We start from the raw sequence: 57,671 nt of genomic DNA, 5'->3' as shown, positions 1-57,671 counted from the left end.
GCACTCGGCAGCCTTGATGGTGGGTGAGGCGATCGCTTAGGGAAACCTGGGCAGCGCGTAGGTCACTCAGACCTGCCGCAAAATGCAGTCCAGCAACCCTGGAAAACGCTCGCCGAGCATTTCGCTGCGCAGTGAGTTCATGTGCGTGGTGCCCACGTTGCGGGTGTGTACCAGCCCTGCGTCCCTCAACACACGAAAATGGTGGGACATGCTCGACTTGGGGCGCCCTCCGTCCAGCTCGCCGCAGCTGGCCTCGGTCACCCCGGCAAGATGGCGGACGATGCCCAGGCGCACTGGGTCGCTCAAGGCGTACAGCACGCGTTCGAGAATTAGATCATCAGGATTGGGATGTTTGTAGGCTCGCATGGTCTGCATGATACCGGGGCTTTTCATTATTGCCATAGTTCGATTATGATCGAACTACAGTACTCAATGATCCTGGAGTGTTCCATGGCAGCCCTGTTCGAACCCTATACCCTCAAAGACGTCACCCTGCGCAACCGCATCGCCATCCCGCCGATGTGCCAATACCGCGCTGAAGACGGCATGATCAACGACTGGCACCACGTGCACCTGGCTGGCATGGCCCGGGGCGGTGCCGGTCTATTGGTAGTCGAGGCCACGGCAGTATCGCCCGAAGGCCGCATTACCCCAGGCTGCGCCGGTATCTGGAGCGATGCCCACGCCCAGGCGTTCGTGCCCGTGGTGCAGGCGATCAAGGCGGCGGGCTCCGTGCCAGGCATCCAGATCGCCCACGCCGGTCGCAAGGCCAGCGCCAACCGCCCATGGGAAGGCGATGATCACATCGCGGTCGATGATCCACGCGGCTGGGAAACCATCGCCCCGTCGGCCATCGCCTTCGGTGCCAACCTGCCCAAGGTGCCGCGCGCCATGACCCTGGACGACATCGCTCGGGTCAAGCAGGACTTCGTCGATGCAGCCCGCCGCGCGCGCGACGCCGGCTTTGAGTGGATCGAGCTGCACTTTGCCCACGGTTACCTGGGCCAGAGCTTCTTCTCCGAGCACTCCAACCAGCGCACCGATGCCTACGGTGGCAGCTTCGAGAACCGCAGCCGGTTCCTGCTCGAAACCCTGGCAGCGGTACGCGAAGTGTGGCCTGAGCACCTGCCGTTGACCGCTCGCTTCGGGGTGCTGGAATACGATGGTCGTGACGAGCAAACCCTGGAAGAGTCGATCGAGCTGGCGCGCCGCTTCAAGGCGGGCGGCCTGGACCTGCTCAGCGTAAGCGTGGGCTTCACCATCCCCGACACCAACATTCCATGGGGCCCAGCCTTCATGGGCCCGATTGCCGAACGCGTGCGCCGCGAAGCGGGTATCCCCGTCACCTCGGCATGGGGCTTTGGCAAACCGGAATTGGCAGAAGCGGCCGTACGTGCCGAACAACTGGACCTGGTCTCGGTCGGGCGTGCGCATCTGGCTGACCCGCACTGGGCTTATTTCGCGGCCAAGGAGCTGGGGGTGGAGAAAGCTGCATGGACCTTGCCAGCGCCCTATGCACACTGGCTTGAACGGTATCGCTAAGGGTCGCGGTCAGGGCGTTTGAAGTGCCACCTGCGCCTCGGCGAAGCACTGCTCGGCAATCGCCGAGCGGGGCTCGCTGCGGCGCAATAACAGGCCCACCGGGCTGTGGATGGCAGCATCGGTGACCGGCACGATGCGCAGGTGCTCGCTAAGGCCTTCCAGGCCGCACCCCAGCGGCATGATGGCGCAGCACAGGCCAGTGGTGATGGCCTGGATCAGCTGGAAGCTGGAGTCGCTTTCCAGTACAGCGTTCGGTTCCAGGCCGCGGCTACGGAAGCTCAAGTCAAGCGACTGCCGGTAATGCATGCCCTTGCTCAACAGGCCCAGCGGCGTATAGCCCAGTTGGTCCCAGTGCAGGCTTTGGGCCTCGAACTGAAAATGCCGGGTATCGTGCAGCAGGCCCATGGTAGTGGTACCCAGCTCGATGACGTCGAAAAACTGCGTGTTGACCTGGTCCAGGTAGCAGATGCCCAAGTCCAGTTGATTACGGCTCAGACCGTCGATCACCTGCTCGGAGCTTAGGGAACTGAGTTCGAAGTGCAGGCCCGGGTACTTGGCCCGCAACGGCAACAGCAGTTGCATCGGGTTGAAACTGGCCAGCGGCACCGTGCCCAGGCGCAGGCTCCCGACCACCTGACCGCGGCAATGGGCAGCTTCGGCGTGCAAACCGTCATGGGCGGCCAGCAGGGTCCGCGCCCAGGCCAGAATGCGTTCGCCCGCCTCGGTGAACCCTTCGAACCGCTGACCGCGCTTGACCAGCACCAGGTCCAGTTCGTCTTCCAGGTTACGCAGGCGCATGGACAGCGTGGGCTGGGTGATGTGGCACAACGCAGCCGCCTGGCCAAAATGGCGAGTCTGGTCCAGGGCGATGAGAAACTTCAGTTGCTTGATATCCATGCCTGCGCCTGCTAAAGGGTTACGCCGACAGTAACGTACCGTGGCGATAGATGCCATCGATCGAGCCGTTTGCGCTATCGATTGGACGCTGGCAGCGCCTGTTACTAGCGTGGCCGTAACCCCACTGCAAGGAGCTGTGCTGTGCGTGTTCAACCCAATGCGGTTTTCGTGCCGCTCAACATCGCTGTCTTGACCGTCAGCGATACCCGCACTGTCGAGAACGACACATCAGGTGCACTGCTGGCGGATCGCTTGGTGCAGGTGGGGCACCGCCTGATTGCACGGGTTCTGCTCAAGGATGACGTCTACAAGATACGCGCCCAGGTGGCGACCTGGATTGCCGACGAGCAGGTGCAGGCAGTGTTGATCACCGGTGGAACAGGCTTTAGTGGCAGGGACAGCACCCCGGAGGCGGTCGAATGCCTGCTCGAACGGCGCGTGGACGGGTTCGGCGAGTTGTTCCGTGCGCTGTCCATTCTGGATGTCGGCGCCTCGACCGTGCACAGCCGCGCCTTGGCAGGGCTGAGCAATCGCACGCTGGTCTGTTGTCTGTCAGGTTATACCGGGGCCTGTCGTACTGCCTGGGAAGGCATTCTTGCCGAACAGCTCGACGCCCGGCATCGGCCTTGCAATTTCGTCAAGCATTTGCGGGTTTAGCAGAGCGTCGTGCCTATCAAGGCTCTCCGGCTCAGCAGCATCCACCGGCCGCTAAGCGGCTTTGCCGGGGCGCCGAACTGGCTGCGCGCTAGCCCCGATTGCTCGCAGCCGTCAAGGCACGTCGGCGACTGGTCAGTTGAAAGGAATCACCCCACGTGCCTGAGCGTAGGTCAGGTTGCCACGGTGAATACGTAACTCCTCGCCCATGGCAGCGCTTCTGACCTGTTCCCTGTAACCCAGCTTGCGCTGCTGCCACAGTTTCAGATGACCTTTGCCGAACGCCGTCGGCGCGGCACCCGCATCATTGAAGTGAAAGTGCGCGGCCCACAGCGGCTTGCCGCGCTCGCTGCCCGGCGCTTCGAGCACATCGATGCGGTATTCATCAAGATAATCTTCGGCCAGTGGCTGCCGCGGCCCCTGATAGGTCACACGTAACAGCCCTTGCTTGTGCAAGTAGTGCAAGCCTTCTGCGCTGGGAAAGCGTGTGGTGCTGTGCAGTTTGACCAGCATCTCGCGTTTACCCTCGCGCAAGCTCACCAGGGCATCGTCCAGGCGCTGCAGCAGTTCAGATTCAGCTTCGCTGTCGGCGAGCTGATCCCGCAGTGTCTGCACTTCCCCGATCTGGGCATCGAGCATTGACGTCAATGAATGGCTATCGACATCTTCTTCAACCAGCTTGCGCGCGTTGGCAAGTACGTTCTGATTCTGAGCAAGCATGCCTTCAGCCAGCGCTTGTTCCTGACGCTCGCTCTCCGGTGTAGGCGCTCTGGGTGGCGATGAGGTGCCAGCAGCTGGCAATCTTTCGACCCACGTACCACTTTCCCGGGTAAAGGTATGCAGTACAGTCTTGCTGAAGGTCCCGCGAACTTGCAGCACAGGCCGCCCCTCTACGATCGACTCCGAACCGATCACCGTCTGGCCGTTCGCTGTTGTAGCCACTTGTAACGCCTGGCGGGGATAGACCGGCCGGGTGGTGGAGTGCTGCTGGCCGACGGCCTGCTCCCGCAATGCGGTAACCAGCGCGTCGCCCGCCATGGTCTTGAGCTCGACCATTTGCTGCCGATACGCCTCCAGGCGCCCGATATCCACAAGTTCGCTGCCCAGCTGGGCAATGCGCTGACTGTTGAGGATGGCCGCCGAATATTCATCCCAGGCACTCTGCAGAATGTCGATACGCTGAGCAGTCTGCAGATCGGCGAACATGGACAGGTGGTGAGAATTAGCGGCCACCCGCAGGCGCTCCCCAGCGAGTGCAGCCCTGAACACCGCATAGTGCGAATAGTCTTGCAAGGCTTCAAAACGCAGCGCCAGCTCAACCAAACCCATGGCTTGGAAGAACCGTATGTTTACCGTGGTAGTGGTGCGCGTTTCGATGATCTGGGCAACGGTCCTGTCCGTTTTTCGAATGCTCGGTGCCGTCATGTCCAGATCGGTAACGGCAAGCAGCCGATCAAGCGCCGCTGTATATTCAATGATCAAAGGCTGGTCGATAACCATGCTTTCAAGTACTTCACGGTACTGCTCATACGCAGCTTGCCGCTCCTGCGGCAAGGCGTCATTGAGCGCCGTGGTCAGTCGATCGTACTCGGCGAACCTGCCGGTATACAGCTGCTCTTCGATGATGAACTGCGCATAACCAATCAAATTGCGCCTTACATCTGCCAACGCTCGCCGCTGTTCTGGTGCATTGCGGGTGCTTGCCATATAGCTACGGTCATCAAGCAGCGCAACCATGTTGCGCTCGGCCTCAAGGTAGTTCTGGAAAATGCCTACAGCGGCTTCGATACGCTGGTGACGCAAGTCCTTTATCTGGTCCAGCAACTCCGTATGCCGTTTGGCGAACAGACTGGTTGCCCGCTCGAACTGAGCACGCTGTTCAGGATCTTGCGGCGGCGGTTGCTTGAGCCGCTCCTCCACTTTCAGCCATTGCGCACGAGCAGCCTCGATACGTTGGCGCAAGCTTTCATATTCAGCAGCGCCTCTATCGGCGTTGGCGAGGCTTTGCTCGACCGCCTGCAGCGCCGTCTGGATCCGGGTTACCAAGCGTTCGCGCAATCGCTGCCGGGTGCTTGAGCCGGGTCGGTCCCCGCCGCCTCGCAGTCGCGTGTCGATACGCCAACCTTGTGAGTCACGCCTGATCGGTGGCCCCTGCCTGCCATCCGGGCCGATGATGCGGGTAAGCCCATCGGCAGACTCGACCGCATAAACTTGTCCTTGCAGCCGCACATAGAGCCCATGCTCAAGTTCATACAGCCCGTCGAGAGGCCCTTGCTCGATCGCCGATTGGCCCTCCAGGCTTACCGAGGCCGCCATGGCGTGCAGTTGCGTGCGTTGAGCGCCGGACAGCGCGTCGAAACCCTGAGCGCCCCGCCACGAAAAATCGAGTTGAGTGGTCGCTTGGGCCTGCAGCGCCTCGACAGGAGCCACACTGCCCGGCTCAGGCAGCGGCAACGGATCGGCATCGCCGCCCAAGCGGATCGAAGCTGCATCGACCGTCAGTGCAGTTGCCCCGGCATGCGGCGGCTCGGTTTTGGGCAGCTGTGCATGGATCAACACCATCAGTGTGTTGTTGAGCAGATCCACCACAGCTTGGGTTCGATCCGTAGCGCTGCCTTCAAGCAGCAATTTCAGGTCTTCGGCTATGGCATTTATACCGATGTACAGCAAAGCAATCGAAGAGATCGGCCCCGGGAGCACGGGCGCGACCACGTTAAGCAATTGCCAGGCGAACGTCTTGATCGACCGCCAGCGTACCTCACTGTTGCTCATGGCACTGCGATCGGCCAGTTCGAGCAGCATCGCGCGCCTGGCTTCGAACAGGTTCGCATCAATGTCATCGGTCCAGAACGTCAGGGCGGGTTCGACCGGGGCCGGTTTGTCCAGGTGCTCATACGGGTCGAACACCCAGTGCGGCAGGTGAGGCTCTTTGAAGCCACCGTTGTCGTACACGTCGCGGTGCGTTTGGTCCAGCCAAGCCAGCACGCCTTCCTGCACGCGGCCGGGCCGGGCAATCTCCTGCATGAGGGCTTGCGGGTTCTTGAACTGTTTGAGCGCACCTTTGTACATCGGGCAATACAGCAACAGCGCGCCGCTATCGGCCACCTGAATGACAAAGAAACCGTGCGCCTTGTCGATCAGCTGCGAGTCGGGCGAGCGCTTGAAGGCCAGGGGCGCGATGGCCAATGCTTGCTCATCGCTTGCGGGTACACGGCAGAAACTGGCCACCGCCTCATAGCTGTGTGGGTCGATATGCCGGGCACAGAGTGCGTAGGCGGCATCGAGCATCAGCCCCCTTCGCCAGTGCGCGGTAAAGGCGGCGAGGTGCGTGGCTTTGTACTGTTCATCCCCAAGCAAGCCATCGAGGTAGCGCGGGTAGTTGCCGCCTATGTCAACAGTGGCAACCAATTGGCGCAAGTACTCGGGGTCAAGCCAGGCAGGGAGCTCTTCATGAGTGCGATGGGCTACAGCTGCCACAGGGCTCGCGCCGGTTGCCTCAAGGCGACCGATGGCGTACTCGGTCAAGGTCAGCGTTTTGCTTTCTATCAGTTGTGGGAACCCCAGCCCATGGCCGTCATTGGCGTAGGTATTGACGGTCAGTATCAACTCGTCCGCGTCGAAGGCGCCGTCAGCAGGATGATCGGCCAGCATCTGTTCACGCAACGTGTGCCGTGCGTAGGTATGCAGGTCGTCCGGCTCTGTGGGGCACTGGGCATTGCCCTGGGAAGCTTGTAACACACAGACGTCCAGCAGCGCCTGCAGATAGCGGCTCTGCCCGTTGAAGTCGGCGTTCAACAGCTTCTCAGGCAACTCTATGGCCAGCTTTTGAATGGGCAGATCGGCCAATTGGGCGAAGAACGGCGAGGGGTCGACCACGGCCTGGTAGGCCGAGGCCAACTCATCTACCGTGTTCAGATCGCTCAACCGTACGCGGTTCAATCGCGACAACAGGATTTCGAGCAGCACGCTGGACAACAAGGCAAACGCGTTGCCGTCGGCTTCGTAAAGCGCCCACGAAAAACCGTCGTCGGTCTCCGTCAGCCTGTGTTGCGTCTGCAGGTAGGCACCAAAAGCGTCTAGTGAACTGAAGCCTTTCACACCGCCTGCGCTCGTGCACCAGAGTGTCACGTTGGCCACTTCGCTACTGGCGCTCACCAGCAGCCCAGGCAGCAGTTCACGGGTGCTGCCTTGGTCGAGGCGCCGATGTATGCGTACGGCGTGCACAGCGAAACCTTCAGTTCTTTCGAGAAGCAGATCGTTCAAGCACCGGCGCTCATCGGCGGTCAATGTCTGATCGGTCAGCCCACTCAGAAGCCCAGCGCGAAGCACCTGTTGAACCCAAGTGTCGTGATCATTGCCGTTGCCTGCATTCCAGTAATCGATCTGAGCCTGTTCAAAGCACGTATGAAGGGTCGGTAGAAACGCGTTGAATGCGTCGTTCAGCGTGCCGGGGTCGACGAGGTCATCATCGGCTGTTTCGCACGCGTCGGGGATGGCAAAAAAACGAAGCGGTGGTTTAAGGCTGAAGCGGTCCTGGCTGGAAAAGTCCACCGGCGCATTATCAAGAAAGCGTTGCAGTACAACGTCGACCAGCGGGGTGACTGTCCAGTAGCCGTCAATGTGCCAGCGAAGAAATTTCAGTGGCTCAGCACACTTCATGTCGGGGCGGTGAACAGCCACCTTGGGGTAATGCGCGATGATAAGGTTCATCAGTTGCTCACCTACCACCTGGCGCAAGGTGGGGCGGCTTGCAAAGCGCAGGGCGACGGCACGATTGAGGTCATGTGCAGGTGGAGAGGGGAGGGCAGAGGGCATGCGTGGAGCTCCTTGTGGGTTCTTTCCACAATGTTCCAAGCGTGCCACGGCACTCGGTGCTATCTATATGCTGCACATCGGTCCCAGGCCTTTGGCTGCGCCCAGGCACGACGCGTTGCTGTCCACTCTTGCCCGGCAGGCTGGACCAACATTCTTCGAATAAGTCAAGAACCGACCTGTTCAAATCCCTCGCACCGTGCTACAAACTGGTTAAGCAATGATCTAGCTGCTTGATAACGAAGGGAAAATCATGACGAAGTCGGAGCTGATCGAACGTATTGTCACCCATCAAGGGCTACTCTCGTCCAAGGACGTAGAGCTGGCCATCAAGACCATGCTTGAACAGATGTCACAATGCCTTGCTACCGGTGATCGCATCGAGATCCGCGGTTTTGGCAGCTTCTCGCTGCATTATCGGGCACCACGGGTAGGTCGCAACCCCAAGACCGGCCAGTCGGTCAGCCTCGAAGGCAAGTTCGTTCCGCACTTCAAACCCGGCAAGGAATTGCGTGATCGGGTCAATGAAGAAGACGAGGCCAATACCTGATTCCCTAGGAGCAACCCGATGCGTAACCTCAAGCGTGCACTGGCAGCTGTCTTCGTCCTGCTGCTGGCGGCTGTAGTGCTGTTCTTCGTGCTGGAAAACCAGCAGACCGTAGCCTTGACCCTGTTTGGCTGGGTTGCGCCACAGGTGCCGGTGGCAGTGGTGGTGCTGGCCGCGTTGATCATTGGCCTGGCCGTTGGGCCTTTGCTGGGCGCCTATGGTGTGCAGCGCAGCAAGCGCAAAATCCGGGCTTCGGCCCGCGAAGCGGCGCTGAGCGGCAGGTGAGGATTTTTCTTATAGTGCTTTAGGAAATGTCTGCCTATTAAAGCCACGGTCACCATGGACTAATTGCCCACTTCGTTTTAGCCCCGGCGAGAGTGCGCAGCATGGATTACCCCGGCCTAACCCACCACGGCGCTGTACGCGGCGTGACGGGTTCCTGCCATCAGCTTCATCTTGGCCCTGGCGTCAGCCTGCTGGTCGACTGCGGTGCCGAGCAGGGCGCCGATGTAACGCCGGGCGCGCAGGGCAGCGCGCTTGGGTTCGACATCACCGGCGTCCAGGCCCTGATCGTCACGCACGTGCACCTGGACCACGTAGGCCGCATTCCGGCATTGCTGGCCAAGGGGTACCGCGGCCTTATCTATTGCAGCGAGCCCTCTGCCAAGTTACTGCCCCTGGTGCTCGAAGACGCCTTCAAACTCGGCATCGACAGCGCACCTGCCCAGGTAGCCCGCTACATCGCCCTGGTGCATAGTCTGATCGTGCCCTTGCCCTTCGGGCACTGGCACGCCGTGGTTCAGCACCCGCAGGTGGCCTGCGCCATCCGCTTGCAGCGTGCCGGTCACCTTTTGGGTTCTGCCTACGTCGAATGCGACATCCAGCACGGGCCAAACAACACGCGCTATGTATTTTCAGGTGACCTGGGCCCCGGCAACGATCCCTTGCTGCGCCCCTTGCAGCCCCCGGAGCGTGCCGATGTGCTGGTGCTGGAAAGCACCTATGGCGACCGCCTTCACCCACCCACGGGTGATCGCATCCAGCGATTGGAAGCGGCCATCGACCGCGCGCTGGCCGATCACGGCACCTTGCTGATCCCGGCCTTCAGCCTGGGGCGCACCCAGGCACTGCTCCATGATCTTGAAGATGTCCTGCACCGCAAGGCCCTGCTGGGCAAGACGGGCCCCTCGCCACAAGGCGAACCCGTGGATTGGTCGCAGCTGCCGATCATTCTCGATTCGCCCCTGGCCCAGCGCATCACCCAGGCCTACCGCGACCTGCACCCTTATTGGAACGAACAGGCCAGGGCGCGCTTGGCAGGTGGCCGCGACCCGCTCGCATTCGGCCAGCTGATCAGCGTAGACACCCACGCCCGCCACCAGCAGGTGGTCAACTACCTCAAAAGCACCGGCCGGCCCGCCATCGTCATTGCAGGCAATGGCATGTGCTCGGGCGGGCGCATCGTCAATTACCTCAAGGGCATGCTGGGCGACCCCAGGCATGAAGTGATGTTCGTAGGCCACCAGGCCAAGGGGACGCCTGGGGCGGTGATTCAGGCCAGCTGTAGGGCGCCGGGTGTGGTGCAGGTGGAACTGGAGGGGCGGGGTTACGCTATCGCAGCCAAAGTCCTGAACGCGTCGGGGTACTCGGGGCATGCCGACCAGGCGGGGTTAGTGGCGTTTGCAACGGGGATGATGCAAGCACCCCATGCGGTGGTGCTGGTGCACGGCGAGCGCACAGCAAAGGTTGCCTTGTCCAAGGCACTGGCACGCTGCTATCGGCGCCTGCAATGGCCCACGAAGATCAGCATTCCGGAAGATTAGGCAGACAGGGGTGAATTATTTTCTGGGTTTGAACTCTGATGGCACGGTTTGCAGTCACGTCGCAGGTGAGTATTTGCGAGGGTTGCGCGCAGTCCACCTTAGCCGGTGCATCGTGCGGGGCTCATCCATAGGCCGTTGCCGTCCAAAAAACCAGCCCCCGTGCTATTTTAAGCACCGCTTGGGACCAGCCCGGCCGTATGAGAACAAGACGCCAATTTCTCTCCTCACAGACGATTCAGCAGTTTAGGACACAACATGATCCAGAAAGTGCCGGGGCAAAGCGCTCATGGTTCCTACTACCCCTATATAGACGGCTTACGTGCATTTGCCGTTTTGTCGGTAGTGATCTATCACCTGCATGCCGCATGGCTTCCCGGCGGTTTCGTCGGCGTTGACGTCTTTTTCGTCATTTCGGGCTTCATTGTAAGCGCTTCCATCGCCAATTACCGAAGTGGCTCGATTTTACAGTTTTTTGCGTTTTTCTATGCCCGTCGCATCAAGCGGATCTTCCCTGCACTGATTGTGTGTCTCTTGCTCACAGCGTATGTGTCCGCGTTGTTCATTCCATCTTCTTGGCTGAGCAATGTCAACCAACAAACTGGACTCTATGCTTTTCTAGGCATAAGTAATTTCATCTTAGCCGGCACCGGTCGCGACTATTTCGCACCTACCGCCGAATTCAACCCCTACACCCATACCTGGTCATTGGCTGTGGAGGAACAGTTTTACTTAGTGTTTCCAGTTTTGTACTTGGCATGGATGGGCGGGGCTCACACGCGTTGGCGTTCTGTCGTGCTGTTCGGTATCGGGCTGGCGGCGTCCATAGGCTTTTCCGCCTGGCAAACTCAAGTCAGCCCGACGCAGGCATTTTTCTTGAGCCCTGGCCGTTTTTGGGAGCTGGCAAGCGGTGTGCTGCTGTACCAGTACATCAGCCGGAACCCTTGTGATCACACAACCTACACGCCCGCTCAATGGTGGCGAACAGGATTAGCTGGGCTGTCTCTGTCCGCGCTACTGGTCGCGTTTTGGGTCTCTCGGCCTGAGCACTTCCCCATGCCGGGTGCGCTATTAGCGGTGCTAGGGACGCTTGGCTTGATCTATTCCCTGCATAATCACCCAGAGATTCATGCAATACACCGCCTCATTGGTAGTGCACCATTGGTAATGATAGGGCGCATCTCCTATTCCCTTTACCTCTGGCATTGGCCAGTATTCGTGTTGTTCCGCTGGACCTATGGCCTTGATGCACCAGCCCAGTGGGTGAGCGCTGTTGTAGTAGCTGTGGCATTAGCATGGCTGTCATACCGCTTTGTGGAAACCCCTTTTCGCCGCTCCAAAGTACTGCGTAAATTGCCTCCAACGGGCGTCGTTGTGGGTGGGCTGGCTGTCGTGGGGCTGTCCTGTTGGCTGGCCAGCGGCATCAACAATGCCGTCCCGCAGCTTTCGTTGAGTCAAGTGACAAAGCATCCGGACATCTGGTACCCAGACGGCTATTCGCGCGATCCTAACTACCCAGGTTGCGTTGCAGAACCGGATTGGCACCTTGTGGGCGGCGGCTGGATGTTCAGCTATAACCCTGTAGGGTGCAGGGACGACCGTCCGCGCAATGACGCAAGCCTTTATGTAATCGGCGACTCACATGCGCTTGCCTACGCGAGTATGTTCAAGCAATACGCCATTCGGCATGCAACGCAGATCAATGCTTACAACAACGGGGGTTGTCCTTTCATTAGCCTCCAGCCTGAACGCGATATGGACAACAGCGTCTGCAGACGTAACACCGACGCCGCGCTGGCTGATCTTCGGATGCGTATAAAAGGTGGCGATATCTTATTTCTGCCCTCCCTTAGAATGTGGCGCTTCGTGGATCAGTGGGCGTATATAGGTGATGCGACGGTAAGAAATAAAACGTTTGGCACGCAAGCGGATGCAGATCGCAAACGAACTGAAGACTATGCTGTGTCTGTGCTTAAGGAGTTCACAGACCGGGGAGTACGGGTTGTATTCGAGGCGCCAAAACCTTTGTACAAGGCGCCCCTATTCAGGTGTGCCGACTGGTTCGACCAGGACAATCCAATCTGCGCGCCCGGCTTCGAAATGCCGCGTAGCATGCTCGAGGCATTGAGGGCGCCCGTATTAACGAGCTACGCCAACATCGCTTCGCGTTTGTCCAATGTCGAGGTATGGGACCCGCTTCCCGTTCTGTGTTCAGATGAGGTCTGCAACGCCATGGACGGCAACAAGCCGCTGTTTTTTGACGGTGACCATTTGAGCGGGCATGGCAACATGGTGCTGCTGCCAAGCTTTACCGAGTTCCTCGAGCCGCGGCTAGGTAGATATCCAGCAACGCTGGAGCAGGGCATCGATTTGAACAAGGGTGGCATCCCGGACTTTCTAAAAAAGATTACCGGCTTCTCCCTCACTGAAAACTGGGGACGCTGGACCGACGCCCGCTTAGGACCTGCCAGTCTTGTCTTCGAGCACCCGTTGCCGCCGGCTTTTGTTCTCCAAATCAGCGCCTTGGCCTACGGTCCGAATGTAGGTGTGCCGGTCACGGTAGTAGCGGGTGGCGTCACGCGTCAAGCCGTGTTCAGCGACACTCAAAGCATCCGCAAGATCACCTTCGAGGGAGTCAAGGGGAACACCATTGAAATTATGCCATCGGCTCCGACCAGTCCTAGCGCGCTAGGGGCCAGCGCTGACGAGCGCCTTTTGGGCCTTGGTATTTCAAACGTCAGGTTGCAGCCGGCAGAGGAGCACTCAGCATCGCAGTCATCAAACGCAACTCTGCAGCGGGCGCCATCAAGTGAGCGACTCTGACAGCGCACTGTGGATGCCGATTGGCAGCCTGCTAGGCGGCACGCTGCGCGCAGGGCCGCAGCAGGCAAGACTGGTAGGGGGTTTCCTGATATTCTTTCGGCATATGGACTAGTGCTGGCTGATGCGCTCCGTTAATAGCAGAGCATGCAAAACATTAAGCGTGGTTATCGTCGTGATGAATCAAGCTTTTTCAGTAAATTGTCAGATGCCATGACCGTGGCAGTTAAGGATTAGATATATGGACCTGGTCCCAGTAATTCTTTCAGGTGGCGTCGGCAGCCGGCTATGGCCCGTGTCGCGAGAAGCGCACCCCAAGCCATTCATGACGCTGCCTGGTGGTCAGAACCTCATTCAAAAAACCTTCCTGCGCGCCTCGCGGCTGCCAGGAGTTTCCCAGGTGATGACGGTCACCAACCGTGAACTGTTGTTCAAGACTGAAGACGAATACCGCACGGTCAACCAGAGCGGCCATGCGCAAAGCTACATTCTGGAGCCTTTCGGCCGTAACACGGCAGCCGCTGTTGCCATGGCTGCGCTGCAGCTGCAGAAGGCCCAAGGTGACGACGCGCAGATGCTGGTGCTGGCCGCAGACCATCTGATCCAGGACGAGCAGGCATTTGCCCGCGCGGTTGCCACCGCACAACAGCTGGCCGCCGAGGGCTGGCTGGTGACGTTCGGTATTCAGCCTCAATACCCTGAAACAGGGTTTGGCTACATCGAGGCCTCCCACAGCTGTGGTGAGTCCGGCGGCCTCACCGTCGCCCGCTTCGTCGAAAAACCCGACCTGAAAACGGCCGAAGGCTATATCGCCGCCGGTAACTATTTCTGGAACTCGGGCATGTTCTGCTTCCGGGTTGGTACCGTACTGGCCGAGCTGCACCAGCACGCGCCAGAGGTGCTGGAAGTGGCTCAGCAAACACTGGCAGCCTCGCGCCTGGCCACCAGCGGTGCCGACAGTTGGCTCACGCTGGACACTGAGCAGTTTGCCAAGGCCCCGGACATCTCCATCGACTATGCGCTGATGGAGCGCTCCAGCAAGGTGGCGACAGTACCGTGCGACATCGGCTGGAACGACATCGGCTCCTGGAATGCGGTCAGCGAACTGACCTCGGTCGACCAGGACGGCAACCGTTTCGAAGGCGAAGTCCTCGCTCATGGCGCTAGCAATAACTACGTCAACAGCGAAGGTCGTCTGACGGCATTGGTTGGTGTAAAGGATCTGCTGGTCATCGATACACCCGATGCGGTGCTGGTCGCTCACAAGGATCACGCCCAGGACGTCAAGCACATCGTCGGGCAGCTCAAGGCACAATCCCATACGGCTCATCTCCTGCACCAGACGGTACACCGTCCGTGGGGCACCTACACCACGTTGGAAAACGGTGAGCGTTTCAAGATCAAGCGTATCGTCGTCAAGCCAGGGGCATCCCTGTCATTGCAAATGCATCACCACCGCAGTGAGCACTGGATCGTGGTCAGTGGCATGGCCGTCGTGGTCAACGACAACCAGGAGCTGATGCTCAACACCAATGAATCCACGTTCATCCGTGCTGGCCATAAGCACCGCCTGAAAAACCCTGGTGTCATCGATCTGGTGCTGATCGAAGTCCAGAGCGGTGACTACCTGGGCGAAGACGATATTGTCCGCTTCGAAGACAATTACGGCCGCTGCACTAACTAGCCGTCACTGAACCTGCGCCGATCTTTGTTGCCATACGGGCTCGCAACGGCGCGGGGACGGCTCGCGTTTCATTCTTCACCGGTGGCCACCCAAGGGTGGCCTCGGCACTTGAGTTGGAAGACAATGTTCGATCCCATCCAGACCCAATGCTTCAAGGCCTATGACATTCGAGGCCAGGTTCCTTCTCAACTGAACGACGATATTGCCTACCGCATCGGTCGAGCGCTAGTGCTGGAATTGAACGGCAAGGTCTTCGTCGTTGGTCGTGACATGCGCCTGGAAAGCCCCGGTTTGTCGCTGGCGCTGATCAAAGGCCTGACCGAAGGCGGCGCCGACGTGATCGACATCGGCCTGTGCGGTACTGAAGAAGTGTACTTTGCCACCAGCCACCACCAGGCCGACGGCGGCGTGATGATCACCGCCAGCCATAACCCCAAGGGTTACAACGGCATGAAGCTGGTGCGCGAGCAGTCGCGCCCGATCAGCGGCGACACGGGCCTGAACGACATCCGCCAGCGCGTCGAAGCCGGCAGCCTGGGTGAGCCTGCCGCTCAGCCGGGCCAGGTGCGCGAGGTGTTGGACAAGACCGCCTATATCGACCACCTGCTCACCTACGTCAACCTCGACACCCTCAAGCCGCTCAAGGTGCTGGCCGACCCCGGTAACGGCGCTGTAGGCCCGGTGATCGAGCTGCTCAAGGCACGCCTGCCCCTGGACATCACCCTGATCAACGGCGAGCCGGACGGCAACTTCCCCAACGGCATCCCCAACCCGCTGCTGCCAGAAAACCGCGACCTGACCCGTCAGGCCGTGCTCGACACCGGTGCCGACATGGGCATTGCCTTCGACGGCGACTTCGACCGCTGCTTCTTCTTCGACAACCAGGGCCGCTTCATCGAGGGCTACTACGTGGTCGGCCTGCTGGCCGAGATGCTGCTGGCCAAGCACCCTGGCAGCAAGATCATCCACGACCCGCGCCTGACCTGGAACACCATCGAACAGGTAGAAGCAGCCGGTGGCGTGGCCATCCAGAGCAAGACCGGCCATGCCTTCATCAAGGAGCGCATGCGCGCCGAAGACGCCGTATACGGCGGCGAAATGAGCGCCCACCACTACTTCCGCGACTTTGCCTACTGCGACAGCGGCAACATCCCGTGGCTGCTGGTGGCCGAGCTGATGAGCGTGACCGGCAAGACCCTGGCCCAGCTGGTGGACGAGCGTATCGCCAAGTTCCCGTGCAGCGGCGAGATCAACTACGAAGTGGCCGATGTGAAAGGCACCATCGACAAGATCCTGAACCACTACCTGCCGCAAAACCCCAGCGTCGACCGCACCGACGGCATCAGCGTGGCCTTCGCCGACTGGCGTTTCAGCCTGCGCGGCTCCAACACCGAGCCCCTGCTGCGCCTGAACGTGGAAAGCCGGGGTGACCATCCATTGATCGAGCATCGCGTCAATGAGATTGCGCGTTTGATCAGGGGCTGAATAGCCAGATGAAGCTGCTGCTCAATACAGAATCCCTAGTCCCGCCACTGACAGGAATCGGCAACTACACCTTTAATCTTCTGGAGCAGTTCCTGACGATGGAAGGGGTGGATGCCGAGTGCTTCCAAGGTGCAAATTTCTCCACCGCTGAGCATGCGTTGATGCGTTGTGCTGCTGACAGTGAGCGCTACGCAACGCCCTCGGTGGGCGCCCCCGGGCAAAGTGTCCCTAAACTACTCGAAGCCCAGGTGCGGAGCATTCTGAAGCGGTGGACGTTCACGTCTAGGGCCAGAGAGATGCTGCTTAATGCTCGCCGCTACGTGCGTGCGGGCGAGCGCCGGAACTACCTTTATCATGAGCCGAACTTCATCCTCAAGCCCCACGCAGGTCCTTGCGTAGCGACTATCCACGATCTTTCCTTCCTGCATTACCCGCAGTTCCATCCGCGTAAACGGGTGGAGTGGCTGACCTCTAAATTACCTGAGACGCTCAAGCGCGCCGATTACCTGATTACCGACTCAAATGTGATTCGAGACGAGCTGATGGGTGACTTCGGCATACAAGGTAACAAGATCCGAACGGTGTATCTGGGAGCATCCGAGGCTTACCGGCCGAGAACAGCAGATCTCACCCAGGCGACCTTGCAGCGTTATGGTCTGCACCACGGCCGCTATGTACTGTTTGTGGGAACACTCGAGCCACGCAAGGGTGTAGATACGCTGGTAGAGGCCTGGTGTGGGCTGCCCATTGCCATTCGTGCCGAGTACCCACTGGTACTTGCTGGTGCACCTGGGTGGCACAATCAGGCGCTTGGCAATCGTATCAAAGCGCTTGAGGCAAGCCATGGTGTGCGCCAGCTGTCGTTTGTACCTAGCTCAGATTTGCCAGCGCTCTATGCAGGTACGGCAGTCTTTGCCTATCCCTCAGTGTATGAAGGCTTTGGCTTGCCAGTCTTGGAAGCGATGCAAAGTGGGGTGCCGGTGATATGTACTACAGGCACCTCAATGGCAGAGTTCACCGCAGGAAGTGCTCTGCTGGTGCAGGCGGGTGCTATTGAGCAGATGAGTGAAAAGCTGAACCATCTCTTGAGCAACCCCATTGACCGCGCCACCTTGGCTGAGAGCGGCCTGCGCCGAGCTGCCGATTTTTCCTGGAGGCGCTGCGCCTCGGAGACGTTGGAGGTCTACCGTGCGGTTGGATCTTGACCGACAAGCAAAGACCACATTGTTTTTTTTCTATTGGGTAGGGCATTACCCACGGGCTTTTGGAGCCTTATTGACAGGAAACCTTATGACTACTGTGAGCCAAGTAATATGAAAACGCCGCTGTTTTTGGTGAGAGACGTTCTGCGCTACCGAGGGTTAATATTCGCGATCACGCTGCGTGAAATCAAGAGTCGTTACGCAGGCTCCACATTCGGCGCGTTATGGTTGGTCGTCCCGCCGATATTCATGGTCTTCATCTATACCGTGATTTTTTCGCGTTTGATGCAAGCCCGTATGCCTGGGATTGAACATCAATACGCCTACAGTATTTATCTCTGCGCCGGCCTGATTACGTGGAACTTGCTGCTGGAGCTGGTTCAGCGAGGCAAGGGCGTGTTCCTCGAACATGCAAACTTGATCAAGAAGTCCAGCTTCCCCAAGTTCATTCTCTTCATTCCCGTGATTGCCACGGCAGCCCTCAACAGCTTCATACTGTTGGTTCTGGTCGTCCTGTTCATGCTGTTTTCTGGCTTCCCGATCATGTCCACCGCCTGGGTGTTGCTTGCCGTGCTGGCGACTACCGTTTTGCTGGGGATTGCCGTAGGGGCTTTACTGGCGACCCTGAACGTATTCTTCCGGGATATCGGCCAACTGAGTGACGTCTTTTTTCAGGCGTTGTTCTGGGCAACGCCAATCGTGTATCCCTTGAGTATCCTGTCGGAACATACCCAGTCTGTGCTCTCGTGGAACCCGGTGTTTCCGACGGTGCTCACCGCTCAGAAAGCGTTGCTGGGCGAACCTGTAGGCTTGGCCCAGCTGGGCTACCCGTTCGTCTTTGCCGTCATCGTCCTTGTCCTTGCTGTTGTCTTGTATCAGCGCAGCTACAACGACCTCCTGGATCAGATCTGATATGACAATTCAAGTAAGCAATGTAGGCAAGGCCTACCCGAAACTCAAAGGCCGCTGGCACGCGCTTGGTACGTGGTTGGGCTTTTGTAAGCGTGACCAGAACTGGATCATCCGGAACGTCAGCTTCAATGTAGGTCAAGGCGAGTCCGTAGGCATTATCGGCGTTAACGGTGCTGGCAAAAGTACGCTGCTCAAGATGATCACCGGCACCGCCATGCCCACTGAGGGTTCGATCTCAACCACCGGACGCATCGCGGCGCTATTGGAGCTGGGCATGGGTTTTCACCCAGAGTTCACTGGCCGTCAGAACGTGGCACTAGCGGGGCGTATGCAGGGGCTCGAGCGCGCAGAAATTGTCGCACTGATGCCAGAGATCGAAGCGTTCGCTGAAATTGGGCACTACTTTGACATGCCCGTGCGCACCTATTCTTCAGGGATGTTCGTGCGTCTTGCGTTCAGCGTGGCAACGGCAGTTCGCCCAGAGGTGCTGATCGTTGACGAGGCACTGGCGGTTGGCGATGCGTACTTCCAGCACAAATCGTTCGCGCGTATTCGTGAGTTCAGAGAACAGGGAACAACGTTGCTTTTCGTGTCCCATGATCCGGGTGCTATCAAAAGCTTGTGCGATCGCGCCATCTTGTTGGGTGACCACAAGATGCTCATGGACGGACGCCCTGATGAAGTGCTCGACTATTACAATGCACTCATCGCGCGCAAGGAAGAAGGCTCCTTGCAGGCGCAGGCGGTCAATGCACCTTATGCGGGGCGCTCAGGTAACGGGAAGGCACGAATTGAGGAGCTAACGCTCAGCAGTGATGGCCGTGCTGCAACCATGCTGGATGTAGGCGCGCCTCTGACATTGACCCTCAAGATCCGGGCAAACGAGCCCATCTACGATCTGTCCTTGGGTTTCATGTTCAAAGACCGTACAGGCTATGACATCTTCGGTACCAATACCTGGCTACGGGGAGAGCTGCGAGACCTGGGTGTCGAGGCTGGCATAGAGCAGACCGTGACCGTCACAATTCCTGCCTTCAATGTAGGGCCGGGCAGCTATAGCTTGACCTTGGCGCTGCATGGCGGTGCCGACCACATTGAGGACAACTTTGACTGGTGGGACAAGGCGGTTGTGTTCAACGTCATTGGAAACAGCAGCTACAAGCACTTTGCGGGCGTCTGCGCCCTCCAAGCAGAATTCAAGCTCGACTAGGGTGCAGCATACCGTGCAGCGCGTTTTTAAATCAGCGACGGTTTTCAGCTGTTATTGGCCTATGGGGGCTTGCTCGACGCTGGCAAGACGACCTGCGTAGAATGACCACCCATGGTGTTCCCGTAGCGTACTCATCAAGTGCCATACGCTGGCCACTCAACCAGTTTTGAACCCAAATAATGACTATCGATCTCAAAAAACTGCAAAAGACCATTGAAGCTGAGGTGACCCTTAGGGAGTACGAGCGGGTAACCGCCAGCGCCGAGGCCGCACAGCGCCCCAGTGACGTGCCCAACGATCTGGTGCATACGTTCGAACTGCTTGACCTGGAAGGCTTCCTCCCGCCCAGGCATGAAGCACCCGCGCCAGCCGAAGCGGTGGCTGCTTCTGTACCCGACGATGCACCACCTGCTCAAACACCACCGCCTAGTCTATATCGCCGTCTGAGGCAGTTGCCGGTGGTCGGTCGCTTGCTCAGCCATCCGCGGATCATGAACTTCCTCACCCGCGCACGGCAGCGGCCAGGCGGCGCCACCCTCAAAAATGTGTCGCTCACCCTGGCACATGCTGTTGCCGTACGGATACCAGGTGTACTGCGCTTGCGGCAGCAGCTTGCTGTCTTGGGCGAGTTGCCCCAACGGCTGAGCGCATTGGAGTGGCATATTGCTGACGGTCAGGCACGCCTGCGCAACATTGGCGTACAGGTTCAGAACCAGACGAACCAGAGCCTGTATACCCATGGCCTGGCCATTCAGCAGAACGAGCAGTACCTGATTGAACGCATGCGCCGCTTGGAGCACGTGCTCCGTGAGCAGGCGCTGACCATTGCGGGGCTTCAGGCGGCGCGTCCCGCTGTTGAGCGAGCGGTAGGAACCGTCCAGGCACCTGTAGAGGACATCGGCATGCCGGCCGATCTCTACCTGGAGTTTGAAGCAAGTTTCCGCGGGTCGCCCGAGCTGGTGCGCGAACGCCTGAAGCGCAATCTCGATTACTTCCAATTCGACCCGGAACAACCTTCGCTGCCAGTACTGGACTTGGGTTGCGGTCGTGGCGAGTGGTTGCAACTTCTCAAGGAGGAGGGCATTCGAGCTATTGGCGTCGACTCCAACACTGCCATGATCGAGAGTTGCAAGCAGGCGGGGCTTGAAGTTCACATGGGTGATGCGCTGCAGTATCTAGCCGCTCTCCCTGCCAATAGCCTCGGGGGCTTGACTGCCTTCCATATCATTGAACACCTACCTTTGGGCGTGTTGGTACGGCTGATCGATGAAGCGCGTCGTGTGGTATGCCCAGGCGGCGTGGTGATTTTTGAGACACCCAACCCTGAAAACCTGATCACCGGCGCCTGCAACTTCTACGTCGACCCCACGCACCGCAATCCGTTGCCACCGGCATTGGTCGCCTTCCTGCTTAAAGCACGAGGTTTTGAGCGCGTCGAGATCGATCCAAGGCATCCGGGGGACCCGTCGCTTTTACTGCAAGGTACCGATGAGGCGATCAACGTCCCCTTGAACCGCTTGCTTTTCGGCCCGCAAGACTACGCTGCCATTGGTTATGCGCCCTGAACAGGTTGAGTTGATTCCATGCATTTGATTATCTGCAATGAGCGCCTGCTTTTTCGGTTTGGCGTTGATCGAGTATTGCTGTTGTTGGCACAAGGCCTCAAGGCAGCGGGATGGGACATAACATTCATCGCACACCGTGCTAATCACGATGTATTGCGCCGCATCACCGACCGTGTTCATACGCCGCCGGAGCACCTGGGCGCCTATACCGAACTCGATTTCATCACATCCCAATGGCTGCAAGACCACCGAAAGCTGTTTGTACCCGTAGGTACAGAGCCGTCGGGTACAGTAGCGCTGATCGGCGGCTGGCCGTTCTATTCGTCCATCGCGGTGTTCCGGCAATGGGGCGTTCCAACCGTAGCACTTGACTGCGGCGGTGTTCCCTACGAAGACATGCAAGGGCCAGCGCGACATGTTCAGGAGCGTTTGCGTGCCCAGCGTCGCGAATACCTTCCTGAAGCTCAGGTCGTCACGCCTATCAGCCATTTCATAGCCCGCAGCCAGAGTTTGCCCGATGCCGGGCCTGATGTAGAAATTGCCATGATTCACCTCGGTGCTGACCACCTGAATGGCGGCGTCGACCAAGGGCTTTGGCAGCATGGTCATCAGTTGCACGGTGATTCAACGGCAGAGCGTGTGGCCGACGGGCCCACGATCATTAACTTGGGCCGATGGGAAACGGGCAACTACAAAAACAGTGAAGGGCTCTATCCTATAGCCCGGCGGATTATCGTCGAGCACCCCAATGCGCGCATCTGCGTCCTGGCCACTGCCGACGAATTGAATTTGCCAGCGGATTTAGCGGGCCACATAGTCCCTCTAGGCCACCCAAGCGATAGCGAACTCAACGCGTTGATGGCCAGCGCGCAGTTGGGCCTGAGTGTATCCCGATGGGAAGGCTTCAATCTCCCGCTTGCGGAAATGCAGCAATTACGCAAGCCAGTACTCGTGCTGAATATCGGTGCCCATCCCGAAGTCGTGGCTGATCGAAATCAGCTTTGCACCGATGAGCAGGAAATGAGCGACAAGGCACTGCGTGTGCTTGCGGGTGAATTATTGGCAGATGCTCAGTGGCAGGCCAATCTCGATACCTTCCAGCAGACCTTTACCTGGAAGCGCACCATCAAGGCTTATGCCGACCTCCTTGCAACCTTGAAGCCAGTAAGAGAGCTTCCGGCGCCCAAGCTGATCATCGATACCAGCGCATGCCTGCGCGACACCGCCAATACTGGGGTCGCCCGAGTTGTGCGAAGCCTTACCCGCAAACTGCAGGATCTAGGCGAACCGCTATTCGTTACGTGGGATGAAACGCTGCGCGATTATGTACTGCCCACCGAAGGCGAGTACCAGAACCTGGCGTTGTACGGCGGGCCTCAACCTCACCCGGCGCATTACGTTTTGCCACGGTCCACGCAGAGCCGCCGGCAAACCCTTTCCAGTCTGGGCGCGCGAGCACTAAGCGGTGGCTGGTTGCTGCAAAGCGAGATTGTCTTTGAACGACAGGGGCCGGCGCGCCGTGCTGCTGCACGACAACTTGGGTTGAACGTTGCCGCGATTTTCTACGACGCGATCCCGGTTACACACCCTGAATGGGTTGCCGATACTGTCATCCGTGACAATCATGCAGCCTACATGCGTGGTCTGGCAGAGGTAGATCGAGTGCTACCGATCTCGCCGGATGCAGGCAAGCAACTGCAAGCTTTCTGGGCCCGCGAAGAAATCACGCCGCATGCTCGCGTCAAGACTTGCTGGATTCCCGGGGAGTTGACCGCATCGGCCCGCGCTACAACGCCGGCTGATGCTCCGCGCTCCGGTGAAGCTCTGCGTATTCTCTGCGTATCGACTCTCGAACCCCGCAAGAACCATAAAGTGCTTCTTGAGGCAGTCTCACGTCTGGCCCGCGACTACCCTCAACTGGACTGGCAACTGGACCTGATCGGTAATCGTTATGCTGGCGCCGACTACATCGTTGACAGTGTTCGGGCAGCCAGCGCAATGGACCCGCGTATCGTCTGGCATGGTGTAGTCGATGATGCCACGCTCAATGACTATTACGCCAAAGCTCATGTCAGTGTGTATGCCTCGCTCGTTGAAGGCTACGGTATGCCTATCGTCGAGTCGCTGTGGCATGCCCGTCCCTGCATCTGCCATAACGGCGGTGTAATGGCCGAACTGGCAGCCGAAGGTGGTTGCCGCACGGTGGACATGAAAGACCCCGATGCCCTGGCTGCGCAAATTTACGCACTTGCCAATGAACCGCAGGCCTACCTGCAGCTTGCCAGCGAAGCCGTCAGCAGGCCGATTCTTACCTGGCGCAGCTACGCACGGGCGCTGTTGCGCCAACTGGCCGGCCATTCGTCGCGTTCGCTCGCCAAGCCTTTGCCGCGTCAGTGGCAACATCTGCTGATCAATCCCGAACTGCAGCTGGTGGATGATCCAGGTCAACTGGCCCTGGCCTGTCTGTTGCGCCACCAGCAACCACAATGTGCGCTGCTGCTGGGTGAGCATGCCCCATGGGTAGCCGAGCTGATCGGGGATCAGGCTCTGCGTACGTGGCAAGTGGTGGATGATGCGTCCACAGGCGATATCGTTCGCAATGGCGCAGTAAGTCGAATCGATGCTCCTGTAAACGTCGTCCTTCCGTTGTTGAGCAGTGAACTGCAGGACAACGAGGTCGCTGTCGACCTGGTCGTCTTATCGGCAGAGCACGCGAATTGCGACGTATCTATTCAAAGCTTGGCCCCTTTGCTATCCGGACAAACCACAGGCCTTCTGTTGCTAGCAGGTGCAGTCACAAGCGAGCAGGTGCAAAAAATTGGCCTGCCTTCGGAACCTGCTCTTCATCTGCCGGGCTTTAACGCCTACCAGTACCCGCTGTCGGTACAAGGGCCTGAGCAATGAAGGTCCTCGTCATCTCCAATTTTTTCCCGCCGCATGTTATCGGAGGGGCTGAAATTATTGCCCACCATCAAGCCAGAGCGCTGTGCGGGCGTGGGCATGAGGTGAGGGTGCTGGCGGGGGACAACAGTCGCGGGTTGCCAGGCTATCCAATCGAAGAGGAAGTGTTCGATGGCATGCCGGTGACACGCGTGTCGTTGACCTACCTTGACTTCGCGCCGACCGGTAACAACGTCGCACACCCTGGAGTGGAGCGCATTTTCCGACAGCTCGTGGACAAATGGCAGCCTGATGTAATTCATGCGCACCACATGGCTGGCCTGTCGTTGGGTATCCTGCAGTTGGCCCGGGCACGCGGCATCCGCATTGCATTGACCCTGCACGATCACTGGGGCTTCTGCATGAACAGCACCCGGATCACCACACAGGACGTGCTTTGCCACGACAGCACCCAATGCCACAAATGCCATTCGCACATCTACAACGGTGCGTTGCGCCTGCCGCAGCGTATGCGTCAGGACTACCTGCGCTGGCAGTTGGATGCAGTCGATCATTTCATTTCGCCAAGCCGCTACCTTGCTGACACCTACATTGCCAATGGCCTGCCTGCTGAGCGCATGAACGTGATTGCCAATGGCATTGAACTCGAACGCTTCAGCACGACTTCACCACCCGCCCCAGGCAAGAAGCTTAACGTGCTTTTTACTGGGTACATGGGTGGCCACAAAGGCGTACCCACTCTGCTCGAAGCGCTGGCACTGCTGCCGGCAGAGCGCGTACACGTCGATATGGTTGGTGATGGGCACATGCTTGAGGCATACAAGGCACAGTTAAGTGCCAGGGCGCCCGGTGTATCAGCCAAATTCTGGGGGCGTCTGCCTAACAGTCGAATTGCCGAGCGGTTTGCCCAGGCACATGTATTCGTACTGCCTTCGGTGTGCCCTGAAAACCAGCCAGTGACCATTACCGAAGCCATGGCTTGCGGGTTGGCAGTGGTAGGCTCGCGTATCGGTGGCATACCCGAGCTGGTGGACGAGGGGGTATCCGGGCAACTGTTCGAGCATGGCGATGCACAGGCTTTGGCAGATTGCTTGCGCCGCTACATCGACCACCCCGAAATGCTGGTCGCGCATGGAGAAGCCGGGCGTAAACGCATTCAGGCCTTCGCCTTCGACTTGCAGATCGACCGTATCGAGGCGTTACTGCAGGGCCCTGGTGCCAAGCGTTCCGATACGCCACAACTGATCGCCTGCCACGGCGCCCCGTCCGCCAGCACGTTCGACACCGTGCTCCAGGCGCTGTGCCCAGTGCCTGCCAACCGGCCGCAACCCGTCAGCCAGCCATGCTGCATCCCAGCCAACTGGATTAGCCCTGAGCAAGCGGATGTACTCTGGATTGCAGGTCCCACCGAGCAAGACCCAGATGCTGCGATGAAACTGATCGAGGCTTATCGCGCTTTAGGTAAACAGGTGGTGGTCGATGAGCGGCATCTGTTGGTTGCGCGTAACACCGAGTCGGCTTTGTTGGTGCGCGGTGGGGCGCAGGTGGCCCTTGGGTTGGAATACCTGCTGGACTATGCAGCCAAACCAGCCGCTGACAACGTCATCATCCAGGCTTAGCCCTAAGCTGAACAGGCTTGCCAGCCTGTTCAGCTCAAGCCTTCAGCGACCCAGCAGTTGCGCCAACCCTACGTCAAGTGGGGTTACTTGGCAGACGTCAAAAAGCTCGATCAAGCGCTGATTGTCTGCTCGCGAATGGCGTATGTCGCCAGCTCGGGGCGGCTGGTAGGAGATGTCGGGCAAGCCATCCAGCACCCTGTTTAGCGAATCCAGGATATGGTTTAACGACGTAGCCTGGTTCAAGCCCACATTAATGGCCTCATCGACCACAGCCGACGTTTCCAAGCCCTGCACAAGCAGCTGCACCAAGTCGCTGACAAAGAAAAAGTCCCGGGTTTGCTCACCATCCCCGAACACTGTAATCGGCAGCCCTTTCTGGGCGCGCTCGGCAAAAATGCTGATGACACCTGAATAGGGTGACGATGGGTCTTGACGCGGGCCATAGATGTTGAAGAAGCGGAACACAATCGGCAACAAGCCGTGCTCGCGGCGATAGAAGTCAAAATAGTATTCACTGGCCAATTTATCTGACGCATACGGCGTCAGCGGTGCTTTGGCTGTGCATTCGCTGATTGCCGCGCCGGCGCCGTTGTTGCCATAGACAGCGGCGCTGGAAGCGAACACTACGCGTTTTACACCAGCCAAACGCATGGCCTCGCATACGTTAAGCGTGCCTACAAAGTTGCTTTGGTGTGTGCGCACAGGGTCTTCGACGGAGGCCTGCACGGAGGCGACTGCCGCCAGATGAACTACAGCCCCACAGCCCTGCATGGCCTGGTGAACCAGACTGGGGTCTGCCACGTCACCTTCCAACAGCTCAAGGTTAGGGTGAGACAGCTGAAGATTACTGCGTTTGCCCGTCGAAAGGTCATCAAGCACTCGCACTGCATAGCCTTTGGCGAGCAAGGTATCAGTCAAGTGAGAGCCAATGAAGCCGGCGCCACCCGTTACCAGTATGGGCGCCGTGGGCTTAGGAATTGTAGACATGTCGAGTTCCGAGATGAATGATCAAAAAGCGTGACAGAGGCGATGCATGATACGCACAGGTGCAGAAGTGGGAAATCGCAGAATCATACGGTGCGTCTGGCGGGAAGATAGTCAACGGTGTGCTTGTTCATTGAAATTGGCGGTTTAGCATGCTCACTGGTAAAAGTCGAACGTCATATTGACGAGGGCACGCAGCGTAAAATTGGCCTCAGACCTGCCACTGAATAGAGGCCTGGTCTGCGCATGGCCCAGGCATGGATCGCAGACCGCTATGGCTTAGCCGTACACGTCAACATTCAACCGCTGCAAGTGCACACGATCTGCGATCACGGGTGTTTTGCTCAGTCTGCCATGCCGGCTTCTGCGTCATCCATCAAGGTTTTGGCTAGCGCGTTTAAATAATAGGCCGCCCATAGCAGCTTGGGATTTTCATCCATCAAACCACTGATGGTCAGCTCCTGTGCGTAACCCATCAATTCAGAGGCCTGAGTGCGGGCGTGCTCGCACGGTATGCCGGGTTCGATGCAGAACAATGGCTCTGTTTGCTGTTTGCCTTGATAGAACTTGGTTTTGATCTTTTTGCTTTCTAAACCTAAGCCTGCGGGCTCAAAAGCAGACTCAGTCGTTTACCGAGAAAACCGGTGAGGCCTCGATGAATAAAGCGGCTGAAATCACTTATAAGCGTTTCTTGCTAGGGGTAGCCCAGGTGCTAGGCAATCAGAACTGCTTAGACTGCAATTGCTGACAAGGCCAAGCCTCAAGCGGCTTGGCCCCGTTGCAGGATTACTCGAACACTTCAGCGTTAGCCAACAGCACGCCGAGTTGATCCTTGCCAGACAAGCTCGGGCTGAAATCAATCGGCCACTCGATACCGATTTCCGGATCATCCCACGCGATGCAACGCTCACTGGCAGGCGAGTAGAAATCTGTGGTCTTGTACAGGAACTCAGCGGTTTCACTCAGGGTGACAAACCCGTGTGCGAACCCTGGCGGCACCCACAGCTGATTCTTGTTTTCCGCAGAAAGCACCGCACCGACCCATTTGCCGAAAGTGGGGGAGGAGCGACGGATATCAACGGCTACGTCAAAGACCTCACCCTGGACCACGCGTACAAGCTTGCCTTGAGCATGAGGCGCGAGCTGGTAATGCAAGCCCCGAAGCACCCCTCTTGCCGATTTCGAGTGGTTATCCTGAACGAAGTCAGGCTGTAGTCCGGTGACTTCCTTGAAGACGTTAGCGTTGAAGCTCTCATAGAAAAAGCCACGCTCGTCGCCGAACACGTTCGGGGTAAACAGGAAGACTTCCGGAATTGCCAAGGATGTAGCGTGCATCAGAACACCTTTTCGTTAAGCAGATTACGCAGGTATTGGCCGTAACCGTTTTTGAGCAGAGGCTGAGCCAAACGCTCGAGCTGCTCGGCATTGATCCAGCCAGCGCGGAAGCAGATCTCTTCAGGGCAGGCAACCTTCAACCCCTGGCGGCGCTCCATAGTCGCGATGTACTGGCTAGCTTCGAGCAAGCTGTCGTGTGTGCCCGTATCCAGCCATGCGTAGCCGCGGCCCATGATTTCTACATGCAGCTGTTCTTGCTGCAGGTACAGGTTATTGAGGTCGGTAATTTCTAACTCACCGCGGGCTGAAGGCTTGAGGTCGCGCGCCAAGTTCACTACCTGGTTGTCGTAGAAGTAGAGCCCGGTAACGGCATAGCTGGATTTCGGTGAGGTCGGCTTTTCTTCAAGTGACAGTACACGGCCGGTGCCATCGAATTCAGCCACACCGTAACGCTCAGGATCATGCACATGGTATGCGAAGACGGACGCGCCAGAATCGCGCTTGTCTGCGTTGAGTAGTAGCGACTGGAAGTCATGGCCGTAGAAGATATTGTCACCCAATACTAGTGCAGATGGGTTATTACCGATGAAGTCAGCACCAATAGTGAACGCCTGCGCTAACCCATCTGGGCTCGGTTGCACTGCGTAAGTCAGGTTGATGCCCCACTGGCTACCATCACCAAGAAGCTGCTCGAAGCGCGGGGTGTCCTGAGGTGTGGAAATGATCAGGATGTCGCGAATACCAGCCAACAGTAGCGTGCCCAGCGGGTAGTAGATCATCGGTTTGTCATAAACCGGTAAGAGCTGCTTCGAAACGGAGAGCGTTGCAGGGTGCAGACGCGTTCCGGAACCACCAGCCAGAATGATCCCTTTACGATTGGTTACGTTCATTTATTAAGAGCTTCCATGAGCATACGAGTAACGCCGCTTTGCCACTCAGGCAGATGCAGCTTGAAGGAGGTGCGAAGTTTGGTTGTATCTAAGCGGGAATTCAATGGGCGACTTGCCGGAGTAGGGTAATCGGTAGTAGCGATTGGATTTACCGCTTGGACCTCAAGTTTCTCGCCATGATCCCTAGCAAACTGAATAACATAGCATGCGTATGCGTGCCATGTCGTTTCACCCGTAGGTGCCAGGTGGTAGATACCGCTCAACTCAGGTTTAACCCATGCTTGTTGCAGAGCAGCGACAGCGACATCTGCAAGCAGATCGGCGCCAGTGGGAACGCCTACCTGGTCAGCGATGACGTTTAGTACAGATCGGTCCCGTGAAAGCCTAAGCATGGTCTTGGCGAAATTGTTGCCCCGAGCGGCGTATACCCAGCTAGTGCGGAATATCAGATGCTTGCAGCCCGATGCCTGGATCAGCTGTTCACCCTTAAGCTTGGTGGCGCCGTAGTAGTTCACGGGTGCGATGCTGTCGGTTTCCTTCCAAGGAGTGGAACCTGTCCCGTCAAACACGTAGTCGGTGGAGTAATGAACCAGCCACGCATCAAGGCGTTTGGCTTCATCGGCGATTACCTTGCTAGCCAGCGCATTTACGACGTGCGCCGTATCACGATCACTCTCAGCTTTATCCACCGCTGTGTAGGCCGCTGCATTGAAAATTACGTCAGGGGCCACTGCTTGGATGGCATCGCGCAACCCGTCTAGGTCTGATAAGTCACCTGCTAAGTCGCCGTAAGGTGTGTTTGCAAGGTGTCTATCAAGCGCCACCACCTCTCCGAGGACGCTGAGCGCACGCTGAAGCTCCCAGCCGACTTGGCCGTTTTTTCCGAGTAACAGGATCTTCATGCTTGGCCTGTGCGTGTGGCGTAGTTATTGTCAATCCACTGCTGGTAGCTGCCGCTTTTAACGTGCGCAACCCATTCGGGGTTGTCCAAATACCATTGCACAGTCTTGCGGATGCCCGATTCGAAGGTTTCTTCCGGTACCCAGCCCAGTTCGCGCTGGATCTTGCTGGCGTCGATGGCGTAACGCACATCATGGCCTGGACGATCTTGAACGTAGGTCAGCAGGTCGGCATGAGGTCGGAATTTGGAGTCAGGACGCAGTTGATCGAGCAGGGAGCAGACGGTCTGCACAACCTCAATGTTCTGCTTTTCGTTATGGCCGCCGATGTTGTAGGTTTCGCCTACCTCGCCCTCGGTTACCACTTTATAGAGTGCACGGGCGTGATCTTCGACATAGAGCCAGTCACGGATTTGATCGCCTTTGCCGTAAATAGGTAGTGGCTTGCCCTCCAGCGCGTTAAGAATCACGAGCGGAATCAGCTTCTCGGGAAAATGAAACGGTCCATAGTTGTTCGAACAGTTCGTCACTAAGGTGGGCAAACCGTAAGTTCGTGCCCAGGCCCTTACCAAGTGATCGGAACTAGCCTTGCTGGCCGAATAGGGAGAGCTTGGTTGGTAAGGAGTGGTCTCTGTGAACAGATCCTCAGGACCTTCCAAGTCACCGTAGACTTCATCAGTCGAGATGTGGTGGAAACGAAAGGATGTTCTTCGATTCGGATCCAGCGACATCCAGTAGGCCCGAGCAGCTTCGAGCAGAGTGTATGTTCCGATGATGTTGGTCTGAATGAACTCAGACGGTCCGGAGATAGAACGGTCAACGTGAGACTCTGCAGCTAAGTGCATCACTGCGTCCGGTTGATGCTCGCTAAACACGCGGTCCAGAGCGGCCCTGTCACAGATATCAACGTGTTCAAATGCATAGCGTGAATTTTGTTGGATTGACTGAAGTGATTCAAGATTGCCTGCATAAGTAAGCTTATCAACGTTGATAACGTAGTCGCTTGTGCAGGATACAATGTGGCGAATGACGGCTGAGCCGATGAAACCTGCGCCACCGGTTACTAGTATTTTCATTAAATGTCTCCTGGCTTTAAATGTATAAATTTATATCTAGTACAGTAACTGCAATGAATTTTTGCACTATGTATAAAGCTTACTCGATAAGCAAGTAATTATCTATATCGATTTTACAGCTGCTACTCCAATACTTGTATTTTTCGCAGCCCCGCTGTATGTAAGTTCTTGAGGGCTAGGGCGAAGCTTGTTGGTAGCTTATGAGTGTGGATATCGGTCATTAAGATTCGTTCTACGACATATATAAGATCTGGCTGAATTGCTATCGCTAATTGAGAGCGATAGATGGATATTTGCCCTAAGGATTAAACTGCTCACCACGCCAAGCCAGGTAGATTCTTTCCTTGAATTGTTGAAGCGTGTCGTCATTAACTATGACTTTATCATTGGGTCGTATATCAATGCCTCGCTCAGACACATGCGAATGGACGGGAACTGCATTAGAGCGTTTAATATGCCAGATCTCTCCGCCATGGTCACGGATAAATTTAGCTTCATTCTCAAAACGAATATCCTTAATGATTAAGGTGTCAGCATCCGAAGGATATGCGGGAATTTGAGGCGTTATTGTTGGTAGATTAGATCTGATAGATCTCCAGTTCGTCAGTGAAGATTCAGTTAGGTTTTTTAAAAGATCAATCGCCTGACTTGGGGCGATATTCCATATCGGGTCAGGGTAATTAAATAAATCCGCCTTACTGAGCTGATCTTTGCTAAATTGGAAAAAAACGTGGCACGCAAGCTTGAACTCAGATACTACATCTTTTGGATCAACCACCAGCTCTAATGGCTGATAATCATGCTTGAGAATGACTCGATGGGCACGCATCAGCCAAAAGTCGGGATTGAACGTGCGCATCCATTCAGTGCCTACCATCTGGAATAACTGACGAGGAGATTTTCTCCAGTGCTGGATTGGTGTTTCTTTGAGGGAGTCACACCAAGTTTCCTCATTGCTCAAGCCAAAAATTATCTGGCACCCTAGTTTAAGGGGGTCGGCTAAAGCGAAAGATGCAACCTTCGGCATTTCCTGCAAATAAGCGGCTGCCGTATCTTTTCCAGATCTTGCAATTCCAGCGAGGCCAATAAGTCTACTCATTATGACCTCTGTCTAGCTGAGTATATGGCAAGCTACGAATTTCATAAAAATTAATCATGGTTCATGTCGCTGTAAGATTACAGAGTTATTCCGAATATCGACTAGCTCAGCTTTGAGTTTGGATATTTCCCCTTCTAAGTGCTGAATGTAATCTTGGACATTTTTGTCTGATTTAGACACTTTGTCCTCGCTCAGTGAGGACTGCGGCCTGTTACCGATCAACGTACCGTGCAGACGTTTGTTTTCAGCTACAGCTTGAATATCGCCAACTACTTGCCTTGGGCCAAGCGAGTTGCATTGGCTATCTTTCTTTCTGATTACGCACATCGAATTTATGAATTCGATCGAGTGTATTTTAGATAGTAGTTCTTCTTTGTTTTCAGTGAAGCTCCCAATAAATTCTTTTAAGTGGTCACATCGGGTGTCGCTCGTCCCCCAGTGTTCAAAATTAACTATATCGGAGAGTGATTTAAAGAAGTTCATTGAAGAGAATTCATGATTCAGCCCTCCAGAGAATTCAGCCCAGTAACTGCAGTGTAGGTCTTCAGCGACATATATGCCATCATTGCTGAGGATTGGGAAAAGCCTCAAAAAAGTCTGTATGATATCTGGGCTTGTGTGAGATCCATCATCGATAATTATGTTATATTGTTCAGATAATTTGCCGATTTCTGTACATGCTTCAAAAGAGTTGATATCGCCAACTACCATTTTTATACGGCTATCGCTGAATTGTAACGAACCGCACTTAGGGTTAATGTCGCAGCCAGCAATCAGAGAGGCATTAAAAAAGAATTTTGCCCAGATCTCCAGAGAACCGCCGTTTTGAACACCAATTTCGAGAACATTGACTGGTCGGCTGCGTAAAGGTGCGAAAAGTTGGTCATATTTTTCCAAGTATAGGCTCCACTTGTCGGAGCTGAGACCTGAATGCTGCGCGTATAACTCTGATAGGCTAGGTACAGATGTCATATGTACTTCCTCAGAAACTGGTCTTACGCTGATGTAAGACCAGTATCACATGTGGTTACGATAAATTCAGTGCGTCATAAGATCGAGCACAATTAAGATTATCTGAATAAGCGAAGAAATTCTTGACAGCTGTATTATGTCTCAGATGCTCATCCACTTTAATCGCTTTCATCACCGCATCCAGCGAAAGGGCTTGGACCCCAGGTTGGATTTTTTTGAAAAGTGGCGTTGGGGTATAGTGCCCACTGATAAACTTGGCAGGCATATAAAAAATTGGGCTGCGCTCTTTATGATAAGCAAAATCATAACCGACGGAACTGTAATCCGTGATCAAATATTGAGAGGTATTGAAGATTTTGTTGAATGAGGCTTGGTCGTTATTGTTTACGAACCGAATATTTGGTGTCTTTGATCGAAGTATTGCTGCTAGAATCTCTGAATGCTTCGATGGAATTGAGTTGTGAATGAAATAATAAATGTTCATCGCTGGATGCTCCTTGTTGATGCGCACAACCAGCTCAGTAATAGCGTGAACATACTCAGAATCTAGGAAATCTGCAAGAGTTGCGTGCAGTAGGCTTCGGCGCCATGTGAAAAACAAGATCAGAGCATTCGCGTCTAATTTGGCGTCATTTGCCCATTTGTCCATGCGTGGATAACCAGTTAGCAGTACGTTAGTATGGCCCAGTTTTATGAAATTAGATTGTTCATATTGGGAGCACGCTAGCACGCTGTCCGCAGAGTTCCCATTGAATGCTGCGATCTCGTAAGAGTTTTTATCCCCCGCAGAAATGCCATGCCACATAAGATGCAGTTTGTATTTCAGTGCTGTCACGTGGATGTCTTTAAGTATAGACGCCATCACTGCCGGATAGCCAAAAGAGCAAAATATGTTTTTAGCTTCTAGTAAAACTTCTCGATGTCTATTAGATCCAAATTCGATCATCCGGCTTCTAATTGCTGGATCTTTTTCGTTGGATATTACAGATTTGGAGGTTATATATAAGCTATTAGGGTTTCTTTTTGATGCGTATTTAAATGCTTCATAAGCATTGTCACAAGCTAAGCCAGATCTTTCCGCATACAAGTTATATTTAGGTTTAAATTTTGATTTGATAATTTGACCAAAAAGTTTTTTGTCTTCTTCAGAGTAATTTTCGGAGAGAAGTATCGCAGGAATGGCTTTTTCGAGAGTTGCAAGATAAAGCGTATTATTTTCGATTCGGGGATATAGACCCAGGTCGCGATGCTTCATGAAGTTATGGCATGGGAGAGAGCCATGTATGTATTCAATTCGCAACGCTTCACGATGTTTGCTTTGGTTCGCTGTAAAGCTGAAGTTCGCTCCGTTCTTCATGAGCGATGAACTAAAGCTGAAGACGTACATATGCAACGAGCGTTGCTCGTAATTTTTTGCAGTCTCTGCGAATTTTCTGTCCAGCTTAGATAGCTGACTTTCAACAATTTTTATTAGTTGGCCTTCAGTTGAGATAAGTAGATCAATCGATTCATGCTTATGTGCGCTGACGGCAATCATATAGACGGTGTTATCCTGCAATTCGCAGTCTACGATTTTCAATCTGCTGGATTGTTTGCATGGCTCAGGAGTTTTGCACGGTACAGTACTAACGAGTTTTTCTGATTGAATCTCGAAAGGGAATTCTTTAGCTTTAAACATGCCGTTGAGTACGCCTGCTTTTTTCGCAGTGTATTTGCCAAGCATGCTTTTTTTGATGAAAAGAGCTTTATTAAGTACATCCTCAGGCTCTAACGCCGCCGGGTTCAGTCCGACCCTGGATTTATACATCGATTTTGGAGGATGGCCATTAGCTTCGAGCAGCCTAGACATGCCCATTTCATAATTTCGGATAATGTCAACTTTATGCTCTTCGCTCTTGACTGAATAAATAAAGTTTTTCCAGTAGTCAGAGTTGAAAATGCGGCGCGTGATTGTAAAGAAGTAGCTCTGAATGTGAGGCGAGTACAGCGAGTTCCCATTTGAGGTTGTGTTGCGGAAACCGAAGTTATTCACAGTAATTCCGTAGAAGTCTGGGTTGCCATCTGCTTTCCTTGAGGCGAAAAAGGATTGCAGGTCGCCACAAGGACCAACGATGGAATCATTACAGACTAAAATCTCTTGTGCACTTCTGAGTAGACCTGATTTTTCGGCATAAGCAAACGCTCTTTTATAGGACCCGAAATCGTATTCGAGGTGGCGTTCGAACTCGGCATAGCATACCAGATGCTTGATTTTCTCAAACTGTTCCTCATCTACCCCGCAGTCTCCTACCAAGATAATGCAGTCAGTTACAGCTCTGACTTTTTCGAGTAGATAAACTGTTTCTTCAGAAAAGCCTCCGTCTGAGCTATAGCAGGCAAATAAACATATTCGCTTTACAGGTGACGTAATATTTTTGGTGAATTCGTATTTCAGATATTTTGTTCTGGGATGAGCTACGCCTTGGCTGCGTCCCTCGAGGCGGCCATGCTGCTCGTAATGAAGAAGAGCAGGAATGTTTGACTCAAGAACATCCTGATAAGATGCCAAGTATACAGTCGGATTGAAGTATTTCGATGGAAAGCGAGCCCCGTCTCCGCACTCAAGATAATCAATTGCTGCCTGAATTCGACAGGTTGTACCTATGTTGTAAAGGCTTGAATAGTATAGGTGATCAAAATATGTAGATGACCAGATTAACTCACTGCTATGGGTGAAGATTGTTCGGTGCTCGCTTCGACCCTTTGCCTCGTAGTGAACTAGGGGGTTTAACTGGACTTTCGCAACATCGCTATATGTTTCTAGATATAACTTAGTGCTAAAGTATGCCGATGGAGCCTTACCCTCTCGCCATCCGTATTTGGTGTAGTGTCTTGCATAATCTATGTCAAGGTTTCGAATATCGTCGTAACTGGTTTTATACCAGTATTCATCAAAGAGTTTTGACCGCCTAACTATTTCTACCAGCGCATTTTCTAGTTCTTCTGTGGTCATTAATGGCTTGGTTTTCAATCTTTGAGCAGTCTCGAGCTTATTCCCATCAGTAGAAGTTTTGGTGATGGCCGAAGTGTTAGGCGATCTTCTTGCGATTGATTGAGTTTTTTTCATTTCTGTGTGGTATCAATATGGATAGATGAGTTGAAAATAGTCTTCGGCGGATTTTTATTCGGGTTCGGCACGGGCAGATAATTCTAGTTTTTCGTTTTTCATTGCCGGGTCTAAGATGCTGGCTGTTCTGCGATTGATATTAGTAAAGGGAATGAGAAGGCCGCCGTATGGGCCGCTGAGATAGTCATGGCTCAATGCTGGATGATAGTGAGGATCTACCGGGTTACATAAAGTCCACTTTTCCCTAAAATTAATTTGCTCTCTTCTCGCTCTAGCAGCTTTGGAGGGGGTCAAGTCTTTACCCCGGCTCGCTGACTCTGCGTGAATCAGTTGTGCAGATGCGGTCCATATTAGATGCAGACCCTGCTGCTGGATTTTTAAGCACAGGTCCACATCATTGAAAGCTACAGGGAAAAGGCATTCATCCAAGCCAGCAACCTCTTCGAACACAGATTTGCGCGTCAGGATACAAGCCGCAGTGATCGCACTTTGTCTGCGTGTTAGTTGATTAAGAGCCATGTAGCCCGGATCTCGATCTGTCAGAGTGTTTCCACTGTGGGCAGCAAGGCCATTGATCCCCACTACAACCCCGCCATGCTGAACCATACGATTTGGCCATAGTAACTTGGCGCCGACAGCACCCACACCCGGCCGCAGCAGTTGCGCTACCATCTCACTCAGCCAACTACTATCAATAACTTCTATGTCATTATTGATCAACCCTATAATATCACCTTTGGCCAAGTCGACCGCGCGGTTGTTGATTGTTGAATAGTTGAAAGGGAAAGGGTGTCGCAGCACCCTGACACCTTGTGAATCTAAGGTCGCTAAATAGTCCAAGGTCTTTGGGTCGGTAGATTGGTTGTCAACTACAATTATTTCCAAGTTTGCATAGTCGGTCTCCGTGAGTAATCCTTCTATACAGGTAGATAGCAGCTCGTATTGGTCACGCGTTGGGACAATTAGGCTCACCTTCGGTAGTCGATCCGGTAGCGTCCAATGAGCTCGCAGTAGAGATGGGTATTCTGGATTCACGCTGATCTTGCTACCGGGCGCTAATTGAGCACACAGCCAAGCAATGGCTTGTTCACGCTCAGGGCATCGTTCAGCCTGTTCCGGGCTCGAGGCGGCTTGGTAAGAGCGGTGATAAAGCACGCGTGGTAGATGGGTGACACTTGAAGCGTTACGCTGTGTCGCTAGCGCGATGGCGGCTGTAAACTTATGCCAGCTGCAAATCTCTGTTTCTGTAGCTTTGTCTAGCAGCATCAATGCCTGCCGGACGATTGAAGCGCCAAAGATGGCGCCGGCGGTGAATATATCTGCGCCTATGAATAGGTCGATGTCCCACACCGGTTTTAGCCAAGGTAGAGTGCGTTCGTTATTAGGTCCATCTCTATCACAGTCGGCATATGCCCAGGCAACCTCTTCATCAAGCAGCGCGCTCAGGTGCTCGAGCGCAGATGCTGCCACCCGATCTCCAGCGTGAATTGGAATTATCCGATCACAACCAGATGCAATAAGTTTTTCAAGCGCTGGACCTAAATCCTTCGCTATTGCGCATACCAGATTGTGTGGAGGTTCGTTGTTGTTCTTCAAGCTTGAAAGCGTGCGCTGCTCCAGCTCAACATCACCCTCGCTAATCAACAACACCCCTAGTCTACCTGATAGTGGTACGACATCATTTGCGTCAAGCCGCTGGAAGGTATCAAACCATTTAGAGTAACTGTGCCATCCAGCACTTTTGGGCAGGTGAATAGTTTGTTCTTTGGCGACGTCATTCAAAAGCGCTAATGTGGCTGCATCTGGCGCTATTGCCAACTGTCTGACTAGCCCTTCGATACCTTCCAACCAGCAACACAGTCGGATTGGGCTGCCTATCAGTGATCGTCCACGATCATCGACAACCTCCAGCTCATGAACCTTACCATCGGCCATTTCCCAAGGCAGATCGATGGTGAGCCCGTGATCGCTGGTCCCTCGGTAGGCCACTGCTTGGTTAGGCTGATTACATATATATCGGCCTATCAGACGCTCGCCCTCACGCACTGTCACTTCAACATGGCGATTCGGGGCTTTCGTGTCCCAACACCAGCCTCCTATACGCAAGCCACCAGTGTGCCAAACCTGAGACGATATCCCTACGCTGTCCTCACCACTAGGGACCGGCAGTGTGAGTTGCCCGTCCAATACGAATTTTTGATTAGCGATTTGGGCGGTAATCAACCGTGCTTCATCAAGCCAGCGTTGGCGTAATTGCACCGTGAAACCGTGAAACTGGTCGCCTCCCGGCGCAGTCGGCTCGTATTGGTCAGCACGCACCAGTGCCACGCTTGCCCCATCAATGAACACCTCCACTACCGGGCGGTGTTCTTGCTGCGTGTTGTCCATCGCCCAGCCGTGAAGCACATCGCCTTGAAGACCGAGTATGGCCCCGCTGAAGTGAGGTTGAATGGCGGACACTTCCGTCTGCGGTTGTTCCATAACGTGTTCGGTCATTGGGCCAGGCTCAAGGTAAAAGGCAAATAGTTAAGGTCGATGGCCGCATTGTCGCTTCTCAGCGGGTTAGGGCGGGCGAACAGTGGTACGCCAAGTTGGGTCGCCAAGCCATGCGCCATCCAGGTACTGCCAGAATTCTTTGTCAAGCTCAGCACACCCTCACAGCCAGCGGCTTGGGCACGCTCGGCCAGACTGAAGCCTTCCACTTCTGGTAAGAGATTGACACTACCGGTGGCCTGCAACTGATTCAGCCAAGGACTATCGGTGTGCGCAAGCAAACGGATGGGTAGCCCGGCCTGGCTGATGTGACGAGCGGCATCCAGCCAGTCAATGGCAGTTTTCCGATCGCGCAGGCTGTCACCGATCATCAGCGACTGGGGCGCATGCGTGGGAGCCTCGTTATCAACCAGATTTGCTTCGACCATTAACTTGGCGTTCGGCAGCGCGTCGCTATAGATGGGCTTCAGCACAGGCCACGGCACCACGACGCTTATAGCCTCACGGGCAAACCGTTGCCAGTCGTAATCGTCCTGTTGGTCGAGCAAGCGGTCATCACGGCACTGAATGCTATAAGGAATGTCCAGCATTGCCGGTAGATCACATAGGCCCACCGGGCACCGCGCCAAATGCTCATACGCGATTGACTGCAACGGTAGATTGCGCAGGCATCCGACCAAGCGAGTGAAATCGTTCGGCAGCTCAAATTCAAGGTTCAGCGGTAGAGGGCTCAATGGAGCGGTCAACAACACCCAGGTGCTGTGGCTGCTCTGGTGATAACTCAAGCTGAAGTCCGCCTCTGGCATGGAGCCATCGTGAATACGGAGCGTACGTTCCGTATCCTTTTGCCAGCCTGCATTTCGCTGAACCGCCGGCTTACGCGCCACGTGCTCAAGACGAGCTTGCTGCAGGGCTTGGCGTGCAGGTTTGATGGGGTCGCGCAGGCAAAATGCTTTATAGCGCGCCGACGCGTGGGGATAGCGTTTGCGCAGTGTGGCGTTGTTCATCGCCACGCGCAGTACCTTCTCGGCACCGAATGAAATACCACCCTGGTGCGCCACAAACACATTGGGCGCGCCCATATGGCGCCAACCGTGACCACGGGCGCGCAGGCACCAGTCGGTTTCTTCACCATAGCCGCGGGCCAGGTGCACCTCATCGAGGTAGCCCACCTCGTCAAGTGCTGCCCGCTTGATATACAGGCAAAAGCCGCAGCCCGTCTCGATTTCCACCGGTGGGCTGGCGACTTGGCGGGCCAGTTCATCCAGTTCGGCCTGGGCCTTGGCGCTGGGCATGTCGTGGCAAATCTGGCTGCGTGGGAAGCTCATCAACTCGCCGTTGTTGGTAAACGGCGTGACCGATGCAATGCGTTCGTCGCTATAGGCCACTTCACGCAAGCGATCCAGCCAGGCACCGTGCACGCGGGTATCGGCGTTTAGCCACACCACGTCCTTGTTTGGGCTCAGGGCCATAGCGCGGTTCATCGTGCGGATGAACCCAAGGTTTACAGCGTTTTGAATCAGCGTAATCTTCCCTTTAGCAGCCAGCACTTTGAGCGCCTTGGCCAGCGCGGGGACGGGTGTCTTATCTTCGATGACCACTAGGCGATGCGCAGTGCGATTCAGTTTACGGGCGTCCAGCGCGCTGTTGATGCACTCCAGTGTTTCTTCAAGGCCGTTATAGACCGGGATCAGCACATCCACCGGGTTGTTTCCGCCACCACCCGCACTGGCGGGTGGGATGAAGACTGGCATGGCGTAAACCGGGCTGCCGAGTAGGGGGGTGCCATTGGCGAATTGCAGAGTAACTGCAGGCGTAGGGTTGGGGACGCTCACCCGTACCCCGCCATGGCTTGCTGGCAAGCCTGCTGCGCTGAGCAGCGGATGGCTGACGCTTGCGGTCGCGTTGATGCGCCCGCCATTGGCTTCAATTTGAATAGAGACCGGCACTTGCAGGTTGTGCAGATCGACTGCCCAGCCCTGGATTTCCTTATGGTCAGGCAGATAGCGCACAACCCCGACAGTACCGAGCGCATCGCTTTGTGCGGCAAGCAACTTCAGCACAACCGCCAGCTCTTTCCCTGTATGGATATCGGGCAGGTGAGCCAGAATCATCCGACGCAAGTCCGCAGGTGACTCCGAAAGGCTGCGGGCCTCCCACAGGGTCAGGCGCAGGCCAAGGTCATTAGGCTGAAGTTTCCAGGCATTGGTCAGGTAGCGCGTGGCCAATGAGGGTTGGCCTTGCGCCAGCAGGCTACGTCCCACCAGGGCGTGGATATCTGCCCGATCCGGCAGTGCCTTGGCGGCTTCGGCAAAAAATAAAAAAGCCAGCTTGGGGGTCTGCGGCAAGGCCGCGATGCCTTTCCATACGAGTGCTTCGGCCCGGTACTCGGGTATCTGCAACGCACGTTCGAGTGCAGTTGCCGCCGCGTCGTGCTCGTTGGCCTGACGGTGGCGGTGGAAGATATCCATGAGCGTTTCTCGCCCATGGTCGAGTTGTCTGGACATAAGCTTGGCTTGGCTACAAAAAATAAAAAGAAGGGCGACTCGAAAGCCGCCCCCTTTGGCATACGCCCGGCCTTGCGGCCGGGTGTACGTTTCGCTACGACAGGGCTAGTTACACCTGGCCGTGCAGTACAACGACGTTGTCGATGTGTGCAACAGCTTCGTTGGAACCAACGATGCCCAGGGCGACGTCTGCTTGCGAAGCACCGGCTTCGATCTGAGCAGCCCAGAAGGCCTTGCCAGCGTCATCGGCGCTGCGGTTCAGCGAGGACTGGTACAGCGACTCGATGAAGTCGGCGTTGGCTTTGGAAGCTGCTTCAGTCGAACCGACGATTGCCTGAGCAACTTCGGCACGGCTGGCGCCGTTGTACAGCTGCGATACCCAGTCCTGCAGGCCAACTTCGTCGGCGTTGCGGCCCAAGGCAGCGGCGTACAGGCTTTCAACGAAGGTGCCGTTGGAGGCATCCAGAGCCTGAGCTTCGGCCGAAACCGAAATTGCAGCAGCTACTTCGGCAAGGGTGCCGCCGTTAGCCAGCAGCGAGGTCCAGCCTTCAGCGCCAGTGTCACCGTCGGTGCCACGGCCCAGCAGCGCCTGGTACAGCTCGTTGACGTCAGCAGCGTTATTGCCACCGGCGAACTCGTTGGAGTTCAGGAAGGTGTTGGCAACGTCGGTCAGCGAAGTACCGTTGTTGACGGCAGCGGTGAAGAACTTGGCGCCATCGACGTCAGCATCACGACCCAGAACACCTTGGTACAGGCGCAGAGCAGCTGCTTCTGCTTCGTTGTGTGCCAGGGCGATGGATTGCTCTGCGCCGTCAGCGTCAACGAACTTCAGGAACTCAGCGTCTTTGATCGCGGCAGTTTGGTTGCCGGTCAGGTTGACGTTGAAGTTGTTGCCAACGGTCAGTTCGTAGTCATCACGAGTACCGTCCAGCTGTACCACGTCGTAGCCAGCACCGGCGTTGACGATGTCAGCGTGGTCGCTGCCGCTCAGGATGATGGTGTCATCGCCCGAACCGGTGGTGACGTTGTTGTTGCCGTTGCCAGCGATTACAACGTTGTTGCCGTTGCCGGTCACGATGGTGTCGTTGCCGTCACCGCCGTCGATCAGGGTGTTCTGGTCGCCTTTAACGGTGATTACGTCGTCGCCGTTACCGGTAGCAACTACCAGTTGAATACCCGAGGTATCAACAGCAGGGGCTACGGCAGCTGCCAGAGTTTGTACGTCGCCAGCCGCGGCAGCTTGACCTTGCAGGTCAACAACCAGGTTAGCGTCGCTCTGCAGCACGTAAGCGCTTACGCCAGCGGCTTCGGCAGCAGCCAGGTCGACAACAACTTGGTCGCCTTGCTCGCCTTCGACTTCGCCAACAACGATGTCAGCTTGGCCGGAAGTTGGCAGCTGAACGGCGTTGCCTTCGATGCCAGCGATGTTGACGTTTTCGACTTTGTCCAGGTTCAGCAGGCTGTTGATGGCAGCGATGGTGGAATCGGACAGGTTGGCGCTATCGGCGTTCAGGGTGTCTTGCAGAGCGCTGCTCGACTGAGGGCTATCGTATTGCATGATGTATTCCTGTTACTTCAGGCCATGTGGCCCGCTGCAATAGTATTCTGCTGTGACGCAGAGTTTTCCCACGGAGACTTAAGGCGGGCAGCGTTCATCTTCGTTACGGGTGTTAGGGCAAGGTGCAAGGCCACCAGCGGCTCGTTGCCGGTGGGGCCGTGCATCATCTGATTCGCGACCAGGCGTTGTGGTTCCGTGTTTTTGAAAACAACAAGGCCGGTTAATTCGTAATGCTTGCGCAGAGGGCCTACCAGACTGAAACCGACACAGATTAGCGGTAGTCCCTGGCCACGGGCACCGACTGTGGTGCCTGTCGAGACGTTGCGGCATGGGCCGGAGCCGGCCACCATGCAGGTATAAAGAAGGTCGACACCCACTGGCTTCTCAGCCCAGTCGATGGCGAAGGAATCGATGAACTCATCAGCACCAGGTTCGCCCACCCAGCCTTCGCTGGACACCACTTCACCGCTCTGGCTCAGGTGAGCGGTCAGAGTGATGGGCAGTGGCTGGGTGCTGGCTGCAATGGCCTGCGACGGGTCGGTGCTGGCCACGACGGCAAAGGTGCGCATGATGGCAGGGGAAGTATCGATTCGGTCGATTCGCAGGTCTACAGGTTCAATTACCTCATCGAACATGTGGTACTCAGTGATCAACACGGTCGTTACACCGCCTTTGACGCGCGCAACAATAGTGTCACCAAGCTTCGTTAGCATGTTTTTGCTAACGCCCTCGGCAGGAAAGAAATCAATAGATCCTTTGCCAAGGGGGGCCTGTTGCAGCGCAATGCAGACAGGCTTGTCTGCCGGCGGCTGCGAGGCGTACCTGAAGATGTACATCCCTGGTTCGAGCAGGGTGACCCGTGAGCTGATTTTCAGGCCGTCAAGGGTCTGCGAAGGCATAGACATGGCGTTGTTAAGCTCCTTTTAAGCAGTATCACTGGTAGCTAACTTGCTCAGACCCGTGCATACACTAACCGGCCATTGAAGGCTCCTTGCGAGTGGCGAAGATGCCGCCCGCCGCCGGGGATGTCAATAATGAAATCTAAAAAAATTTTCATATCTAGAGGGAACTTAGCTATATGCCGCGAGTTCGGGCTGGCCGTTTTTTGTATAACCTAGTATTCCAGTAGGAGGAATGGATCCAAAAAAAAGATGAATAAAATCAGTATGTTGCGTGTGTAAAACCTTTGATTTTCAGAAAATGCTGGTTTTATGGCGTCATTTTTTCTGGGCCACAAGCTCTACGCCATTGGTCGCTTGGCTGCCTGTTTGCTAATGCACTGCTACTTACTCAGCGTAAATTTCGTGAAATCTAACGGTTCGTCGCTGAACAAAGTGGTCGAAGGAGTAATCTGACACGCTGCCCCCCTTGGCGGGTGTTACACTGCCCGCCGCTTTCGCCACTCTTCAGTATGGACACCATGAGTTATCAATCCGACAACAATCTGCAAGCCGCCCTCAGAGCCTGCAAAAGCAGCTTCCTTTCGGTAGGGTTTTTCAGCTTCTTCGTCAACGCACTCATGCTGGTGCCTACCTTCTTCATGATTCAGGTCTCCGGCCGCGTGGTGCCGTCGAGTAGCACTTCAACGCTTCTTATGTTGACGTTGATCATGACCGTGCTGATCGTAACCATGGGTGCCTTGGAATGGGTCCGCTCTCGGATCATGGTGCGTATCAGCAACCGCCTGGATATCATGCTAAGCCGAGACGTGTACCGCGCCAGCTTCAAGCGCGCACTTTCAAGCGGCGGAGGCGATGCCACGGCCCAGTCCCTAAGCGATCTCACCTCGCTGCGGCAATTCTTCACCGGGCCTGGCCTCTTCGCGTTTTTCGATGCGCCGTGGTTTCCGATCTACACCATCGTGATGTTCTTGTTTCATCCTTGGTTTGGCTGGATGACGCTGTTCTGTGGGGCGGTGCTTGCGGTGTTGGCAGTCGTCAACCATCGCGTCACCGGCAGCGCACTTGCAGAGGCTAACAAGGAGAACGTCGCGTCGAACGTCGTGACCACCAAAACCCTGCGCAATGCCGAAGTCATCGAATCGATGGGCATGCTCGATACCCTGATGAATCGCTGGGCACGTCGTCAGCGCAACATCATGCTTTTGCAGTCCAATGCCAGTGACAAGGGCGGGGTGGTCAGCTCTACCTCCAAGACGTTCCGCATTTGGTCGCAGTCGATCATGTTGGCAATCGGCGCGTACCTGGTTGTAACTCACCAGATCAACCCCGGTTTGCTGATGGCAGGCTCCCTGTTGCTGGGCCGCGCGCTGTCGCCCATCGACCAGATGATCAGCAGCTGGAAAGGCTTCGTCGCCGCAAAGGTGCAATACGACCGCCTCAGCAAAGTCATGGATGACCTGAAAAACGAACCTGAGCGCATGCCGCTTCCTGCTCCGGAAGGTCACATCCAGGTCGAAAACCTCATCGTGGCCCCGCCCGGCGCCAAGGCTCCGGTCATCCGCAGCATCAGCTTCGTAGCGCCCGCCGGCTCCATCGTCGGTATCGTCGGCCCAAGTGCCGCCGGTAAATCCACACTGGTGCGTGCCCTGATGGGCATCTGGCCCCCTCAGCACGGCGTGGTCCGCCTCGATGGCGCCGACATCGCCAGCTGGGATAAGCATGCCTTGGGCCCTCACGTCGGCTACCTGCCGCAAGACATCGAGTTGTTCGAAGGCAGCATCAGCGAAAACATTGCCCGCTTCGACAAAGTCGACCCGGGGAAGGTGGTGGAAGCTGCCCAGATGGCCGGCGTGCACGAGATGATCCTCATGCTGCCCGACGGTTACGACACGGTCATTGGCAGCGATGGCGTCAACCTGTCCGGTGGCCAGCGTCAGCGCATTGGCTTGGCCCGTGCCATTTATGGCAACCCGCGCCTGATCGTGCTGGATGAGCCCAACTCTAATCTCGACGATGTTGGTGAGCGTGCCCTGGGCGTCGCCTTGCAGAAACTCAAGGAAACCGGTGCCACGGTGTTCATCGTGTCCCACCGCCCCAACATCCTTACCCGCCTGGACCGTATCCTGGTCATGGCAGGGGGCACCATCTCGCTGTACGGCGAACGTGATCGCGTCATTGCCGAGCTGGCCGCCCAGCAGGCCAAGGCGCAGCAGCGGGTCGCTCAGCCCGCTGCTGCCCAGCCCCCAGCCGCCCCACCGGCTGCACCTAACGCAGCGCCGCCTGCGGCCCCGGCAGCTTCGCCTGCCGCCACCACCAGCCCCGGCGTTTGAAAGGATTTGTAGATGAGCAGTAAAGCGATTACCGAGTTCGATCACAATTTCGACGACATGCCCACGTCCGACCGCGGCATTCGCCGCATTGGCCTGACTATTGTCTTCGTTACATTCGGCATTTTTGGCAGCTGGGCGGCATTCGCTCCGCTTAGCAACGCCGTGCACGGTTCCGGTGTGGTCACCGTGCAGAACTACCGCAAGACCGTGCAGCACCTTGAGGGCGGCATCGTCAAGGAACTGCTGGCCCGTGACGGCGACCTGGTCAAGAAGGGCGACCCGCTGATCGTGCTGGACGAGTCCCAGCTCAGCGCCGAATACGAGTCCACCCGCAACCAACTGATCGTGGCGCGCTATAAAGAAGCACGCTTGCGGGCAGAGCGCGACGGGCTGAACGAGATCCCACCGGTCAAGATGGACGGCACCGATTCGGTCCGTGCTCAGGAGGCCATGGCGGGTGAGTTGCAGGTGTTCAACGCGCGGCGCAACTCGTTGCAGGGTGAAATCTCGGTCAACCGCGAGCGCATCCAGCAGATGAAGCAGCAGATCGCCGGCTTGAACGACATGATCGGGACCAAGAGCGGGCTTGAGAAGTCGTACACCGGTGAAATCAAGCAGCTCAAGGAGTTGCTGGCCGAGGGCTTTGTGGACAACCAGCGCCTGCTCGAGCAGGAGCGCAAGCTGGACATGCTCAAGACCGAAGTGGCGGACCACCGCTCCAACATCACCAAGACCAATTTGCAGATCGGTGAGACCGAGTTGCAGATCGTGCAGCTGAAGAAGAAATTCGACTCTGACGTGGCAAACGAGCTTTCGGACGTTCAGGCCCAGGTCTTCGACCTTCAGGAAAAAGAAGCAGCCCTGCGTGACCGCCTTTCGCGTGTGGTGATCCGCGCACCCGAAAGCGGCATGGTACTGGACATGAAAGTGCACACCATTGGCGGTGTGATCAGTGCGGCCACGCCAATCCTGGATATCGTGCCAGCCCAGTCGGAGCTGGTGGTGGAGGCCAAGGTGGCCACCCGGGACATCGACCGCCTGGAATTGGGTAAAACCGCAGACATTCGTTTCACCGCCTTCAACCAGGCCACCACGCCGGTCATCGAGGGCAAGCTGGTGCGCATTTCGGCGGACAGCCTGACCGACGAGCGCAGCGGCGACACCTACTACCTGGTGCGTGTGCAGGTGACTGAAGATGGCATGAAGAAGCTGGGTAACCGCAAACTGCACCCCGGCATGCCAGCCGAAGTGCTGATCAACGCCGGCGACCGCACCATGCTGCAGTACCTGCTCAAACCGGCCCGCAACATGTTCGCCGAATCGCTGATCGAGGAATGATTGTGCTGCGTTTGCTACCTGGAATGCTGATGTGCATGGTCGCCTGCCAGGCGGTGGCCGTGGAAGGGAAGGGCGCGCCGGCTGACGTGCCCAAGGCGGTGTCGGCGTCAACCTACACACTGGACTTGGCCGGCCTGTACCGTGAGGCCAGGCTGGAAGACCCTCGGGTGCTCGCCGCCTATGCCCGCGCCCGTTCTGCCGAAGCCCAGCAGCGTGAAGCCTTGGGTGGCTTGCTGCCGCAGGTGTCGGCCAACGCCAACACCAGCCGCGTGCTGCGCAAGAACGAGATCGACCGCGACATCTATAACAACGAAAGCTATTCGTTGAGCCTGACCCAGTACCTGTACAACAAGCCGGCCTGGGAGCGGTACCAGAAGTCCAAAAGCGTCAAGGACCAGAAAGGCCAGCAGGCTGAGGACACCCTGGCCGAAGCCACAGTAGACCTGGCCAAGCGCTACTTCGTGGCCCTGGCTGCCGACGACGAGCTGGCGCTGGTGCAGGCCGAGCGCCGTGCCACGCAGAAGAACCTGGACCGGGTCACCAGCATGTTCGACCGGCAGATGGCCAAGATCACCGACAAGCTGGACATGCAGGCGCGTGTCGACTTTCTGGCCGCTCAGGAAGTCGAAGCCCGCAACCAGGTGCAGGTCAGCCGTGAGGCGTTGGCCGAGATCGTCGGCCGGCCGATCACCGAGCCGCTGAGCCGGGTGCGTAACGATGTGGCCCTGCAGGCGCCCTCGCGGCCTTTGCAGGAATGGGTCACGCAGGCGATAGAGGCTAACCCGGCGCTGAAGGCTTCCAAAAGTGGTGCTGAAGCAGCTGTGGCTGCCGTGCGCGAAGGGAAGGGCGAGCACTACCCGCAGCTGTCCCTGAGCCTGAGCGCTCAGCAAAGTGACCAGGGTTACGACAACACCCAAGCCCCTCGCAGCGACAGTTATGTGGCCACTTTGGGCGTAAAGATCCCGATCTATAGTGGTGGCTCCACCTCGGCGCGGGTGCGCGGACTATATGACGAGCAACTGGCTGCCGAAGAGCAGCTTGAAGGCGTTCGCCGTCAAGTAGTGAAGGAAACCACCACCGCCTTCCTCACTGCCCAGGCTGCGGTTGAGAAGATCCGCGCCAACCGCAACGCCCTGTCCTCGGCCCAGCAGTCCAGCGTGGCTGCGCAGAAAGCGTTCAGTTATGGGGTGGTCAATGCGGTCGATGTACTGACCAGCGTGCAGAACGAGTTCAAGGCGCGTCGTGATTTGCTCAAGACGCAATACGACTTCATCACCAATCTGTTCCTGCTCAACCGCTGGGCGGGTCAGCTCAACCAGGACAGCGTGGACAACGTGAATGTGTGGCTGAGCCCCGTGCCTGAGCCGACCTTGCCGGGCGGTGACGTGGCGCGGCTGGATGCGCGTCGCTGATTGGGCGTGTGGGGTGTAGGGCGGTTGAAAGGCGTCGCTTGGCAGACGCCTGATACTATTCCTAAGAGCCTTACGCGTTCCCCGTGTGGGAGCGGCCTTGCCGGGGCGCCGGACCGGCCGCGATGGGCCGCGCAGCGGCCCCGGGGGTATCTGCTGCAAGGCTGCAATCGCGGGGCCGCTTCGCGCCCCATCGCGGCCGGTCCGGCGCCCCGGCAAGGCCGCTCCCACACGGGCTTGAGCCAGCCTCCCACACGGGGTATGGCCAGCCTCCCACACGGGCTATGGCCAGCCTTCAGAACTCAGCCAAAATCAGACCATTCCTACAGGCCAATCACTGGCCATTCTCCCCCCTGGAACTTATTCTCCCGCGCCGGTTCCTAACCCCCTCAATAAGGCCTGACCGGCAGCTGGCCGCGCGCCAGTACTTTGTGAGTCGAGTACTCCCCCCGACCTATGTATACTGCCGCATGCAAGCGAGTACGCGCGGCTCGGAGCTGCCGCGTCAAGCCCCAATAATCACACATGCCCGCACGGCACTATCGGAGTTGGTTAAGTCGCATGAAAGCAATCGTTACTGGGATCACTGGTCAAGACGGCGCCTACCTGGCGGAACTGCTGCTGGAAAAGGGCTATACGGTCTACGGCACCTACCGTCGTACCAGCTCGGTTAACTTCTGGCGCATCGAGGAGTTGGGTATCCACACCAACCCTAACCTGCACCTGGTCGAGTACGACCTCACTGACCTGTCGGCCAGCATCCGCCTGCTGCAAACCACCGAAGCCACCGAGGTGTACAACCTCGCCGCCCAGAGCTTCGTGGGTGTGTCCTTCGAGCAGCCTTTGACCACAGCCGAAATCACCGGCCTGGGCGCTGTCAACCTGCTCGAAGCCATCCGCATCGTCAACCCGAAGGTCCGCTTCTACCAGGCCTCCACCTCCGAAATGTTCGGCAAGGTGCAGGAAATCCCGCAGGTCGAAACCACCCCGTTCTACCCGCGTAGCCCCTACGGTGTGGCCAAGCTGTACGCCCACTGGATGACCATCAACTACCGCGAGTCGTACAACATCTTCGCCACCAGCGGCATCCTGTTCAACCACGAGTCGCCCCTGCGTGGCCGTGAGTTCGTGACCCGCAAGATCACCGACTCGGTCGCCAAGATCAAGCTGGGCCTGCTGGACAAGCTGGAGCTGGGCAACCTCGACGCCAAGCGCGACTGGGGCTTTGCCAAGGAGTACGTCGAAGGCATGTGGCGCATGCTGCAGGCTGACGAGCCGGACACCTTCGTGTTGGCCACCAACCGCACCGAAACCGTGCGTGACTTCGTCACCATGGCCTTCAAGGCCGCTGGTATCGAGATCAACTGGAGCGGCAAGGAAGAAGCCGAGCAAGGCACCTGCGCTGCAACCGGCAAGGTCCTGGTCGTCATCAACCCCAAATTCTACCGCCCAGCCGAAGTCGAGCTGCTCATCGGCAACCCGGCCAAGGCCAAGCAGGTACTGGGTTGGGAGCCAAAAACCAGCCTCGAAGAGCTGTGCCGCATGATGGTCGAAGCCGACCTGCGTCGTAACGAAAAAGGGTTCTCGTTCTGATGCAAATGGCCAGCAAACGCGCACTCGTCACCGGGATCCATGGTTTCACAGGTCGCTACATGGCGGCCGAATTGCGGGCCAATGGTTATGAAGTGATCGGTACCGGGAGCCAGCCCTCGGCGGCGCCCGACTACCACCAGGTCGATCTGGCCGATGGGCCGGGCCTGCGTGCGTTGCTGGCCGAACTGCAGCCGGATGTGATCGTGCATCTGGCTGCCATTGCGTTTGTCGGGCACGGCGCTGCCGATGCCTTCTATCAGGTCAACCTGATCGGCACGCGCAACCTGCTCGAAGCCATTGCGGCCTGCGGCAAGGCGCCCGAGTGCGTGCTCATTGCCAGCAGTGCCAATGTCTACGGCAATGTTTCCGAAGGGATGCTGGACGAGCAGACCCTGCCTGCACCGGCCAACGACTACGCCGTCAGCAAGCTGGCGATGGAGTACATGGCAAGGCTGTGGTGCGACCGGCTGCCGATCGTCATCACGCGTCCGTTCAACTACACAGGTGTTGGGCAAGCCGAGAACTTCCTGCTGCCCAAGATCGTTTCGCACTTCCAGCGCAAGGCCCCAGCCATCGAGCTGGGCAACCTGGATGTGTGGCGTGACTTCAGCGACGTGCGCGCCGTGGTGCGTGCCTACCGCGGCCTGATCGAGGCGCGGGCAGTGGGCCAGACCGTGAACGTGAGTTCCGGCATCACCCATTCGCTGCGCGAAGTCATCGCCAAGTGCTCAGCCATCACCGGGCACACGCTTGAGGTGCAGGTAAACCCCGCGTTCGTGCGCGCCAACGAGGTCAAGACCTTGTGCGGCGACAACGCCCGCCTGCGGGCATTGGTGCCAGGCTGGCACACGCCTGACCTGGATGAAACGCTGGGTTGGATGCTCGCCGCTCAATGAAGGTCATTCTTTCCGTCGAATCGGTCCGCTTTCCACTGACCGGTATCGGGCGTTACACCTACGAGCTGGCCTCGCGGCTGCAGCAGTGCGATGACATCGACGACCTGCGGCTGTTTGCCGGGCGCAGCTTCGTGCCAGAGCTTCTCAAGCCTGCAGACCAGTCCGATGCCGTGCATGGGCTCAAGCGTTTCGTCCAGAAAAACGCCTTGGCCGTCGAAGCCTACCGGCGCCTGATGCCGTTTCTGCGTAAGCGTGCACTGCGTGGACATGATGACTTCATCTACCACAGCACCAACTTTTACCTGCCGCCCTTCGCAGGCCGGAGCGTCGCCACGTTCCACGACTTGTCGCCGTTCACCTGGGCTCATTGCCACACCCCGCAGATCGCCCGGTACTTGCAAAAGGAGCTCATGCTGACGCTTGAGCGGGCCGATGCGCTGATCACGGTGTCCCATTACATTCGCCAGGAGCTGGCGGATTACTTCAACTGGCCGTTGGACCGCATTCATGCGGTTCCCCTGGCCAGCTCGCCGCAGTTTCACCCCCGCAGCCCGCAGGCGCTCACACAAACGCTGGCGCGTCATGGTCTGGAACCTGGCGGCTACAGCCTGTTCGTGGGCACCATCGAGCCGCGCAAGAACATCGAGAACCTGCTCGACGCTTATGGTCGCCTACCGCTTGCCCTGCGCCAACGCTGGCCGCTGATCCTCACCGGCTACCAAGGCTGGCGCAGCGAGGCCATCCACGCCCGCATCGCCCAGGCGCAGCAGCAGGGCTGGGCCCGCTACCTGGGCTTCGCCCCCAGCGAAGACTTGCCGTTGCTGTTCGCCGGCGCCCGCCTGTTCACCTTCCCGTCGCACTACGAAGGCTTTGGCCTGCCCGTGCTCGAAGCCATGAGCTCCGGCGTGCCGGTGGTGTGCTCCAACAGCTCTTCGCTGCCGGAAGTCGCTGGCAATGCAGCGCTCATGTGCGCGCCCGACGACGTCGATGGCCTGACCGCACTGCTGCAACGCGGCCTGGAAGACGAAGCCTGGCGCGCCACGGCCATCGCCCAGGGCTTGCAGCATGCCGGTGGTTTCTCGTGGGAGCGGTGTGCCCAAGGCACCCTTAAGGTGTATCAAGCGGTCAAGCAACGATGATCAAGGTCCTGCATTTTTTCAAAACCTATTACCCCGATTCCATGGGCGGTATCGAGCAGGTGATTTTCCAGATCGCCGAAGGCACCCAGGCCCACGGTATCGAGCCCGAGGTGCTGTACCTGAGCTCACGCGGCGCTGCCCGCAACGAGCCGGTGGCCAACCACCTCACGCACCGCGCCAAGCTCGACCTGCATGTCGCCTCCACCGGCTTTTCGCTGTCGGCGTTCAAGGACTTTGCCGAACTGGCCCGCAAGGCCGATATCGTGCATTTCCACTTTCCCTGGCCGTACATGGACCTGGTGCACTTCGCTACCCGGCTGAACAAGCCGACCGTAGTCAGCTACCACTCCGACATCGTCAAGCAGAAGTGGCTGCTCAAGCTGTACCAGCCGCTGATGAACCGCTTTTTCTCCAGCGTCGACCGGGTTGTGGCGTCCTCGCCCAACTATGCGGCGCACAGCCCGGTATTGACCCAGTTCAAGGACAAGGTGTCGATCATCCCGTATGGTCTGGACCGGTCCACGTACCCAAAGGCCAGTGCCGAAAAGCTGGCGTACTGGCGGCAACGGTTAGGCGAACGGTTCTTCCTGTTCGTCGGGGCGCTGCGTTATTACAAGGGGCTGGACTACCTGCTGGAGGCCGCACGCATCAGCGGCTTGCCCGTGGTCATCATGGGTGGGGGTTTTCTGGAGCAGCAGCTGCGCCAGCAGGCCAGCGACGCGGGCCTGAGCCAGGTGCAGTTCCTGGGTGGCTTGCCAGACGAAGACAAGGTGGCGCTGCTGGAACTGTGCTATGCCTTTACCTTCCCGTCGCACCTGCGCTCGGAGTCCTTCGGCATCTCGCTGCTGGAAGCGGCCATGTACGGCAAGCCGCTGATCTCCTGCGAAATGGGCTCCGGCACCACCTTCATCAACCTGGCCGACCAGACCGGGCTGGTGGTACCGCCGCGCGACGCACCGGCACTGGCCCAGGCCATGCAGCGGCTGTGGGACGACCCGGCCCAGGCCCAGGCCATGGGTGCCGCCGCCCAGCAGCGCTTCGAGCATGTCTTTACCGCATCGGCCATGGCCAATGCCTACGCCGAGCTTTATCGCGGCCTCTTGTAGCCCGGTCAGTCAGGCACAACGAGGGCGAAGATCGCCGCATGCCGGCCCTGCCGGCGTGAACCGAGAACGGATTTCATGGAACGACGCACACTATTGATCACTGGGGCCTCGGGCTTTGTCGGCAGCGCCCTGTGCCAGCGCCTGGCGACGGTCGAAGGCCTTACGCCGCGCGCCGCCTTGCGCCGCGGAAGCTCATTGCCTTTGGCGGGCATTGACGCGGCCACCGTTGCGGACCTTGGCGCCGATACTGACTGGCAAGCGGCCCTTATCGATGTAGACGTCGTGGTGCACGCGGCGGCGCGCGTGCACGTGATGAAGGAAACCGCCACCGACAGCCTGGCCGAATTTCGCCGTGTGAACGTGCAGGGTACGCTCAACCTGGCCCGCCAGGCGGCGGCTGCGGGCGTGCGCCGTTTCATTTTCATCAGCTCGGTCAAGGTCAATGGCGAAACCAGCCAGCCGGGCCAGCCCCTGCATGCCGACGATACCCCCGCGCCCCAGGACGCCTATGGCGTTTCCAAGCACGAGGCCGAGCAGGGGTTGCAGGCGGTAGCCGCCGAAACGGGCATGGAAGTCGTCGTCATCCGCCCAGTGCTGGTCTACGGCCCAGGCGTCAAGGCCAACTTCCTCAGCATGATGCGCTGGCTGGAGCGCGGCGTGCCCCTGCCGCTGGGGGCGGTACACAACCGTCGCAGCCTGGTCTCGCTGGGCAACCTGGTCGACTTGATCATCACCTGCGTGGATCACCCTGCGGCCGCGGGCCAGACGTTCCTGGCCAGCGATGGCGAGGATGTATCACTCAGCGAGTTGCTGCGGGCCCTTGGCCAGGCATTGGGCCGTCCCGCCCGCCTGGTGCCGGTGCCAGGCGCGCTGTTGCAAACGGGCGCCGCGCTGCTGGGGCGCCGTGACCTGGCCCAGCGCCTGCTGGGCTCGCTGCAAGTGGACATCACCAAGAACCACCAGCTGCTGGGCTGGCGACCGCCCTACACCCTGGAGCAAGGCCTGGCCGCCACCGCCCGCGCCTTCAAGGAGAACCACCGCCCATGACCGCCATCCTCATCGTGGCAGGCATCGCCACCTGGCTGATGACGGCCGCACTGCGCCGCTACGCGTTGTCGCGCAGCCTGCTGGACATTCCCAATGCCCGCAGCTCACACACCTTGCCCACACCCCGTGGCGGCGGCGTCGCCTTCGTCGTGGCCTTCATGGCCGGCGTGTTGGTGCTGGGCTGGGCAGGGTATGTGGCGCCGTCGGTGCTGGTGGGCATCCTCGGGGCAGGGGGCCTGGTGGCCGTGATTGGGTTCATGGACGACCACGGGCACATCGCCGCGCGCTGGCGCCTGCTGGGCCACTTTGCCGCAGCCGCCTGGGGGCTGGCCTGGCTGGGTGGCCTGCCGCCAATCAGCGTGTTCGGCTGGCCCTTGCATGCCCTGTGGCTAGCCGCACCGCTGGGGCTGCTGTACCTGGTCTGGCTGCTGAACCTCTACAACTTCATGGACGGCATCGATGGCATTGCCAGCATCGAAGCCATTTGTGTGTGCCTGGGTGGCACCGTGCTGGTCTGGCTGGCGGGTGCGCCGGGTGCTGCGTGGCTACCACTGCTGCTGGCCGCCACCGTCACCGGTTTCCTGATCTGGAACTTCCCGCCGGCGCGTATCTTCATGGGTGATGCCGGCAGCGGTTTTCTCGGCATCGTGCTGGGTTTGCTGGCAATCGTGGCAGGTTGGATAGATCCGCTACTCTTCTGGGGGTGGTTAATACTTCTGGGTGTGTTCGTGGTGGACGCTACCTTCACCTTGGCGCGCCGTTTGCTACGCGGTGAAAGGGTCTACGAAGCACACCGCAGCCATGCCTACCAGTACGCCTCGCGGCGCCACGGTCGCCACCGGCCGGTAAGCCTGGCGGTGGCGGCCATCAACCTGGGCTGGCTGCTGCCCGTCGCGTTGGTCGTGGTGGTGCTCAAACTGGATGGGGCAACCGGAACCTTGGTGGCCTATGCCCCTCTGATACTGTTGGCAATTGCCTACCGGGCAGGGGAGAAGGAATAGCATGCTCCAGCAAGGCAGGCGCAATCAGGGTTGTACAGGGCTGTATGTTCGGCAGTCGCTCTGGTCATTTTCACAATTTGGCGTAGCCATGAGGAAAACCGGATGAGCAACGCAAAGAACGACAGGCTACGGCAGTTTCTGGTCACCCTGTCACGCCGGCAGAAACGCCTCATCCAGGTCTGCACGGACATTGTCCTTATCTGGTTCGCCTTGTGGTTGTCGTTCATCGTGCGGCTGGGCGTGGAGGAAATGTACAACCCCATCGTCGAGCACACCTGGCTGTTCATGGCCGCGCCGTGCGTGGCTATTCCCTTGTTCATCCGCTTTGGCATGTACCGGGCGGTGATGCGCTACTTCGGCAACGATGCGCTGGTGGCGATCATCAAGGCGGTGACCCTGTCTTCGCTCATCCTGGCAGTGGTGGTGTACTGGTACAGCAACCACGAGGCCGTGGTACCGCGCTCGACCATCTTCAACTACTGGTGGTTGAGCATGGTGATCATCGGTGGCTTGCGCCTGATCATGCGCCAGTATTTTCTGGGCGACTGGTTCACCGGCGCCCATCAGATCCCTTTCGCCAACCGCGACGACGGGCAAATCAAGGTAGCCATTTATGGCGCAGGCACCGCCGGCAACCAGCTGCTGGCGGCGCTGCGCATGGGCCGGGTGATGCGCCCAGTGGCCTTCCTCGACGATGACGGCGACCTGGCCAACCGGGTCATTTCCGGGTTGCAGGTGTACAAGCCCAAGCACTTGCAGCAGATGCTCAAAGAAACCGGCGCCCAGGAGGTGTTGCTGGCACTGCCCTCGGCCACCCGCGCGCGGCGCCGGGAAATTCTCGCCCTGCTCGAACCGTACCCGCTGCACGTGCGAAGCGTGCCGGCCTTTGCCGACCTGGCCACGGGCCGGGTGAAGGTGGACGATATCCAGGACGTGGACATTGCCGACTTGCTGGGCCGCGACCCGGTCCCCGCGCAGGAAGGCTTGCTGGAGCGCTGCATTCACAAGCAGGTGGTGCTGGTGACCGGTGCCGGTGGCTCCATTGGCGCCGAGCTGTGCCGGCAGATCATCGGCCTTGGGCCCAAGACCTTGCTGCTGCTGGACCATGCCGAGTTCAACCTGTACAGCATCCTCAGCGAGCTGGAGCAGCGCGTGGCCCGGGAGTCGCTGTCGGTGCAGCTGCTGCCGATCCTGGGCTCGGTGCGCAACCAGCAGCACCTGGTCGATGTGATGAGCACCTGGCGCGTGGACACTGTCTACCATGCCGCCGCTTACAAACATGTGCCAATGGTCGAGCACAACATCGCCGAAGGCATTCTCAACAATGTCTACGGCACCTTGTGCACGGCCCAGGCGGCGTTGCAGACCGGGGTGGCCAACTTCGTGCTGATCTCCACCGACAAGGCCGTGCGCCCGACCAATGTGATGGGCAGCACCAAGCGTTTGTCCGAGTTGATCCTGCAGGCGCTTAGCCGGGAAGCGGCGCCGGTGCTGTATGGCGATTGCAACAAGATCGCGCGGGTGAACAAGACCCGCTTCACCATGGTGCGTTTCGGCAATGTGCTGGGCTCGTCCGGTTCGGTGATCCCGTTGTTCCACCAGCAGATCAAGACGGGTGGCCCGCTGACCGTTACCCACCCGAAGATCACGCGTTACTTCATGACCATCCCGGAGGCGGCGCAACTGGTGGTGCAGGCCGGGGCCATGGGGCAGGGTGGGGATGTGTTCGTGCTGGACATGGGCGAGCCGGTGCGCATCGTCGAGCTGGCGGAGAAGATGATTCACCTGTCGGGTTTGAGCGTGCGCAGCTCCTCCAACCCCCAGGGCGACATCGCCATCGAATTTACGGGGTTGCGGCCGGGTGAGAAGTTGTACGAGGAGCTGCTGATCGGCGACGACGTATCGCCCACCGCGCACCCGATGATCATGGCGGCCAATGAGGACTATCTGGCGTGGGAGCGGTTGCGCGAAGGGCTGACGCTGTTGTTGGCGGCGGTGGCCGAAGACGACTTCACCCGCGTGCGGCAGTTGCTGCGCGAGATGGTGAACGGCTATTCGCCCCAGGGCGATATCGTGGACTGGGTTTACTTGCAGCGTCGCCAGGGGCCGGTGGAGCGGTAAGTGCTTGGCCTGCCTATTGGGTTTGGCGCTCGAGGGGGTGGTCGTGCCTTTGCAGCCATCGCTATTGATGTGCGGACTGATACCCTGGGGCCGCTTTGCGGCCCATCGCGGCGCGAGGCCGCTCCCACAGGTGCGATTAGGCCTGTGCTTCACGCCGTGTTATCGCCTGCCTAGCACCGCATTTGAAAGCTCCCACCTCC

General features: G+C 57.5%; 40 protein-coding genes. 24 read left to right on the top strand and 16 right to left on the bottom strand.

Translation table 11 applies throughout. The features are described 5' to 3' along the window. Nucleotides 1–66: 66 nt before the first annotated feature. A complete protein-coding gene (locus ACF8E5_RS15520; protein ID WP_367599009.1) occupies nucleotides 67–402 on the bottom strand; it encodes an ArsR/SmtB family transcription factor in 336 nt (111 codons plus the stop codon). A 48-nt stretch (nucleotides 403–450) separates the two neighbouring features. Between ACF8E5_RS15520 and xenA the strand changes: the two genes are divergently transcribed. Further along, nucleotides 451–1,542 (top strand): xenobiotic reductase XenA, encoded by a 1,092-nt coding sequence (gene xenA / locus ACF8E5_RS15515; RefSeq protein ID WP_027914248.1) that lies wholly within the window; start codon nucleotides 451–453, stop codon nucleotides 1,540–1,542. 9 nt (nucleotides 1,543–1,551) lie between these two features. Here the strand turns inward: xenA and ACF8E5_RS15510 are convergent, their stop codons facing one another. Further along, nucleotides 1,552–2,439 (bottom strand): LysR family transcriptional regulator, encoded by an 888-nt coding sequence (locus ACF8E5_RS15510; protein WP_392475500.1) that lies wholly within the window; start codon nucleotides 2,437–2,439, stop codon nucleotides 1,552–1,554. A 141-nt stretch (nucleotides 2,440–2,580) separates the two neighbouring features. Between ACF8E5_RS15510 and moaB the strand changes: the two genes are divergently transcribed. Continuing rightward, nucleotides 2,581–3,096, top strand: coding sequence for a molybdenum cofactor biosynthesis protein B (gene moaB / locus ACF8E5_RS15505; protein ID WP_078478147.1), 516 nt, complete (start codon nucleotides 2,581–2,583; stop codon nucleotides 3,094–3,096). 132 nt (nucleotides 3,097–3,228) lie between these two features. Here the strand turns inward: moaB and ACF8E5_RS15500 are convergent, their stop codons facing one another. Then, complete coding sequence (locus ACF8E5_RS15500; protein WP_392475499.1) at nucleotides 3,229–7,908, bottom strand: dermonecrotic toxin domain-containing protein; 4,680 nt, start codon at nucleotides 7,906–7,908, stop codon at nucleotides 3,229–3,231. Nucleotides 7,909–8,158: 250 nt separating this feature from the next. On the opposite strand from ACF8E5_RS15500, the gene ihfB reads away from it, so the two are divergent. The 12 genes from ihfB to ACF8E5_RS15440 all read left to right on the top strand — a co-directional run bounded on the left by ihfB (nucleotide 8,159) and on the right by ACF8E5_RS15440 (nucleotide 25,670). Next, complete coding sequence (gene ihfB / locus ACF8E5_RS15495) at nucleotides 8,159–8,455, top strand: integration host factor subunit beta (RefSeq protein WP_392475498.1); 297 nt, start codon at nucleotides 8,159–8,161, stop codon at nucleotides 8,453–8,455. An 18-nt stretch (nucleotides 8,456–8,473) separates the two neighbouring features. After that, the gene (locus tag ACF8E5_RS15490) at nucleotides 8,474–8,737 is read left to right on the top strand and encodes a lipopolysaccharide assembly protein LapA domain-containing protein (protein WP_078478149.1); all 264 of its coding nucleotides are present in this window, start codon (nucleotides 8,474–8,476) and stop codon (nucleotides 8,735–8,737) included. Between the two features lie 101 nt (nucleotides 8,738–8,838). Then, a complete protein-coding gene (locus ACF8E5_RS15485; RefSeq protein WP_058638475.1) occupies nucleotides 8,839–10,275 on the top strand; it encodes an MBL fold metallo-hydrolase RNA specificity domain-containing protein in 1,437 nt (478 codons plus the stop codon). Between the two features lie 255 nt (nucleotides 10,276–10,530). After that, nucleotides 10,531–13,095, top strand: a complete 2,565-nt coding sequence (locus ACF8E5_RS15480; protein WP_392475497.1) for an acyltransferase family protein — start codon at nucleotides 10,531–10,533, stop codon at nucleotides 13,093–13,095. Nucleotides 13,096–13,333: 238 nt separating this feature from the next. Then, nucleotides 13,334–14,776, top strand: a complete 1,443-nt coding sequence (locus ACF8E5_RS15475; protein WP_058638473.1) for a mannose-1-phosphate guanylyltransferase/mannose-6-phosphate isomerase — start codon at nucleotides 13,334–13,336, stop codon at nucleotides 14,774–14,776. A 123-nt stretch (nucleotides 14,777–14,899) separates the two neighbouring features. Further along, nucleotides 14,900–16,261 carry a phosphomannomutase gene (locus ACF8E5_RS15470; RefSeq protein ID WP_392475496.1) on the top strand — a complete coding sequence of 454 codons (1,362 nt, stop codon included), beginning with the start codon at nucleotides 14,900–14,902 and terminating at the stop codon, nucleotides 16,259–16,261. Nucleotides 16,262–16,269: 8 nt separating this feature from the next. Then, nucleotides 16,270–17,466, top strand: coding sequence for a glycosyltransferase family 4 protein (locus ACF8E5_RS15465; RefSeq protein ID WP_392475495.1), 1,197 nt, complete (start codon nucleotides 16,270–16,272; stop codon nucleotides 17,464–17,466). 108 nt (nucleotides 17,467–17,574) lie between these two features. After that, on the top strand, nucleotides 17,575–18,375 hold the full coding sequence (locus tag ACF8E5_RS15460; protein ID WP_144967191.1) for an ABC transporter permease: 801 nt from the start codon (nucleotides 17,575–17,577) through the stop codon (nucleotides 18,373–18,375). A gap of 1 nt (nucleotide 18,376) precedes the next feature. Continuing rightward, complete coding sequence (locus tag ACF8E5_RS15455; RefSeq protein WP_392475494.1) at nucleotides 18,377–19,585, top strand: ABC transporter ATP-binding protein; 1,209 nt, start codon at nucleotides 18,377–18,379, stop codon at nucleotides 19,583–19,585. Nucleotides 19,586–19,764: 179 nt separating this feature from the next. Beyond that, nucleotides 19,765–21,150 (top strand): methyltransferase domain-containing protein, encoded by a 1,386-nt coding sequence (locus tag ACF8E5_RS15450; protein ID WP_392475493.1) that lies wholly within the window; start codon nucleotides 19,765–19,767, stop codon nucleotides 21,148–21,150. Nucleotides 21,151–21,168: 18 nt separating this feature from the next. Beyond that, nucleotides 21,169–24,054 (top strand): glycosyltransferase family 4 protein, encoded by a 2,886-nt coding sequence (locus tag ACF8E5_RS15445; RefSeq protein WP_392475492.1) that lies wholly within the window; start codon nucleotides 21,169–21,171, stop codon nucleotides 24,052–24,054. Beyond that, complete coding sequence (locus ACF8E5_RS15440; RefSeq protein ID WP_392475491.1) at nucleotides 24,051–25,670, top strand: glycosyltransferase family 4 protein; 1,620 nt, start codon at nucleotides 24,051–24,053, stop codon at nucleotides 25,668–25,670. The genes ACF8E5_RS15445 and ACF8E5_RS15440 overlap by 4 nt, the downstream gene beginning before the upstream one ends. A gap of 42 nt (nucleotides 25,671–25,712) precedes the next feature. Here the strand turns inward: ACF8E5_RS15440 and ACF8E5_RS15435 are convergent, their stop codons facing one another. The 13 genes from ACF8E5_RS15435 to ACF8E5_RS15375 all read right to left on the bottom strand — a co-directional run bounded on the left by ACF8E5_RS15435 (nucleotide 25,713) and on the right by ACF8E5_RS15375 (nucleotide 43,488). After that, the gene (locus ACF8E5_RS15435; RefSeq protein ID WP_392475490.1) at nucleotides 25,713–26,657 is read right to left on the bottom strand and encodes an NAD-dependent epimerase/dehydratase family protein; all 945 of its coding nucleotides are present in this window, start codon (nucleotides 26,655–26,657) and stop codon (nucleotides 25,713–25,715) included. A gap of 341 nt (nucleotides 26,658–26,998) precedes the next feature. Then, a complete protein-coding gene (locus ACF8E5_RS15430) occupies nucleotides 26,999–27,232 on the bottom strand; it encodes a DUF3077 domain-containing protein (protein ID WP_392475519.1) in 234 nt (77 codons plus the stop codon). A gap of 208 nt (nucleotides 27,233–27,440) precedes the next feature. Then, nucleotides 27,441–27,989, bottom strand: a complete 549-nt coding sequence (gene rfbC, locus ACF8E5_RS15425) for a dTDP-4-dehydrorhamnose 3,5-epimerase (protein ID WP_392475489.1) — start codon at nucleotides 27,987–27,989, stop codon at nucleotides 27,441–27,443. Then, the gene (rfbA, locus tag ACF8E5_RS15420) at nucleotides 27,989–28,879 is read right to left on the bottom strand and encodes a glucose-1-phosphate thymidylyltransferase RfbA (RefSeq protein WP_392475488.1); all 891 of its coding nucleotides are present in this window, start codon (nucleotides 28,877–28,879) and stop codon (nucleotides 27,989–27,991) included. Before rfbA ends, rfbC begins: the two co-directional genes overlap by 1 nt. Further along, a complete protein-coding gene (gene rfbD / locus ACF8E5_RS15415; RefSeq protein WP_392475487.1) occupies nucleotides 28,876–29,781 on the bottom strand; it encodes a dTDP-4-dehydrorhamnose reductase in 906 nt (301 codons plus the stop codon). The genes rfbA and rfbD overlap by 4 nt, the downstream gene beginning before the upstream one ends. After that, nucleotides 29,778–30,854 (bottom strand): dTDP-glucose 4,6-dehydratase, encoded by a 1,077-nt coding sequence (gene rfbB / locus ACF8E5_RS15410; protein ID WP_058638461.1) that lies wholly within the window; start codon nucleotides 30,852–30,854, stop codon nucleotides 29,778–29,780. Before rfbB ends, rfbD begins: the two co-directional genes overlap by 4 nt. Nucleotides 30,855–31,152: 298 nt before the next feature. Then, nucleotides 31,153–31,953 (bottom strand): deoxynucleotide monophosphate kinase, encoded by an 801-nt coding sequence (locus ACF8E5_RS15405; RefSeq protein WP_392475486.1) that lies wholly within the window; start codon nucleotides 31,951–31,953, stop codon nucleotides 31,153–31,155. Nucleotides 31,954–32,007: 54 nt separating this feature from the next. Then, the gene (locus ACF8E5_RS15400; RefSeq protein WP_392475485.1) at nucleotides 32,008–32,850 is read right to left on the bottom strand and encodes a class I SAM-dependent methyltransferase; all 843 of its coding nucleotides are present in this window, start codon (nucleotides 32,848–32,850) and stop codon (nucleotides 32,008–32,010) included. A 130-nt stretch (nucleotides 32,851–32,980) separates the two neighbouring features. After that, nucleotides 32,981–36,031, bottom strand: coding sequence for a rhamnan synthesis F family protein (locus tag ACF8E5_RS15395; RefSeq protein ID WP_392475484.1), 3,051 nt, complete (start codon nucleotides 36,029–36,031; stop codon nucleotides 32,981–32,983). Nucleotides 36,032–36,085: 54 nt separating this feature from the next. Then, nucleotides 36,086–38,527 (bottom strand): glycosyltransferase, encoded by a 2,442-nt coding sequence (locus ACF8E5_RS15390; protein ID WP_392475483.1) that lies wholly within the window; start codon nucleotides 38,525–38,527, stop codon nucleotides 36,086–36,088. Then, nucleotides 38,524–40,995, bottom strand: a complete 2,472-nt coding sequence (locus ACF8E5_RS15385) for a glycosyltransferase (protein ID WP_392475518.1) — start codon at nucleotides 40,993–40,995, stop codon at nucleotides 38,524–38,526. The genes ACF8E5_RS15390 and ACF8E5_RS15385 overlap by 4 nt, the downstream gene beginning before the upstream one ends. A 145-nt stretch (nucleotides 40,996–41,140) precedes the next feature. After that, on the bottom strand, nucleotides 41,141–42,589 hold the full coding sequence (locus tag ACF8E5_RS15380) for a DUF4214 domain-containing protein (protein WP_392475482.1): 1,449 nt from the start codon (nucleotides 42,587–42,589) through the stop codon (nucleotides 41,141–41,143). A 17-nt stretch (nucleotides 42,590–42,606) separates the two neighbouring features. Next, a complete protein-coding gene (locus ACF8E5_RS15375) occupies nucleotides 42,607–43,488 on the bottom strand; it encodes a hypothetical protein (protein ID WP_196185956.1) in 882 nt (293 codons plus the stop codon). Between the two features lie 521 nt (nucleotides 43,489–44,009). Here ACF8E5_RS15375 and ACF8E5_RS15370 point away from each other — a divergent pair. The 10 genes from ACF8E5_RS15370 to ACF8E5_RS15325 all read left to right on the top strand — a co-directional run bounded on the left by ACF8E5_RS15370 (nucleotide 44,010) and on the right by ACF8E5_RS15325 (nucleotide 57,471). Next, complete coding sequence (locus tag ACF8E5_RS15370; protein WP_392475481.1) at nucleotides 44,010–45,821, top strand: type I secretion system permease/ATPase; 1,812 nt, start codon at nucleotides 44,010–44,012, stop codon at nucleotides 45,819–45,821. Nucleotides 45,822–45,833: 12 nt separating this feature from the next. Next, nucleotides 45,834–47,159, top strand: coding sequence for an HlyD family type I secretion periplasmic adaptor subunit (locus tag ACF8E5_RS15365; RefSeq protein WP_058638453.1), 1,326 nt, complete (start codon nucleotides 45,834–45,836; stop codon nucleotides 47,157–47,159). Between the two features lie 35 nt (nucleotides 47,160–47,194). Then, the gene (locus ACF8E5_RS15360; protein ID WP_392475517.1) at nucleotides 47,195–48,571 is read left to right on the top strand and encodes a TolC family outer membrane protein; all 1,377 of its coding nucleotides are present in this window, start codon (nucleotides 47,195–47,197) and stop codon (nucleotides 48,569–48,571) included. A gap of 558 nt (nucleotides 48,572–49,129) precedes the next feature. Further along, on the top strand, nucleotides 49,130–50,161 hold the full coding sequence (gmd, locus tag ACF8E5_RS15355; RefSeq protein WP_058605499.1) for a GDP-mannose 4,6-dehydratase: 1,032 nt from the start codon (nucleotides 49,130–49,132) through the stop codon (nucleotides 50,159–50,161). Beyond that, complete coding sequence (locus ACF8E5_RS15350; RefSeq protein WP_145255095.1) at nucleotides 50,161–51,057, top strand: GDP-mannose 4,6-dehydratase; 897 nt, start codon at nucleotides 50,161–50,163, stop codon at nucleotides 51,055–51,057. The genes gmd and ACF8E5_RS15350 overlap by 1 nt, the downstream gene beginning before the upstream one ends. After that, complete coding sequence (locus ACF8E5_RS15345; protein WP_058638450.1) at nucleotides 51,054–52,196, top strand: glycosyltransferase family 1 protein; 1,143 nt, start codon at nucleotides 51,054–51,056, stop codon at nucleotides 52,194–52,196. The genes ACF8E5_RS15350 and ACF8E5_RS15345 overlap by 4 nt, the downstream gene beginning before the upstream one ends. Then, nucleotides 52,193–53,302 (top strand): glycosyltransferase family 4 protein, encoded by a 1,110-nt coding sequence (locus ACF8E5_RS15340; protein ID WP_058638449.1) that lies wholly within the window; start codon nucleotides 52,193–52,195, stop codon nucleotides 53,300–53,302. The genes ACF8E5_RS15345 and ACF8E5_RS15340 overlap by 4 nt, the downstream gene beginning before the upstream one ends. A 75-nt stretch (nucleotides 53,303–53,377) precedes the next feature. Beyond that, nucleotides 53,378–54,349: a UDP-glucose 4-epimerase family protein gene (locus ACF8E5_RS15335; RefSeq protein WP_392475480.1), complete on the top strand. Its 972-nt coding sequence runs from the start codon at nucleotides 53,378–53,380 to the stop codon at nucleotides 54,347–54,349. Then, nucleotides 54,346–55,350 carry a glycosyltransferase family 4 protein gene (locus tag ACF8E5_RS15330; protein WP_392475479.1) on the top strand — a complete coding sequence of 335 codons (1,005 nt, stop codon included), beginning with the start codon at nucleotides 54,346–54,348 and terminating at the stop codon, nucleotides 55,348–55,350. The genes ACF8E5_RS15335 and ACF8E5_RS15330 overlap by 4 nt, the downstream gene beginning before the upstream one ends. 102 nt (nucleotides 55,351–55,452) lie before the next feature. Continuing rightward, a complete protein-coding gene (locus ACF8E5_RS15325) occupies nucleotides 55,453–57,471 on the top strand; it encodes a nucleoside-diphosphate sugar epimerase/dehydratase (RefSeq protein ID WP_078478172.1) in 2,019 nt (672 codons plus the stop codon). The last annotated feature ends 200 nt before the right edge of the window (nucleotides 57,472–57,671 follow it).

Origin of the sequence: Pseudomonas sp. WSY_20, from assembly GCF_043104335.1 — a bacterium.
GTDB lineage: Bacteria > Pseudomonadota > Gammaproteobacteria > Pseudomonadales > Pseudomonadaceae > Aquipseudomonas > Aquipseudomonas parafulva_B.
The sequence above is the reverse complement of the archived record's forward strand: the minus strand, read 5'-3'. Positions and strand labels throughout refer to the sequence as shown.

What these genes read in the sequence shown, in the direction of transcription:
- ACF8E5_RS15520 (WP_367599009.1), bottom strand. Translation starts at nt 402, where the DNA reads ATGGCAATAATGAAAAGCCCCGGTATCATGCAGACCATGCGAGCCTAC.
- xenA (WP_027914248.1), top strand. Translation starts at nt 451, where the DNA reads ATGGCAGCCCTGTTCGAACCCTATACCCTCAAAGACGTCACCCTGCGC.
- ACF8E5_RS15510 (WP_392475500.1), bottom strand. Translation starts at nt 2,439, where the DNA reads ATGGATATCAAGCAACTGAAGTTTCTCATCGCCCTGGACCAGACTCGC.
- ACF8E5_RS15500 (WP_392475499.1), bottom strand. Translation starts at nt 7,908, where the DNA reads ATGCCCTCTGCCCTCCCCTCTCCACCTGCACATGACCTCAATCGTGCC.
- ihfB (WP_392475498.1), top strand. Translation starts at nt 8,159, where the DNA reads ATGACGAAGTCGGAGCTGATCGAACGTATTGTCACCCATCAAGGGCTA.
- ACF8E5_RS15490 (WP_078478149.1), top strand. Translation starts at nt 8,474, where the DNA reads ATGCGTAACCTCAAGCGTGCACTGGCAGCTGTCTTCGTCCTGCTGCTG.
- ACF8E5_RS15485 (WP_058638475.1), top strand. Translation starts at nt 8,839, where the DNA reads ATGGATTACCCCGGCCTAACCCACCACGGCGCTGTACGCGGCGTGACG.
- ACF8E5_RS15480 (WP_392475497.1), top strand. Translation starts at nt 10,531, where the DNA reads ATGATCCAGAAAGTGCCGGGGCAAAGCGCTCATGGTTCCTACTACCCC.
- ACF8E5_RS15475 (WP_058638473.1), top strand. Translation starts at nt 13,334, where the DNA reads ATGGACCTGGTCCCAGTAATTCTTTCAGGTGGCGTCGGCAGCCGGCTA.
- ACF8E5_RS15470 (WP_392475496.1), top strand. Translation starts at nt 14,900, where the DNA reads ATGTTCGATCCCATCCAGACCCAATGCTTCAAGGCCTATGACATTCGA.
- ACF8E5_RS15465 (WP_392475495.1), top strand. Translation starts at nt 16,270, where the DNA reads ATGAAGCTGCTGCTCAATACAGAATCCCTAGTCCCGCCACTGACAGGA.
- ACF8E5_RS15460 (WP_144967191.1), top strand. Translation starts at nt 17,575, where the DNA reads ATGAAAACGCCGCTGTTTTTGGTGAGAGACGTTCTGCGCTACCGAGGG.
- ACF8E5_RS15455 (WP_392475494.1), top strand. Translation starts at nt 18,377, where the DNA reads ATGACAATTCAAGTAAGCAATGTAGGCAAGGCCTACCCGAAACTCAAA.
- ACF8E5_RS15450 (WP_392475493.1), top strand. Translation starts at nt 19,765, where the DNA reads ATGACTATCGATCTCAAAAAACTGCAAAAGACCATTGAAGCTGAGGTG.
- ACF8E5_RS15445 (WP_392475492.1), top strand. Translation starts at nt 21,169, where the DNA reads ATGCATTTGATTATCTGCAATGAGCGCCTGCTTTTTCGGTTTGGCGTT.
- ACF8E5_RS15440 (WP_392475491.1), top strand. Translation starts at nt 24,051, where the DNA reads ATGAAGGTCCTCGTCATCTCCAATTTTTTCCCGCCGCATGTTATCGGA.
- ACF8E5_RS15435 (WP_392475490.1), bottom strand. Translation starts at nt 26,657, where the DNA reads ATGTCTACAATTCCTAAGCCCACGGCGCCCATACTGGTAACGGGTGGC.
- rfbC (WP_392475489.1), bottom strand. Translation starts at nt 27,989, where the DNA reads ATGCACGCTACATCCTTGGCAATTCCGGAAGTCTTCCTGTTTACCCCG.
- rfbA (WP_392475488.1), bottom strand. Translation starts at nt 28,879, where the DNA reads ATGAACGTAACCAATCGTAAAGGGATCATTCTGGCTGGTGGTTCCGGA.
- rfbD (WP_392475487.1), bottom strand. Translation starts at nt 29,781, where the DNA reads ATGAAGATCCTGTTACTCGGAAAAAACGGCCAAGTCGGCTGGGAGCTT.
- rfbB (WP_058638461.1), bottom strand. Translation starts at nt 30,854, where the DNA reads ATGAAAATACTAGTAACCGGTGGCGCAGGTTTCATCGGCTCAGCCGTC.
- ACF8E5_RS15405 (WP_392475486.1), bottom strand. Translation starts at nt 31,953, where the DNA reads ATGAGTAGACTTATTGGCCTCGCTGGAATTGCAAGATCTGGAAAAGAT.
- ACF8E5_RS15395 (WP_392475484.1), bottom strand. Translation starts at nt 36,031, where the DNA reads ATGAAAAAAACTCAATCAATCGCAAGAAGATCGCCTAACACTTCGGCC.
- ACF8E5_RS15390 (WP_392475483.1), bottom strand. Translation starts at nt 38,527, where the DNA reads ATGACCGAACACGTTATGGAACAACCGCAGACGGAAGTGTCCGCCATT.
- ACF8E5_RS15385 (WP_392475518.1), bottom strand. Translation starts at nt 40,995, where the DNA reads ATGGATATCTTCCACCGCCACCGTCAGGCCAACGAGCACGACGCGGCG.
- ACF8E5_RS15380 (WP_392475482.1), bottom strand. Translation starts at nt 42,589, where the DNA reads ATGCAATACGATAGCCCTCAGTCGAGCAGCGCTCTGCAAGACACCCTG.
- ACF8E5_RS15375 (WP_196185956.1), bottom strand. Translation starts at nt 43,488, where the DNA reads ATGCCTTCGCAGACCCTTGACGGCCTGAAAATCAGCTCACGGGTCACC.
- ACF8E5_RS15370 (WP_392475481.1), top strand. Translation starts at nt 44,010, where the DNA reads ATGAGTTATCAATCCGACAACAATCTGCAAGCCGCCCTCAGAGCCTGC.
- ACF8E5_RS15365 (WP_058638453.1), top strand. Translation starts at nt 45,834, where the DNA reads ATGAGCAGTAAAGCGATTACCGAGTTCGATCACAATTTCGACGACATG.
- ACF8E5_RS15360 (WP_392475517.1), top strand. Translation starts at nt 47,195, where the DNA reads ATGGTCGCCTGCCAGGCGGTGGCCGTGGAAGGGAAGGGCGCGCCGGCT.
- gmd (WP_058605499.1), top strand. Translation starts at nt 49,130, where the DNA reads ATGAAAGCAATCGTTACTGGGATCACTGGTCAAGACGGCGCCTACCTG.
- ACF8E5_RS15350 (WP_145255095.1), top strand. Translation starts at nt 50,161, where the DNA reads ATGCAAATGGCCAGCAAACGCGCACTCGTCACCGGGATCCATGGTTTC.
- ACF8E5_RS15345 (WP_058638450.1), top strand. Translation starts at nt 51,054, where the DNA reads ATGAAGGTCATTCTTTCCGTCGAATCGGTCCGCTTTCCACTGACCGGT.
- ACF8E5_RS15340 (WP_058638449.1), top strand. Translation starts at nt 52,193, where the DNA reads ATGATCAAGGTCCTGCATTTTTTCAAAACCTATTACCCCGATTCCATG.
- ACF8E5_RS15335 (WP_392475480.1), top strand. Translation starts at nt 53,378, where the DNA reads ATGGAACGACGCACACTATTGATCACTGGGGCCTCGGGCTTTGTCGGC.
- ACF8E5_RS15330 (WP_392475479.1), top strand. Translation starts at nt 54,346, where the DNA reads ATGACCGCCATCCTCATCGTGGCAGGCATCGCCACCTGGCTGATGACG.
- ACF8E5_RS15325 (WP_078478172.1), top strand. Translation starts at nt 55,453, where the DNA reads ATGAGCAACGCAAAGAACGACAGGCTACGGCAGTTTCTGGTCACCCTG.